Annotated in this window: 65 protein-coding genes (2 of these 65 running past the window's edge); 7 read left to right on the top strand and 58 right to left on the bottom strand. The window is 71.5% G+C overall.

The annotated features are described in order from the left end of the window. Both ACFYUY_RS16600 and ACFYUY_RS16595 read right to left on the bottom strand, forming a co-directional pair. Positions 1-242 carry the start of a protein kinase gene (locus ACFYUY_RS16600; protein WP_360209005.1) on the bottom strand. Its footprint begins 1,480 nt before the window's first position, so the window shows 242 of its 1,722 coding nt (coding positions 1-242); it begins with the start codon at positions 240-242; its stop codon lies beyond the left edge, outside the window. Between the two features lie 160 nt (positions 243-402). Further along, positions 403-1,527 (bottom strand): protein kinase, encoded by a 1,125-nt coding sequence (locus ACFYUY_RS16595; protein WP_387901157.1) that lies wholly within the window; start codon positions 1,525-1,527, stop codon positions 403-405. A gap of 58 nt (positions 1,528-1,585) precedes the next feature. Here ACFYUY_RS16595 and ACFYUY_RS16590 point away from each other — a divergent pair, with 58 nt between their 5' ends. Continuing rightward, positions 1,586-2,119 (top strand): SHOCT domain-containing protein, encoded by a 534-nt coding sequence (locus ACFYUY_RS16590; RefSeq protein WP_360209010.1) that lies wholly within the window; start codon positions 1,586-1,588, stop codon positions 2,117-2,119. 103 nt (positions 2,120-2,222) lie between these two features. Here the strand turns inward: ACFYUY_RS16590 and ACFYUY_RS16585 are convergent, their stop codons facing one another. Beyond that, positions 2,223-4,235, bottom strand: coding sequence for a serine/threonine-protein kinase (locus ACFYUY_RS16585; RefSeq protein WP_387901153.1), 2,013 nt, complete (start codon positions 4,233-4,235; stop codon positions 2,223-2,225). A gap of 251 nt (positions 4,236-4,486) precedes the next feature. On the opposite strand from ACFYUY_RS16585, the gene ACFYUY_RS16580 reads away from it, so the two are divergent. After that, positions 4,487-5,050: a hypothetical protein gene (locus ACFYUY_RS16580; RefSeq protein WP_387901150.1), complete on the top strand. Its 564-nt coding sequence runs from the start codon at positions 4,487-4,489 to the stop codon at positions 5,048-5,050. A gap of 79 nt (positions 5,051-5,129) precedes the next feature. Here ACFYUY_RS16580 and ACFYUY_RS16575 read toward each other — a convergent pair whose 3' ends face one another. From ACFYUY_RS16575 to ACFYUY_RS16560, 4 genes are all read right to left on the bottom strand, one after another. Next, on the bottom strand, positions 5,130-6,257 hold the full coding sequence (locus ACFYUY_RS16575) for a GuaB3 family IMP dehydrogenase-related protein (protein WP_360209017.1): 1,128 nt from the start codon (positions 6,255-6,257) through the stop codon (positions 5,130-5,132). 157 nt (positions 6,258-6,414) lie between these two features. After that, positions 6,415-7,917 (bottom strand): IMP dehydrogenase, encoded by a 1,503-nt coding sequence (gene guaB / locus ACFYUY_RS16570; protein WP_360209020.1) that lies wholly within the window; start codon positions 7,915-7,917, stop codon positions 6,415-6,417. Between the two features lie 253 nt (positions 7,918-8,170). Beyond that, positions 8,171-8,887 carry an RNA polymerase sigma factor ShbA gene (gene shbA, locus ACFYUY_RS16565; protein ID WP_360209022.1) on the bottom strand — a complete coding sequence of 239 codons (717 nt, stop codon included), beginning with the start codon at positions 8,885-8,887 and terminating at the stop codon, positions 8,171-8,173. A gap of 338 nt (positions 8,888-9,225) precedes the next feature. Further along, positions 9,226-9,837: a response regulator transcription factor gene (locus tag ACFYUY_RS16560; RefSeq protein WP_014136228.1), complete on the bottom strand. Its 612-nt coding sequence runs from the start codon at positions 9,835-9,837 to the stop codon at positions 9,226-9,228. A gap of 560 nt (positions 9,838-10,397) precedes the next feature. On the opposite strand from ACFYUY_RS16560, the gene ACFYUY_RS16555 reads away from it, so the two are divergent. After that, the gene (locus ACFYUY_RS16555; RefSeq protein ID WP_360209025.1) at positions 10,398-10,724 is read left to right on the top strand and encodes a WhiB family transcriptional regulator; all 327 of its coding nucleotides are present in this window, start codon (positions 10,398-10,400) and stop codon (positions 10,722-10,724) included. Positions 10,725-10,827: 103 nt separating this feature from the next. On the opposite strand, the gene ACFYUY_RS16550 is transcribed toward ACFYUY_RS16555, so the two are convergent. The 3 genes from ACFYUY_RS16550 to groES form a co-directional block, all read right to left on the bottom strand. Beyond that, positions 10,828-11,823, bottom strand: coding sequence for a LysR family transcriptional regulator (locus tag ACFYUY_RS16550; protein ID WP_360209028.1), 996 nt, complete (start codon positions 11,821-11,823; stop codon positions 10,828-10,830). Between the two features lie 193 nt (positions 11,824-12,016). Further along, positions 12,017-13,645, bottom strand: a complete 1,629-nt coding sequence (gene groL / locus ACFYUY_RS16545) for a chaperonin GroEL (protein ID WP_360209031.1) — start codon at positions 13,643-13,645, stop codon at positions 12,017-12,019. A gap of 117 nt (positions 13,646-13,762) precedes the next feature. Continuing rightward, positions 13,763-14,068 (bottom strand): co-chaperone GroES, encoded by a 306-nt coding sequence (gene groES / locus ACFYUY_RS16540; protein WP_014136232.1) that lies wholly within the window; start codon positions 14,066-14,068, stop codon positions 13,763-13,765. A gap of 429 nt (positions 14,069-14,497) precedes the next feature. On the opposite strand from groES, the gene ACFYUY_RS16535 reads away from it, so the two are divergent. Further along, positions 14,498-15,664, top strand: a complete 1,167-nt coding sequence (locus ACFYUY_RS16535) for a methyltransferase domain-containing protein (protein WP_387901144.1) — start codon at positions 14,498-14,500, stop codon at positions 15,662-15,664. Between the two features lie 29 nt (positions 15,665-15,693). Here ACFYUY_RS16535 and ACFYUY_RS16530 read toward each other — a convergent pair whose 3' ends face one another. The 5 genes from ACFYUY_RS16530 to tsaB all read right to left on the bottom strand — a co-directional run bounded on the left by ACFYUY_RS16530 (position 15,694) and on the right by tsaB (position 19,195). Then, on the bottom strand, positions 15,694-16,605 hold the full coding sequence (locus tag ACFYUY_RS16530) for a polysaccharide deacetylase family protein (protein ID WP_360209036.1): 912 nt from the start codon (positions 16,603-16,605) through the stop codon (positions 15,694-15,696). Between the two features lie 80 nt (positions 16,606-16,685). Further along, positions 16,686-16,946, bottom strand: coding sequence for a hypothetical protein (locus ACFYUY_RS16525; RefSeq protein ID WP_360209039.1), 261 nt, complete (start codon positions 16,944-16,946; stop codon positions 16,686-16,688). Next, positions 16,943-18,034 carry a tRNA (adenosine(37)-N6)-threonylcarbamoyltransferase complex transferase subunit TsaD gene (gene tsaD / locus ACFYUY_RS16520; protein WP_360209041.1) on the bottom strand — a complete coding sequence of 364 codons (1,092 nt, stop codon included), beginning with the start codon at positions 18,032-18,034 and terminating at the stop codon, positions 16,943-16,945. The genes ACFYUY_RS16525 and tsaD overlap by 4 nt, the downstream gene beginning before the upstream one ends. Continuing rightward, a complete protein-coding gene (gene rimI, locus ACFYUY_RS16515; protein WP_387901310.1) occupies positions 18,027-18,515 on the bottom strand; it encodes a ribosomal protein S18-alanine N-acetyltransferase in 489 nt (162 codons plus the stop codon). The genes tsaD and rimI overlap by 8 nt, the downstream gene beginning before the upstream one ends. 23 nt (positions 18,516-18,538) lie before the next feature. Beyond that, positions 18,539-19,195, bottom strand: coding sequence for a tRNA (adenosine(37)-N6)-threonylcarbamoyltransferase complex dimerization subunit type 1 TsaB (gene tsaB, locus ACFYUY_RS16510; protein WP_387901140.1), 657 nt, complete (start codon positions 19,193-19,195; stop codon positions 18,539-18,541). Between the two features lie 162 nt (positions 19,196-19,357). On the opposite strand from tsaB, the gene ACFYUY_RS16505 reads away from it, so the two are divergent. After that, the gene (locus ACFYUY_RS16505) at positions 19,358-19,927 is read left to right on the top strand and encodes a hypothetical protein (protein WP_360209228.1); all 570 of its coding nucleotides are present in this window, start codon (positions 19,358-19,360) and stop codon (positions 19,925-19,927) included. Positions 19,928-19,955: 28 nt separating this feature from the next. Here the strand turns inward: ACFYUY_RS16505 and ACFYUY_RS16500 are convergent, their stop codons facing one another. The 5 genes from ACFYUY_RS16500 to ACFYUY_RS16480 form a co-directional block, all read right to left on the bottom strand. After that, entirely contained in the window at positions 19,956-20,150 is a 195-nt protein-coding gene (locus tag ACFYUY_RS16500; protein WP_360209046.1) for a hypothetical protein, read from the bottom strand. A 189-nt stretch (positions 20,151-20,339) separates the two neighbouring features. Further along, on the bottom strand, positions 20,340-20,837 hold the full coding sequence (gene tsaE, locus ACFYUY_RS16495; protein WP_360209048.1) for a tRNA (adenosine(37)-N6)-threonylcarbamoyltransferase complex ATPase subunit type 1 TsaE: 498 nt from the start codon (positions 20,835-20,837) through the stop codon (positions 20,340-20,342). A 116-nt stretch (positions 20,838-20,953) separates the two neighbouring features. Then, on the bottom strand, positions 20,954-22,171 hold the full coding sequence (locus ACFYUY_RS16490; RefSeq protein WP_360209050.1) for an alpha/beta hydrolase: 1,218 nt from the start codon (positions 22,169-22,171) through the stop codon (positions 20,954-20,956). Next, positions 22,168-23,367: an alanine racemase gene (gene alr, locus ACFYUY_RS16485; protein WP_360209052.1), complete on the bottom strand. Its 1,200-nt coding sequence runs from the start codon at positions 23,365-23,367 to the stop codon at positions 22,168-22,170. The genes ACFYUY_RS16490 and alr overlap by 4 nt, the downstream gene beginning before the upstream one ends. A 163-nt stretch (positions 23,368-23,530) precedes the next feature. Next, on the bottom strand, positions 23,531-25,006 hold the full coding sequence (locus ACFYUY_RS16480) for an NAD(P)H-hydrate dehydratase (protein WP_387901137.1): 1,476 nt from the start codon (positions 25,004-25,006) through the stop codon (positions 23,531-23,533). A 170-nt stretch (positions 25,007-25,176) separates the two neighbouring features. Here ACFYUY_RS16480 and ACFYUY_RS16475 point away from each other — a divergent pair, with 170 nt between their 5' ends. Next, positions 25,177-25,737: a Uma2 family endonuclease gene (locus ACFYUY_RS16475; protein ID WP_360209058.1), complete on the top strand. Its 561-nt coding sequence runs from the start codon at positions 25,177-25,179 to the stop codon at positions 25,735-25,737. Between the two features lie 41 nt (positions 25,738-25,778). On the opposite strand, the gene glmS is transcribed toward ACFYUY_RS16475, so the two are convergent. Then, positions 25,779-27,635: a glutamine--fructose-6-phosphate transaminase (isomerizing) gene (glmS, locus tag ACFYUY_RS16470; RefSeq protein ID WP_360209060.1), complete on the bottom strand. Its 1,857-nt coding sequence runs from the start codon at positions 27,633-27,635 to the stop codon at positions 25,779-25,781. A 99-nt stretch (positions 27,636-27,734) separates the two neighbouring features. Between glmS and coaA the strand changes: the two genes are divergently transcribed. Beyond that, entirely contained in the window at positions 27,735-28,730 is a 996-nt protein-coding gene (gene coaA / locus ACFYUY_RS16465) for a type I pantothenate kinase (protein WP_360209062.1), read from the top strand. 92 nt (positions 28,731-28,822) lie between these two features. Here coaA and glmM read toward each other — a convergent pair whose 3' ends face one another. From glmM to ACFYUY_RS16280, 37 genes are all read right to left on the bottom strand, one after another. Then, positions 28,823-30,187, bottom strand: a complete 1,365-nt coding sequence (gene glmM, locus ACFYUY_RS16460) for a phosphoglucosamine mutase (protein WP_360209064.1) — start codon at positions 30,185-30,187, stop codon at positions 28,823-28,825. Positions 30,188-30,353: 166 nt separating this feature from the next. Next, on the bottom strand, positions 30,354-30,854 hold the full coding sequence (gene rpsI, locus ACFYUY_RS16455; protein ID WP_360209067.1) for a 30S ribosomal protein S9: 501 nt from the start codon (positions 30,852-30,854) through the stop codon (positions 30,354-30,356). A gap of 45 nt (positions 30,855-30,899) precedes the next feature. Beyond that, positions 30,900-31,343 (bottom strand): 50S ribosomal protein L13, encoded by a 444-nt coding sequence (gene rplM / locus ACFYUY_RS16450; RefSeq protein WP_030055846.1) that lies wholly within the window; start codon positions 31,341-31,343, stop codon positions 30,900-30,902. Positions 31,344-31,586: 243 nt separating this feature from the next. Further along, on the bottom strand, positions 31,587-33,245 hold the full coding sequence (locus ACFYUY_RS16445; protein ID WP_360209070.1) for an ATP-binding cassette domain-containing protein: 1,659 nt from the start codon (positions 33,243-33,245) through the stop codon (positions 31,587-31,589). Between the two features lie 41 nt (positions 33,246-33,286). Continuing rightward, the gene (gene truA / locus ACFYUY_RS16440; RefSeq protein ID WP_360209073.1) at positions 33,287-34,168 is read right to left on the bottom strand and encodes a tRNA pseudouridine(38-40) synthase TruA; all 882 of its coding nucleotides are present in this window, start codon (positions 34,166-34,168) and stop codon (positions 33,287-33,289) included. A 113-nt stretch (positions 34,169-34,281) separates the two neighbouring features. Then, positions 34,282-34,761: a 50S ribosomal protein L17 gene (gene rplQ / locus ACFYUY_RS16435; RefSeq protein WP_360209075.1), complete on the bottom strand. Its 480-nt coding sequence runs from the start codon at positions 34,759-34,761 to the stop codon at positions 34,282-34,284. 129 nt (positions 34,762-34,890) lie between these two features. After that, the gene (locus ACFYUY_RS16430; protein WP_030055844.1) at positions 34,891-35,913 is read right to left on the bottom strand and encodes a DNA-directed RNA polymerase subunit alpha; all 1,023 of its coding nucleotides are present in this window, start codon (positions 35,911-35,913) and stop codon (positions 34,891-34,893) included. A gap of 131 nt (positions 35,914-36,044) precedes the next feature. Continuing rightward, positions 36,045-36,452, bottom strand: coding sequence for a 30S ribosomal protein S11 (rpsK, locus tag ACFYUY_RS16425; RefSeq protein ID WP_030232513.1), 408 nt, complete (start codon positions 36,450-36,452; stop codon positions 36,045-36,047). 72 nt (positions 36,453-36,524) lie between these two features. Further along, positions 36,525-36,905, bottom strand: a complete 381-nt coding sequence (gene rpsM / locus ACFYUY_RS16420; RefSeq protein WP_097237495.1) for a 30S ribosomal protein S13 — start codon at positions 36,903-36,905, stop codon at positions 36,525-36,527. A 178-nt stretch (positions 36,906-37,083) separates the two neighbouring features. Then, complete coding sequence (gene rpmJ / locus ACFYUY_RS16415; RefSeq protein ID WP_003956441.1) at positions 37,084-37,197, bottom strand: 50S ribosomal protein L36; 114 nt, start codon at positions 37,195-37,197, stop codon at positions 37,084-37,086. Positions 37,198-37,230: 33 nt separating this feature from the next. Next, positions 37,231-37,452, bottom strand: coding sequence for a translation initiation factor IF-1 (gene infA / locus ACFYUY_RS16410; RefSeq protein ID WP_003956442.1), 222 nt, complete (start codon positions 37,450-37,452; stop codon positions 37,231-37,233). A 180-nt stretch (positions 37,453-37,632) separates the two neighbouring features. Next, positions 37,633-38,058 (bottom strand): large conductance mechanosensitive channel protein MscL, encoded by a 426-nt coding sequence (mscL, locus tag ACFYUY_RS16405; RefSeq protein WP_360209077.1) that lies wholly within the window; start codon positions 38,056-38,058, stop codon positions 37,633-37,635. A 151-nt stretch (positions 38,059-38,209) separates the two neighbouring features. Continuing rightward, the gene (gene map, locus ACFYUY_RS16400; RefSeq protein ID WP_360209079.1) at positions 38,210-39,049 is read right to left on the bottom strand and encodes a type I methionyl aminopeptidase; all 840 of its coding nucleotides are present in this window, start codon (positions 39,047-39,049) and stop codon (positions 38,210-38,212) included. A gap of 112 nt (positions 39,050-39,161) precedes the next feature. Continuing rightward, the gene (locus ACFYUY_RS16395; protein WP_360209081.1) at positions 39,162-39,815 is read right to left on the bottom strand and encodes an adenylate kinase; all 654 of its coding nucleotides are present in this window, start codon (positions 39,813-39,815) and stop codon (positions 39,162-39,164) included. After that, entirely contained in the window at positions 39,815-41,125 is a 1,311-nt protein-coding gene (gene secY / locus ACFYUY_RS16390; RefSeq protein WP_360209084.1) for a preprotein translocase subunit SecY, read from the bottom strand. The genes ACFYUY_RS16395 and secY overlap by 1 nt, the downstream gene beginning before the upstream one ends. 307 nt (positions 41,126-41,432) lie before the next feature. Then, positions 41,433-41,885 carry a 50S ribosomal protein L15 gene (rplO, locus tag ACFYUY_RS16385; protein WP_380234346.1) on the bottom strand — a complete coding sequence of 151 codons (453 nt, stop codon included), beginning with the start codon at positions 41,883-41,885 and terminating at the stop codon, positions 41,433-41,435. Between the two features lie 2 nt (positions 41,886-41,887). Beyond that, on the bottom strand, positions 41,888-42,070 hold the full coding sequence (rpmD, locus tag ACFYUY_RS16380) for a 50S ribosomal protein L30 (RefSeq protein ID WP_030251557.1): 183 nt from the start codon (positions 42,068-42,070) through the stop codon (positions 41,888-41,890). Further along, positions 42,070-42,690, bottom strand: a complete 621-nt coding sequence (gene rpsE, locus ACFYUY_RS16375) for a 30S ribosomal protein S5 (RefSeq protein ID WP_350573992.1) — start codon at positions 42,688-42,690, stop codon at positions 42,070-42,072. Before rpsE ends, rpmD begins: the two co-directional genes overlap by 1 nt. Before the next feature lie 48 nt (positions 42,691-42,738). After that, positions 42,739-43,122 carry a 50S ribosomal protein L18 gene (gene rplR / locus ACFYUY_RS16370; RefSeq protein WP_030232494.1) on the bottom strand — a complete coding sequence of 128 codons (384 nt, stop codon included), beginning with the start codon at positions 43,120-43,122 and terminating at the stop codon, positions 42,739-42,741. A gap of 3 nt (positions 43,123-43,125) precedes the next feature. Then, positions 43,126-43,665 carry a 50S ribosomal protein L6 gene (gene rplF / locus ACFYUY_RS16365; RefSeq protein WP_360209088.1) on the bottom strand — a complete coding sequence of 180 codons (540 nt, stop codon included), beginning with the start codon at positions 43,663-43,665 and terminating at the stop codon, positions 43,126-43,128. A 22-nt stretch (positions 43,666-43,687) separates the two neighbouring features. Beyond that, positions 43,688-44,095: a 30S ribosomal protein S8 gene (gene rpsH, locus ACFYUY_RS16360; RefSeq protein WP_031063036.1), complete on the bottom strand. Its 408-nt coding sequence runs from the start codon at positions 44,093-44,095 to the stop codon at positions 43,688-43,690. 268 nt (positions 44,096-44,363) lie between these two features. After that, a complete protein-coding gene (locus ACFYUY_RS16355; RefSeq protein ID WP_030055830.1) occupies positions 44,364-44,549 on the bottom strand; it encodes a type Z 30S ribosomal protein S14 in 186 nt (61 codons plus the stop codon). 4 nt (positions 44,550-44,553) lie between these two features. Then, a complete protein-coding gene (gene rplE, locus ACFYUY_RS16350; protein ID WP_030280779.1) occupies positions 44,554-45,123 on the bottom strand; it encodes a 50S ribosomal protein L5 in 570 nt (189 codons plus the stop codon). Then, the gene (gene rplX / locus ACFYUY_RS16345) at positions 45,123-45,434 is read right to left on the bottom strand and encodes a 50S ribosomal protein L24 (RefSeq protein WP_345286354.1); all 312 of its coding nucleotides are present in this window, start codon (positions 45,432-45,434) and stop codon (positions 45,123-45,125) included. The genes rplE and rplX overlap by 1 nt, the downstream gene beginning before the upstream one ends. A 15-nt stretch (positions 45,435-45,449) precedes the next feature. Beyond that, the gene (rplN, locus tag ACFYUY_RS16340) at positions 45,450-45,821 is read right to left on the bottom strand and encodes a 50S ribosomal protein L14 (protein ID WP_030232481.1); all 372 of its coding nucleotides are present in this window, start codon (positions 45,819-45,821) and stop codon (positions 45,450-45,452) included. Positions 45,822-45,923: 102 nt separating this feature from the next. Then, the gene (gene rpsQ, locus ACFYUY_RS16335) at positions 45,924-46,196 is read right to left on the bottom strand and encodes a 30S ribosomal protein S17 (RefSeq protein WP_030055826.1); all 273 of its coding nucleotides are present in this window, start codon (positions 46,194-46,196) and stop codon (positions 45,924-45,926) included. Beyond that, positions 46,196-46,420, bottom strand: coding sequence for a 50S ribosomal protein L29 (gene rpmC, locus ACFYUY_RS16330; protein ID WP_030232478.1), 225 nt, complete (start codon positions 46,418-46,420; stop codon positions 46,196-46,198). Before rpmC ends, rpsQ begins: the two co-directional genes overlap by 1 nt. Beyond that, positions 46,420-46,839 (bottom strand): 50S ribosomal protein L16, encoded by a 420-nt coding sequence (gene rplP, locus ACFYUY_RS16325; RefSeq protein ID WP_030300385.1) that lies wholly within the window; start codon positions 46,837-46,839, stop codon positions 46,420-46,422. The genes rpmC and rplP overlap by 1 nt, the downstream gene beginning before the upstream one ends. Positions 46,840-46,844: 5 nt before the next feature. Further along, positions 46,845-47,669, bottom strand: coding sequence for a 30S ribosomal protein S3 (rpsC, locus tag ACFYUY_RS16320; protein WP_030055823.1), 825 nt, complete (start codon positions 47,667-47,669; stop codon positions 46,845-46,847). After that, positions 47,669-48,016: a 50S ribosomal protein L22 gene (gene rplV, locus ACFYUY_RS16315; protein WP_030232471.1), complete on the bottom strand. Its 348-nt coding sequence runs from the start codon at positions 48,014-48,016 to the stop codon at positions 47,669-47,671. Before rplV ends, rpsC begins: the two co-directional genes overlap by 1 nt. A gap of 58 nt (positions 48,017-48,074) precedes the next feature. Further along, positions 48,075-48,356, bottom strand: coding sequence for a 30S ribosomal protein S19 (gene rpsS / locus ACFYUY_RS16310; RefSeq protein ID WP_030232469.1), 282 nt, complete (start codon positions 48,354-48,356; stop codon positions 48,075-48,077). A gap of 11 nt (positions 48,357-48,367) precedes the next feature. Continuing rightward, complete coding sequence (gene rplB, locus ACFYUY_RS16305) at positions 48,368-49,204, bottom strand: 50S ribosomal protein L2 (protein WP_360209092.1); 837 nt, start codon at positions 49,202-49,204, stop codon at positions 48,368-48,370. A gap of 46 nt (positions 49,205-49,250) precedes the next feature. Next, a complete protein-coding gene (gene rplW, locus ACFYUY_RS16300; RefSeq protein WP_030280768.1) occupies positions 49,251-49,568 on the bottom strand; it encodes a 50S ribosomal protein L23 in 318 nt (105 codons plus the stop codon). Further along, positions 49,568-50,245 carry a 50S ribosomal protein L4 gene (gene rplD, locus ACFYUY_RS16295; RefSeq protein WP_360209095.1) on the bottom strand — a complete coding sequence of 226 codons (678 nt, stop codon included), beginning with the start codon at positions 50,243-50,245 and terminating at the stop codon, positions 49,568-49,570. The genes rplW and rplD overlap by 1 nt, the downstream gene beginning before the upstream one ends. A gap of 4 nt (positions 50,246-50,249) precedes the next feature. Further along, positions 50,250-50,897, bottom strand: coding sequence for a 50S ribosomal protein L3 (gene rplC, locus ACFYUY_RS16290; protein ID WP_153460994.1), 648 nt, complete (start codon positions 50,895-50,897; stop codon positions 50,250-50,252). Positions 50,898-50,911: 14 nt separating this feature from the next. Further along, a complete protein-coding gene (gene rpsJ, locus ACFYUY_RS16285; protein ID WP_012785157.1) occupies positions 50,912-51,220 on the bottom strand; it encodes a 30S ribosomal protein S10 in 309 nt (102 codons plus the stop codon). Positions 51,221-51,639: 419 nt separating this feature from the next. Next, positions 51,640-53,150: the 3' portion of a hypothetical protein gene (locus ACFYUY_RS16280; protein ID WP_387901125.1), read on the bottom strand. The gene runs 310 nt beyond the window's last position; 1,511 of the gene's 1,821 nt are visible here — the last part of the coding sequence; the start codon falls outside the window, past its right edge; its stop codon occupies positions 51,640-51,642.

Genomic DNA, 53,150 nt, shown 5'->3' with positions numbered 1-53,150 from the left:
GGGTGCTTGATCCGGGCGGCCGCGCTGGCCTCCCGCTTCATCCGGGCGTGCAGGATCTGCAGGTCCTCCTCGGGCAGGTGGTTGACGGTCAGCTCCTTGACCGCGACCTCGCGGTCCAGCATCCGGTCCCAGGCCCGCCAGACGGTGCCCATCCCGCCCCGGCCGAGCCGGTCGCCCAGCTCGTACCGCCCGGCCAGCAGCCGCTCCGCGTCGGCCGCATCCGGCCGGTCCTGCACGCCCATCGGCGACCGCTCCCCCTCACATCCGCCTGCCGTCACCGCGACGGAGGGCCTGGTGCAGACCACTGTTCGAACAAATCCCACGCACACCCTAGGCGTACCGTGCCGCCCCCGGTAATCACGCCCACCCGCCGGAACGACGCGGCCGGACGCTCCCGGGCCGTCAGCCTGCGAACAGCACCACCGCGGCGACCCCCAGCACCAGCACCAGGAAAACGCCCCCCACCAGCAACGGCCCCAGCAGGGCCGGGGGTATCCGCGGCGGCTTCGACCGCCCCGCCCGCGCGGTGCCCCCGTCGCCGTCCGCCGCCCCTGCGACGGGGGCGGCCGGCGCGCCGGCCGTGCCCCGCCCGCGGCGGCGCGGCCGCAGCGGGACCAGCGGCCCCTCCGGTCGCAGCACCACCGCCCGCGCGGCCGACTCCTCGTCGACCGGCTCCGGCGCGCCCGCCAGCAGCACCGCCAGGTCCGACCGGACGCCCTCCGCGGTCGGTCTCAGCGCCGGATCGGGCTGCAGCAGCCGCTCGGCCACCGGCGCCAGCGGTCCGCAGACGTCCACCGGCGCGCGCCGCCCGTCCCGGACGGCCGTGACCAGCTCGGGGACGCTGCCGTCCGGGAACGGCGAGCGGCCGCCGACCATCCGTTGCACCAGCACGCCGAGCGCCCAGCAGTCGCCCGCCGGGCCGCCGTCCAACGGCCAGCGCTCGGCCACCGGGCCGACCAGGGCGGCCCGCACCTCGTACCGGCGGCGGCCGCCGGGGCCGCCGAGGTCCTCGGCCAGCGCCTCCTCCGCCACCCCGGACAGCAGCCCGCCGAGCATCGCCGCGCCGTCCTCGCAGACCAGCACCGCGTCGGCGGTCAGGTTCCCGTGGACGAGCCCGGCCTCGTGCAGGGCCCGCAGCGCGCCGGCCAGGTCCGCGGCGAGTTCGGCCGCGCGGTACGGCGGCACGGGTCCGGCGGTGAGGAGCTCGGCCAGGGAGAGGCCGGCCGGGCGTTCCTCGACCGTCCACAGCAGGTCGCCCTCGACGAACGCGCCGACCCCGCGCAGCAGCCGCGGGTGCCGGGTCGGCGCGGCCGACCCGACCGCCGCCACCCGGCGCACCAGCCGGTCGGCCTGCTCGGGCACCTCGTCCTCGGGGTCCTGACCGGCGGTCAGCAGCGCGGGCAGTTCGAGGCCGCGCAGCAGCACCGACTCCCCGGTCCGCTCGTCCACCGCCACCGCACGCAGGGGTCGCGGACGGTCCGTCAGCCGGTACCGCCCGCCCAGCAACTGTCCGGGACCGCCTCGCATGCCAGTTCCTCTCGCTCACCGGTCAGCCTACTGAGCGACACGCCCTAGGCTCGGAGCCATGGACTGGACCGATCTGATCGACACCGCCTTCACGGTGGCGGGCAATAGCGACCGAGCCGACCGGGCCGATGCCGTACGGACGGTCGAGGCGGCGGTCATCGGCGGCGAGAACCCGGTCGCCTCCACGGCCGGGCGCCATCCCGACCACTTCCGCAAGGGCGTGCTCGTCCTCACCACGCACCGGCTGCTCTTCCTCAAGGACGGCAAACCGCCGGTCCCGGTTCCGCTTTCGGCGGTCACCGACGCGACCGTGGCCCGGACGAAGCTGAACGGCGACGTGCTCACGGTGGTCGCGCTGACCGGCTCGCACCGCTTCGAGGACGTGGTGAAGGCCGACGTCTTCGCCGAGCAGCTCCGGGCGGCCGCCGGGCGCGCCCGCACCGTACCGGCCGCGGCCTCCGCGCCGGTCCCGGCGGAGGCCGACGCCGGCGGGCAACTCGTCGACCAGCTGGAACGGTTGGCCGCCCTGCACCGCTCCGGGGCGCTCACCGACGAGGAGTTCACCCGGGCCAAGGCCCGCCTCATCGGCTAGCGCGTGTCGTCACACCCGCGGCTGCGGGGCTCCGAAGACGAACCCTAGGCCCTGCCGCCGGCCTGCCGGTGCCGACGCGGCGGGCGGCGGCGGCCGGATCCGGCTACGGCGGCGGCTGGAAGGTGGCGAAGGCCGTGTCCCGGGCCTGGGCGTTGGCCGGCGCGGCCCAGTCCGCGTCCGGGGTGATCCAGTAGATGGCGTACCCGTACTTGGCCGGGTTCCCGGTCACGAAGCCGCGGTTGAGCGAGTGGGTCCGCGGCGAGCCGCTGATCCACTCCCAGTCCGCGGCGTTGGTCCACTGCCGGTAGGTGATCGCCGCCAGGTTGACCCGCTGGTAGTTGGTGACCTTGCCGCGCAGCCCCGGCTCGGATTCCTGCCAGTCCGCGACGGCGCTGGGGCCGGGGGTGGTGGTCCACTCGATGGTCAGGGTGCTGCCGTTGCCCTTGAAGATCCGGCGGACGCCGTCCGAGCCGGCCGGCTGCAGCCAGTCCGGCAGGACGACCGAGAAGCCGGTCGAGTCCTTGTACTCGTGGTAACCGGCCGGCACGGCGGCCCCGGACGGGGTCGGCGTGGGGGTCGGGGTGGGCGTCGACGCCGCGGTGGCGGCCGGCGGCGTGGTGGCCGGCGCGGCGCCCGTGGCGCCCGTGGCGGGCGGCGACGTCTCCCCGGCCGGCGTACCGGGCGCCGGAGTGCCGGGGGCGGGGCTGCCCGGGGCCTGGGTGCCGCCGGCCGGCGCGGGTTCGGCGGGCGCCGTCCCGGTGCCGGACGCGCCGGTGCCCGGCCCGTCCGACGTGGTGGCCACGACCGGCGAGGTGGCGCCCGCGCCGTGCGCGGACTCGCCCTTGCCGCCGCCGACGGCCTGGACCACCGCGATCACCCCGGCGATCAGCAGCAGCACCAGCACCACCGTGACGACGGCCAGCCGCCGCCGGCCGTTGCGCGGGTCGGCGCCGGCCGCCTGGGTCGCGCCCAGGGTCCACTCGCTGGTCACCGGCCGGATCGGCTCGGTCTCCGGCGGCGCGGCGGGCGGCGCGGCGGGCGTCGGCGCGGGTTCCGCGGCCGGCTCGGCGACGGGCGCCGGCAGGACCGCCGCGGGCTTCTCCTCCTTGGCCCGGCTGCCGACCCGGACGGTCCCCAGCAGCCCGCCGACGGGCCGCTTGCGGACCTCCTCGGCCTTCACCGCGGGCTCCTCGGCCCGCTCGGGCTCCGCGGCCGCGGCGGCCGGCTCCTCCGCCGGCGCCGTGACGGGCACCGCGTGCTCGGTGGTCGACTCGGCCTTCGCGGTGGCCTCGGCGACCACCCGCTTCAGCATCGACCGGGTCTGCGAGGCGTCCAGCCGCTCGGCCGGGTCCTTGGCCAGCAGGCCCTCGATCACCGGCCGCAGCGCCCCGGCGTTGACGGGGGCCGCCAGCTCCTCGGTCATCACCGCGGTCAGGGTGGCCAGGGCCGAACCCCGGTCGTACGGCGGGCGGCCCTCCAGCATCGCGTAGAGCGTTCCGCCCAGCGACCACAGGTCGGCCGGCGGGCCGGGCTTCTGCCCGCGGGCCCGCTCGGGGGATATGTACGAGGGCGCGCCGACGAGCATGCCGGTGGAGGTCACGGAGGCGTCGCCCTCGACGCTGGCGATGCCGAAGTCGGTGAGCACGACCCGGCCGTCCTCGCCGATCAGCACGTTGGACGGCTTGACGTCGCGGTGCAGGATGCCGAGCGCGTGGGCGGCGCTCAGCACGCCCAGCACGTCGAGCGCGATCTCGGCGGCGCGGGCGGGCTCGAGCGGCCCGTCCTCGCGGATGACGTCGGCCAGCGAGCGGGACTCGACCAGCTCCATGACGATCCACGGCCGGTCGTCCTCCTCCACCACGTCGAAGACGGTGACGGCGGAGTTGTGCCGGATCCGGGCGGTCGCCTTGGCCTCGCGCAGCGTCCGGACGATCAGCCGGTGCTTCTCCTCCTCGTCGACGCTGGCGTTCATCCGCAGTTCCTTGACCGCGACGGTCCTGCCCAGCATCTCGTCCTCGGCGCGCCAGACGGTGCCCATGCCACCGCGCCCGAGCACGCCGTTCAGCCGGTAGCGGCCGGCCAGGAGGCGGCCGGTGGAACCCTGCGCCTGGGTCATTCGGAACGTTCCCCCATGTGCTGCTGGCGGTCGTGGTGACGGCGTGTCGGCCCGCCTCAGGCCGAACGCCGAAGCCTCCATCATCCCCTGTCCCCGGGGCCCGCGACCACCCGGCCCCCGTCCCAAGCCGGGACATAGCGGAAGCGGTGCGGCGCTCCGTGCCCGATCTGTGATCGAAAACTCGCCAAGATCTGTTCGAGACACTGCTACCGTTCGGCAGCTCGTAGTCTTCCCGGGGGGATCCGACGTCCATGACCGCACCCGCTCCGGGCGCTGACGGCCAGTCGGGACGGCCGCGCACCGCCCAGCACTACTCGGTCGCGCCGGCCATGGAGGCCCCGGAGGGCTACGTCGCGCCCGGGATGCCCGGTGCGCCGGTGGCCGGATACGACCCGGCCCCCCGGGTCCGGCACGCCCGCCCGCGCCGCCGCACCGCCCTGGCGGTCGCCCTGGCCGTCCTCGCCGGGCTGATCGGCGGTCTGGCCTACGGCTGCGCGCCGCTGCGGGCCGCGGACAGCCTCGGCTGGCTGGCCATCGCGCTCGCCGCCCTGGTCTCCCTGCCGCTGGGCCTGCTCGGCGGCCGCAGCCGGGTGCTTCCGCTGCTCGGGTCGCTGCTCTCGGCCGGTTCGCTGCTGATCGGCCAGCTGACGGTCCAGCTCCGCCGGGTGCACGCGGCCGGCCCGGGCCCGCGCGGGCTGCCGCACGAGGCGCTGGCGCACTGGCGCGCCGAACTGCGCACCCTCGACCTGGCCTTCTACGGCATCGCGGTGGTCGGCGGCTTCCTGCTCACCCGCCGCACCGTCAACCGGGGCTGACCACGGGTCGGGGCCCCGGACGCGCCGGAGCCCCCGCCGGCGTGCCGGCGGGGGCCCGGGAGCGGACCGGGGGCGGTGCTCAGCGGTGGTGGAGCGCCGGGTTGACGGTCACCTCGACCCGCTGGAACTCCTTGAGCTCGGTGTAGCCGGTGGTGGCCATCGCGCGGCGCAGCGCGCCGAACAGGTTCATGGTGCCGTCGGGGGTGTGCGAGGGGCCGGTCAGGATCTCCTCGGTGGTGCCGACCGTGCCGAGGTCGACGCGCTTGCCGCGCGGCAGCTCCTCGTGGACGGCCTCCATGCCCCAGTGGAAGCCCTTGCCGGGCGCGTCGGTGGCCCGGGCCAGCGCGGCACCGATCATCACCGCGTCGGCGCCGCAGGCGACGGCCTTCGGGATGTCGCCGCTGTAGCCGACGCCGCCGTCCGCGATCACGTGTACGTAGCGGCCGCCGGACTCGTCCATGTAGTCGCGGCGGGCCGCGGCCACGTCGGCGACGGCGGTGGCCATCGGCACCTGGATGCCGAGCACGTTGCGGGTGGTGTGGGCGGCGCCGCCGCCGAAGCCGACCAGCACGCCGGCCGCGCCGGTGCGCATCAGGTGCAGGGCCGCGGTGTAGGTGGCGCAGCCGCCGACGATCACCGGGACGTCCAGCTCGTAGATGAACTGCTTGAGGTTGAGCGGCTCGGCGCCGCTGGAGACGTGCTCGGCCGAGACGGTGGTGCCGCGGATGACGAAGACGTCGACGCCGGCGTCCACGACGGCCTTGGAGAACTCGGCGGTGCGCTGCGGCGAGAGGGCGGCGGCGGTGACCACGCCGGAGTCGCGGACCTCCTGGATCCGCTGCTTGATCAGCTCGGCGCGGATCGGCGCGGAGTAGATCTCCTGCAGGCGGCGGGTCGCAGCGGCCTCGTCGGTGATCGTGGCGATCTCGTCGAGCAGCGGCTGCGGGTCCTCGTAGCGGGTCCAGAGGCCTTCCAGGTTCAGCACGCCGAGACCACCGAGGCGGCCGATGGCGATGGCCTGCTGCGGCGAGACCACGCTGTCCATGGGGGCGGCCAGGAACGGCAGCTCGAAGCGGTAGGCGTCGATCTGCCAGGCGATCGAGACCTCCTTCGGGTCCCGGGTACGGCGGCTGGGGACGACGGCGATGTCGTCGAAGGAGTACGCCCGTCGGCCGCGCTTGCCTCGCCCGATCTCGATCTCAGTCACTTCGAGCCCTTCTGGTTTGTTGCTCATGCCCGCCGGGTCACCCCGGCCGCACCCAGTATCCCGCACCGGGGGTGCCCGCGCCCCGAGGGCCCGGACCCCGGACAGGCCGGAGGGCCCGCCGTACGGCGGGCCCTCCGGTTCTCAGCGGTCCAGCGGCTCAGCGCGCCGAGTAGTTCGGCGCCTCGACGGTCATCTGGATGTCGTGCGGGTGGCTCTCCTTGAGGCCCGCCGAGGTGATCCGGACGAACCGGCCCTTGCTCTCCATCTCGGCGATGGTGGCGGCGCCGACGTAGCCCATGGTCTGGCGCAGGCCGCCGACCAGCTGGTGCAGCACGGCCGACAGCGGGCCGCGGTACTGCACCTGGCCCTCGATGCCCTCGGGGACGAGCTTGTCGTCCGAGGCCACCTCGGCCTGGAAGTAGCGGTCCTTGGAGTACGAGCGGCCCTGGCCGCGGGACTGCATGGCGCCCAGCGAGCCCATGCCGCGGTAGGACTTGAACTGCTTGCCGTTGATGAACAGCAGCTCGCCCGGGGACTCCTCGCAGCCGGCCAGCAGCGAGCCCAGCATCACGGTGTCGGCACCGGCGGCCAGGGCCTTGCCGATGTCGCCGGAGTACTGCAGGCCGCCGTCGCCGATGACCGGCACGCCGGCCGCCCGGCAGGCCACCGCGGCCTCGTAGATGGCGGTGATCTGCGGGACGCCGATGCCGGCGACCACGCGGGTGGTGCAGATGGAGCCGGGGCCGACGCCGACCTTGACGCCGTCCACGCCGGCGTCGATCAGCGCCTGGGCGCCGTCCCGGGTGGCGACGTTGCCGCCGACCACGTCGACGCCGACGGCCGACTTGATCTTCTCGATCCAGGCCAGCGCGTTGTGGCTGTGCCCGTGCGAGGTGTCCACCACGAGGAAGTCCACGCCCGCCTCGACCAGGGCCTGGGCCCGGTCGAACGCCTCGGCGCTGGCGCCCACGGCGGCACCGACCAGCAGACGGCCCTCGGCGTCCTTGGCGGCGTTCGGGTACTTCTCGGCCTTGACGAAGTCCTTGACGGTGATCAGGCCCTTGATCCGGCCCTCGTCGTCGACCAGCGGCAGCTTCTCGATCTTGTGGCGGCGCAGCAGCGCCATCGCGTCCTCGCCGGAGATGCCGACCTTGCCGGTGATCAGCGGCATCGGGGTCATGATCTCGCGGACCTGGCGGGTGCGGTCCGACTCGAAGGCCATGTCGCGGTTGGTGACGATGCCGAGCAGCTTGCCGGCCTCGTCGGCGATCGGCACGCCGGAGATGCGGAACTTGGCGCACAGCGCGTCGGCCTCGGCCAGCGTGGTGTCCGGGCCGACGGTGATCGGGTCGGTGACCATGCCGGACTCGGAGCGCTTCACCAGGTCGACCTGGTTGGCCTGGTCCTCGACGGACAGGTTGCGGTGCAGCACGCCGACGCCGCCCTGGCGGGCCATCGCGATGGCCATCCGGGCCTCGGTGACCTTGTCCATCGCCGCGGAGAGCAGCGGGATGTTGACGCGGACGTTCCGGGAGATCCGCGAGGAGGTGTCCACCTCGTTCGGCAGCACCGCGGAGGCCCCGGGCAGCAGCAGGACGTCGTCGAACGTGAGCCCGAGCATGGCGAACTTCTCGGGTACGCCTGCGGCGTTGTAAGACATTTCGGGGGTACCTTCCGTGGCCGGCCTAATCCGCTCACGCCCTGAGGGTGGGGGCGCGTTCATCGCTCACTCGCGCAGACCGCCGAAAGCCGGGTGGTTTTGGAGGAACCTCCAGGAGAACCGCACACTCACCCGCGAAACTTTGGCAACCCGCCCAGGCGCCGATACCCCATGGTACTGGCACCGGGAATGTGTCCTCGTGTGCCCTTGACAACACCAGGCGCCGCCGTCCCATTCCGGCGGGCCCGACGGCTCAGGAGGACTCCTCCGCGAGCGCCCGCAGCCTGCTGAGCGCGCGGTGCTGCGCCACCCGGACGGCGCCGGGCGACATCCCCAGCACCTCGCCGGTCTCCTCCGCCGACAGCCCGGCGGCCACCCGCAGCAGCACCAGCTCGCGCTGACGGGCCGGCAGGTTGGAGAGCAGCTCCTTGGCCCAGGCCGCGTCGCTGCTCAGCAGCGCCTGCTCCTCCGGGCCGAGCGCCTCGTCCGGCACCTCCGGCAGGTCGTCCTGCGGCATCACGGTCGAGCCGGGCCCGCGCATCGCGGCCCGCTGCAGATCGGCGATCTTGTGCGCGGCGATGCCGTAGACGAAGGCCTCGAACGGCCTCCCCTGGTCCTTGTAGCGGGGCAGCGCGCACAGGACCGCGACGCAGACCTCCTGCGCGACGTCGTCCACGTGGTGCCGGGCCCCGCCCGGCAGCCGGACGAGCCGGCCGCGGCAGTAGCGCAGCGCGAGCGGGTGGACGTAGGCGAGCAGGGCGTCGATGGCCGGGCCCTCACCGCGAACGGCGGCCGCGACGAGCTCGCCCACCAGCGGCGAACTCCCCGTGCCGAGCACCGGGGGCCGGTCGGGGCCCGGGTCCGAGCCCGGACCGCCCGGGTCGGCGTACGACGGACCGCCACCCGGGGCGGAGGGCTCGGCCTCCACCGGGTCCGCCTGGCCGGCCGCGCCGGCGACGTCGTCGCGCATCGGTCCATGGTGCCTGGTCGATCGGGAAAACGCGGCACCGCGTCCGGAGTTGTGCACCGGAACGTTATGCGCTGCGGCGCCGTACGGCGTGCCGCCGCGCACCACCGGCCCCTCCTGCACCGTGCCGCCTCCCGCCCCGCCGAGGTCGGCGGTCCCGTCCGTCGCGCCGTCCGCCGAGTGTCCTGCGGCTGCGTGGTTCGCCGCAGTGCCTGTCCGCTGGTCCCCGAGGTGCTCCACTCCTCCATGGTGCAACCTCGGGACCGTAACGTCACACGCCCGTACGGCGTCCGCCCCGGGAGCCACCGGCGGCGCGCCGCACCCGGCGGCGCCGGCGGTGGTCAGCGGACCAGGCCCCAGCGGAAGCCCAGCGCCACCGCGTGCGCGCGGTCGGAGGCCCCGAGCTTCTTGAACAGCCGCCGGGCGTGGGTCTTGACGGTGTCCTCGGACAGGAAGAGCTCGCGGCCGATCTCGGCGTTGCTGCGCCCGTGGCTCATGCCCTCCAGCACCTGGATCTCACGCGCCGTCAGGGTGGGGGCGGCACCCATGTCGGGGCTGCGCAGCCGGCGCGGCGCGAGGCGCCAGGTCGGGTCGGCGAGCGCCTGGGTGACGGTGGCCCGCAGCTCGGCGCGCGAGGCGTCCTTGTGCAGGTACCCGCGGGCGCCCGCGGCGACCGCGAGCGCGACGCCGTCGAGGTCCTCGGCGACGGTGAGCATGATGATCCGCGCGCCCGGATCGGCGGACAGCAGCCGCCGGACCGTCTCGACCCCGCCGAGGCCGGGCATCCGGACGTCCATCAGGACGAGATCGGAGCGGTCGGCCACCCAGCGGCGGAGGACCTCCTCCCCGTTCGTCGCGGTGGTGACCCGGTCCACCCCGGGTACGGTCGCGACGGCGCGGCGAAGCGCCTCGCGGGCGAGCGGGGAATCGTCGCAAACGAGAACGGAAGTCATGACCGTCGTCCTCCGCAGCTGATCCGCGTCACGTTGAGCCTCCTGGCTGGTACGAACCTCTCCGACACGGCCGATCGGCGACAGAGTCCGTGCTGATCGCCTCAACTTCCCCGCGATCGTTCCCGACGTCCGGCGCCCGCTAACCGCCTCCGCACTTCCAACGACCGTCACTCGAATGAGTTACGGCCTTCAGGGCCATCTCCACCACTGTACGTGGCCAACTCATTACCGATCAGCCGCATCGCGGTGCACACGCCGCACTTTTGCGCAGCTCGCGCGCGGTGGGCGTACGACCCGCACACCGGTGCGGAGCCTCGCGCGCCCGTCGGCCACCCGATTGCCACGTCCGCGCCCGTCGAAGTCATTGCCCACTTTGCCCGTTTTTATAGCTTTCGTATGGTCATTGACTGTTGTGCCACTCTGTGGGTGACTTGTCCATGGAGTTGCCGTAAGTCATATTTCCAGGTGTCCACACCAGTGCATCGACGCCCCGCCGCGCACCCGGCAGCAGCCGGCCGAGCGCCGGCCCACGGGGGGCGAGCCTCTGAAGGGAATGAGCCATGGCAGATTTCTCCCGCCTCCCCGGCCCCAACGCGGACCTGTGGGACTGGCAGCTCTCCGCAGCCTGCCGTGGCGTGGACAGCTCGCTCTTCTTCCACCCCGAGGGCGAACGCGGGGCCGCGCGGAGTTCGCGCGAGGCCAGCGCCAAGGAGGTCTGCATGCGCTGCCCGGTGATCACCGAGTGCGCGGCGCACGCGCTCGCCGTCCGCGAGCCGTACGGCGTCTGGGGCGGGATGACCGAGGACGAGCGCGAGGAGATGCTGGGCCGCTCCCGGCACCGGCTGGTCGAGGTCCCGCTGACCCCGCCGGCCATCGCGCAGCGCTAGCCCCGCCTCGACGGCCTGCCGTGAAGAAACGTTTCTTCGCGGCGCCTCAGGCTGCTCCACCCCGCTCCCGGGGCACCCGGGGCCGCCGCGGGGCCGCCGGGCCTCAGCGGCCGGCCGCCCCCGCCAGGCGCTCCAGCATCAACGCCACGGCCGGCACCTCGGCCAGGTCCGGCAGGGTCAGCGCGACCACCTGCCGCACCGCCGGCGCCCCCGCGGCCGTCCGCACCGGCACCGTCGACACCCCGTCGGGGCGCACCGACTCCAGTGCCAGCCGGGGCAGCACCGCCACCCCCAGCCCGGCCGCCACCAGGCCGACCACCGCCGGGTAGTCGTCGGTCGCGAAGTCGATCCGCGGCTCGAAGCCCGCCCCCGCGCACAGCTCCACCAGGTGCCCCCGGCACTGCGGGCAGCCCGCGATCCACTGCTCCTCCGCCAGCTCGGCCAGCCCCACCGGCCCGCCGCGGCCCGCCAGCGGGTGCGCGGCGGGCAGCAGCCCCACCAGCGGGTCGTCGAGCAGCGGGGTGACCACCAGATCGGACCAGTCGGTGCCGGCGCTCAGCTGCTGCGCCTCCAGGTTGGCCTCGGCCCGCGCCTCGCGCGGCGTCCCGTGGGCGGGCGCCGGCAGCGCCGCGGCACCGTTCGACTGCGGGTACCGGAAGGCCAGCGCGATCTCGCACTCACCGCCGCGCAGCATCGCCAGCGACTCCGGCGGCTCCGCCTCGACCAGCGACACGCGCACCCCCGGATGGCCGTCCCGCAGCCGGGCGACAGCGGGCGGCACCAGGGTGGAACTCGCGGTCGGGAACGAGACCAGCCGCACCCGCCCGGCCCGCAGCCCGGCGATCGCGGCCACCTCCTCCTCGGCCGCGGAGAGCCCGGCCAGGATCCCGGTGGCGTGCTTGAGCAGCACCCGCCCGGCCTCGCTGAGCTGCATGCCCCGGCCCGAACGGACCACCAGCGGAGTGTCCACCGACTTCTCCAGGGCCTTCATCTGCTGGCTGATGGCGGGCTGCGTGCACCCCAGCTCGCGGGCGGCGGCGGAGAAGGAGCCGGTGCGGGCGACGGCACGCAGGACGCGCAGGTGGCGGGCCTCGATCATGCCTCAGTTATAAGGCAATCTTTGCTGTGCGCAAAATTCTACTGATAGTTGAAGGATGGAACACAGCCGGAAGGCCAACGGCCGACGGCCCCGCCCCGAGCCCTCCTCCCGCGAGCGGGCGAAAACACAGCCGGAAGGCCCGGCCGCGCCCCGTGAGGGGTGCGGCCGGGCCTCCGGTCAGACGGTTCGGGCGTCAGTGCGAGTGGCCGTGGCCGCCGTGGGAGTGACCGTTGTCGGCCTCCTCCTCCTTCTTCTCCACCACGAGGGTCTCGGTGGTGAGCAGCAGGGAGGCGATCGAGGCGGCGTTCTCCAGGGCGGAGCGGGTGACCTTGACCGGGTCGATGACGCCGGCCTTCAGCAGGTCGCCGTACTCGCCGGTGGCCGCGTTGTAGCCGTGGCCGGTCTCCAGCTCGGCGACCTTGTGGGTGATGACGTAGCCCTCGAGGCCGGCGTTCTGGGCGATCCAGCGCAGCGGCTCGTGCAGCGCCTTGCGGACGACCGCGACACCGGTCGCCTCGTCGCCCGACAGGCCCAGGCCGTCCTCCAGCACCTTGGCGGCGTGGACGAGGGAGGCGCCACCACCGGCGACGATGCCCTCCTCGACCGCGGCGCGGGTCGCCGAGATGGCGTCCTCGAGGCGGTGCTTGCGCTCCTTCAGCTCCACCTCGGTGGCGGCGCCGACCTTGATGACGCAGACGCCGCCGGCCAGCTTGGCCAGGCGCTCCTGCAGCTTCTCGCGGTCCCAGTCGGAGTCGGTCGCGGCGATCTCGCCCTTGATCTGGGCGACGCGGCCGGCGACGGCCTCGGCGTCACCGGCGCCGTCGACGACGGTGGTCTCGTCCTTGGTGATGGTCACGCGGCGGGCGGTGCCCAGCACGTCCAGGCCGACCTGGTCGAGCTTGAGGCCGACCTCCTCGGAGATGACCGTGCCGCCGGTCAGGGTGGCCAGGTCGCCGAGGATCGCCTTGCGGCGGTCGCCGAAGCCCGGGGCCTTGACGGCGACGGCGTTGAAGGTGCCGCGGATCTTGTTCACCACGAGGGTGGACAGCGCCTCGCCGTCGACGTCCTCGGCGATGATCAGCAGCGGCTTGGAGGCCCCGCCCTGCAGGATCTTCTCCAGCAGCGGCAGCAGCTCCTGGATGGAGGAGATCTTGCCCTGGTTGATCAGGATGTACGGGTCCTCGAGGACCGCCTCCTGACGCTCCGCGTCGGTGACGAAGTACGGCGACAGGTAGCCCTTGTCGAACTGCATGCCCTCGGTGAAGTCCAGCTCCACGCCGAAGGTGTTCGACTCCTCGACGGTGATGACACCGTCCTTGCCGACCTTGTCGATCGCCTCGGCGATCAGCTCGCCGACCTGGGTGTCCTGCGCGGAGAGGGACGCGACGGCGGCGACGTCGTCCTTGCCCTCGATCTCGCGGGCGACGGACAGCAGGTGCTCGGAGACGGCGGCGACGGCCTTGTCGATGCCCTTCTTCAGGGCGGCCGGGCCGGCACCGGCGGCGACGTTGCGCAGGCCCTCGTTGACCAGGGCCTGGGCCAGCACGGTGGCGGTGGTGGTGCCGTCACCCGCGACGTCGTTCGTCTTGGTGGCGACCTCCTTGACGAGCTGCGCGCCGAGGTTCTCGTACGGGTCGTCCAGCTCGACCTCACGGGCGATGGTGACACCGTCGTTGGTGATGGTCGGGGCGCCGAACTTCTTGTCGATGACGACGTTGCGGCCCTTGGGGCCGATGGTCACCTTGACGGTGTCGGCCAGCTTGTTGACACCGCGCTCCAGCGAGCGGCGGGCGTCCTCGTCGAACTGCAGGATCTTCGCCATGTTCCCTATTCCTTCGGGGCTGCGACCGGCCCACCGGTCGCCGGATTACGTGAACCAACGACCACGCCCCGGGCCACTGTCACGAAGTGACACGGATCCGGGGCGGGTCGGGACGACTTACTTCTCGATGATGGCGAGAACGTCGCGGGCGGAGAGGACGAGGTACTCCTCGCCCTGGTACTTCACCTCGGTGCCGCCGTACTTCGAGTACAGGACGATGTCACCGACGGCGACGTCGAGCGGCAGACGCTGGCCATCCTCGAAGCGGCCCGGGCCGACGGCCAGGACGACGCCCTCCTGGGGCTTCTCCTTGGCGGTGTCCGGGATAACCAGGCCGGAGGCCGTGGTGGTCTCGGCGTCGAGCGGCTGGACCACGATGCGGTCCTCAAGCGGCTTGATGGCAACCTTGCTGCTGGTGGTCACGTCCGAGCTCCCCTTCGGAGATTACGGGGTTTCTAACGGGTAGGAGCGAACCTGCGGGCCTGCCGTCGCGGGGGTCAGGCACGCGTCTTCGCGTTAGCACTCCCCCAGTGGGGAGTGCCAAGGACGACCATAGGCCCGTGTTAGCACTCAGTCAACCAGAGTGCCAACGGCGCGCCCGCGGATCCCGGCAACGGACGGGTGGTCGTACACGTGTGCGCCCGGGGCGGCCGGGCCGGGGAGGCGTCGCCCGGCCCGCTGCCCGGCGCCGTGCCGGTCACCGCCTTCCTGCTCCGCGGCGGCCGGTCCGAAACCGCCGGGCGCCGACCGGGATCCGGGTCGGCGCCGGCGCCCGGGCCCGCCCCGCCCTCCCGCTCCGCCGCGGCCGGCCGGGATCCGCGGGGTTCCTCCGGAACCGGTCAGAATGGGCCCGTGGACACCGAGAACCTCCAGCCCCTGCTGACCGCCGAAGGCCAGGCCCTGCTCGCCGAGCTGCGCGAGTTCGCGCCCGAGGAGGAGCTGGCGCTGGCCACCCGGCTGCGGCGGGGGCACCCGGCGGAGCTGGTGTCGGCGGCGTTCGGACAGGCCCGGCTGCGGCAGCGGGCGCGGGCGAAGTTCGGGGCGGACGCCGACCTCATGTACTTCACGCCCAACGGCGTCGAGCAGTCCACCCGCCGCAGCGTGGCCGAGTGGCGGGCGCGCCGCTTCGCCGACCTGGGCGTCCGGCGCCTGGCCGACCTGTGCTGCGGCATCGGCGGGGACGTCCTGGCGCTGGCCCGGGCCGGCATCGAGGTGCTGGCCGTCGACCGGGACCCGGCGGCCTGCGCGGCCACCGCCGCCAACGCGGCCGCGCTGGGCCTGTCCGACCTGGTCCGGGTGGAGTGCGCGGACGTCGCCGACATGGACGTGACCGGCTACGACGCGGTGTTCACCGACCCGGCCCGGCGGACCGCCCGCGGCCGGGTGTTCGACCCCGAGGCGTACGCCCCGCCGCTGTCCTGGGCGATCGAGGCCGGGCGCCGGACCCCGATCGGCGCGCTGAAGGTCGCCCCGGGCATTCCGCACGAGGCCGTCCCGGCCGACGCCGAGGCGGAGTGGGTCTCCGACCACGGCGACGTCAAGGAGGCGGTGCTCTGGTTCGGCACCGGGGCCTCCCGACCGCACCGCGCCACCCTGCTGCCGCAGGCCGCCAGCCTGACCGGCGGCGACCTGCCCGACCCGCCGGCCGGCCCGGTCGGGCGCTACCTGTACGAGCCGGACGGCGCGGTGATCCGGGCCCACCTGGTGGCCGAGGTGGCCGAGCAGGTGGGCGGCCGGCTGATCGACCCGAAGATCGCCTACCTCACCTCGGACCGCCTGGTCCCCACCCCGTACGCGCACGCCTTCGAGCTCACCGACGTGCTGCCGTTCCACATCAAGAAGCTGAAGGCGCTGCTGCGCGAGCGCGGGGTCGGCACGGTGGTGATCAAGAAGCGCGGGATGGCGATCACCCCGGAGGAGCTGCGCCGCCAGCTCAAGCCCTCGGGCCCGAACTCCGTCACGGTGATCCTCAGCCGCACCGACCACGGCCCGCTGATGATGCTCGGCCACCCGGCCTGACGGGCCGCCGGGCGGCTCCCGGACGGCTCCTAGGAGGCCGGGGGCTGGATGTAGTCCTCCAGCCGGGCCACCGAGAAGCCCTGCTCCTGGATCCGGGCCAGCAGGTCGGCGAACATCTGGGTCATCGTGGCGCCCTTGAGCTCCTTGGGGCCACGGAAGTGCGCCAGGATGATGTCACCGGACTTCAGCTTCTTGTCGGCCGCCTGGTACTGCATGTCGTGGATCTGCATCGACTCGCGCCACAGCACGATCGCGCGCGGGCCGCACTGCTGCACCGAGGTGTTCAGGGTCGGCGTGTTGGCGCCGTCGCCGAAGGGCGGGCGGAACAGCAGCGGGGCGGTGCCGTACTGCTGGGTGAGCGCGGCCTGGTCGTCGCAGATCTCGGACTTCTGCTTCTCCGGCGGGATCTTGCTCATCACCGGGTGGCTGACGGTGTGGTTCTGGATGTGGTTGCCCAGGGCCTGCAGCGGCTTGAAGTAGCCGTAGTCGTTCTTGACGATGTCCTTGGTCAGGAACATCGAGATCGGCACCTTCAGCTCGGTCAGCATCTCGACGAACTTCGGGTCCTTCTCGGCGCCGTCGTCGATGGTGATGAAGACGACCTTGTCGCTCGTCTTGATGTCGCTGAACACCGGTACGGTGCCCGTCCGTTCGAGCTTGACGGGCTTGTCGGCGGGCGGTGCGGGGGCCGGCGCCAGCGGCTTGAGGTTCCACTTCGCCCAGGCCGCCGCGTCACCGGCCGCCGGGGCGGGGGCGGGCGTGCCGGCCGGGCCGGTCGACGCGGCGCCGCCGGTGGGCTGCGGCACGCCCGCCGAGGTCCCGGCAGGGGCCGGGGCGGCGGCGGTGCCGCCGCCGTTGTCCCCGCATCCGGTGGCCAGGGCCAGCAGGGCCAGCGCCCCCACCGCGTACGTCCTGGTCCTGCTCCGCCCGTCCCTGCTCACCGCACCGCGCTCCCCGGATCCGTCCAGCTTCTTATCAGCTATGCACGGTAACGGGCCGGGTCGCGGTTCCCGGTGAGGCCCTACTCGACGTGTTGACTGGTGAAGGACCAGCGGTGCACCGGGCGGCCGAGCAGTTCGGCCGGCGGTTCGGCGACCGGTACGGCCTCGCCGGCCCACCAGGTGATCAGCAGCACCCGCTCACCGGGCGCGCCGAACAGCTCGGTGCGCTCCAGCCCGGGCGAGCCGCGCAGCGCCGGCAGCGCCACCTCCCGCACCCAGGCGGTGAGTTCGGCCCCGCGGCCGTCGGCGGCCCGGGCCTCCCACATGGCGGCGACGGTCATGCCGTGCCACCGCCGAGGGCGTCGTAGGCCTGGCCGTGCAGGTCCGTGTGCGGGACGTGCACCTCGGTCACCGGCAGCGAGGAGTCGGCGGACAGGTCGAAGGCGGACGGCGTGCGACCGCGCCAGACCATCTCGGAGCCGAGCGCCGCCACCATCGCGCCGTTGTCGGTGCACAGGCCCGGCCGGGGCACCCGCAGCCGGATCCCGGCCCGGTCGCAGCGCTGCTGGGCCATCTCGCGCAGCCGCGAGTTGGCGGCCACCCCGCCGCCGATCATCAGGTGGTCGACGCCGTTCTCCTTGCACGCCTTGACGGCCTTGCGGGTGAGCACGTCGGTGACGGCCTCCTGGAAGGACGCCGCCACGTCGGCGATCGGCACCTCCTCGCCGGCCCGGCGCTTGGCCTCCACCCAGCGGGCGACGGCGGTCTTCAGGCCGGAGAAGGAGAAGTCGTACGCCGGGTCGTTCTTCCCGCTCAGCCCCCGCGGGAAGGCGATCGCCTTGCGGTCGCCCTCGCGGGCGGTGCGGTCGACCACCGGGCCGCCCGGGAAGCCCAGGCCGAGCACCCGGGCCACCTTGTCGAAGGCCTCGCCGGCCGCGTCGTCGATGGTCGCGCCGAGCGGCCGGACGTCGGTGGTGATGTCCTCGCTGAGCAGCAGCGAGGAGTGCCCGCCGGAGACCAGCAGCGCCATCGTCGGCGAGGGCAGCCGGCCGTGCTCCAGCTGGTCGACGCAGATGTGCGAGGCGAGGTGGTTGACCCCGTACAGCGGCTTGTCGAGCGCCCAGGCGTACGCCTTGGCGGCGCTGACGCCGACCAGCAGCGCGCCGGCCAGGCCGGGGCCGGCGGTGACCGCGATGCCGTCCAGGTCGCTCGCCTTGACCCCGGCGGTGTCCAGGGCGCGCTGGATGGTGGGGACCATCGCCTCCAGGTGGGCGCGGCTGGCGATCTCCGGGACGACGCCGCCGAAGCGGGCGTGGTCGTTGACGCTGGACGCGACCGCGTCGGCGAGCAGCGTGGTGCCGCGCACGATGCCGACGCCGGTCTCGTCGCAGGAGGTCTCGATGCCGAGGACGAGCGGTTCGTCAGCCATGGCGGGTGTCCTCAATGTCCTTCGGGTCAGTGCTGTCAGTGCTCGGGAGGTCGAGGCGCATCACCAGCGCGTCGACGTTGGCGGGCTGGTAGTAGCCGCGCCGGATGCCCACCGGTTCGAAGCCGTGGCGCTCGTACAGCCGCTGGGCGCGCGGGTTGTCCACCCGCACCTCCAGCAGCAGTTCGGCGCAGCCGCGCCGGGCGGCCTCCCGGATCAGGTCGGTGAGCAGCGCCGTGCCGAGGCCGGCGCCCTGGTGGCGGCCGTCGACGGCGATGGTCTGGACGTCGCCCTCGCCGGCGACGGCCATCAGTCCGGCGTAGCCGACGATCCTGCCGTCCGCGGCGGTGGCGACGGTGTAGTGGCGGGTGCCGCCGGGGTGGGTCTCGGCCAGTTCGGACCAGTACATCCCGTGGGACCACGCGTCCTCGGGGAAGAGCTCCAGCTCCAGCTCCATCACCGGATCGATGTCCCACCAGCGCATCGGGCGCAGGGTGGTGCCGTGGTTCACGCCGGGAGCACCGCCTTGTAGCCGGCCGGGACCTGGGCGTCCGGGCGGCGCAGGTACAGCGGGACGTTCGGCAGCAGCTCGCGCCCGGCGGCCAGCTCGGCGGCGGCGAAGCCGGCCAGGGCGCCAGCCGACACGTGCTCGGGGCCGTGCGCGCCGGGGAAGGCGTCGGGGTAAAGCAGCGCCCCGGCCCCGACCGCGCGCGGGCCCGGGGTCAGCTCGGCCGGGCGGTCCACGGCGGGGCCCTCCGTGCGCCGGCCGTCGGCGTCGTACGAGGCCCAGTAGACCTCCTTGCGGCGCGCGTCGGTGGCGACGGTGAACGGCTCCCCGGCCAGGCCCTCGGCGCGCGCCTGGAAGGCGATCGCGTCCAGGGTGCAGACGCCGTGCACCGGCAGTCCGAGCGCGTGGCCGAGCGCGGCGGCGGTCACCAGGCCGACCCGCAGGCCGGTGTAGGGGCCGGGGCCGACGCCCACCGCGATGCCGGTGAGCTGCTGCTTGTCGACGCCGGCCGACCGGAGCACGCCGTCGATCGCGGGCAGGAGCAGTTCGCCGTGGCGCCGGGCGTCGACCTGTTGGGTCTCGGCGAGGACGGCCGTGCCGTCGTGGACGGCGGCGGTGACGGCGGGGGTGGCGGTGTCGAACGCGAGCAGCAGCACGGGTCAAGGTTAGACCGAGGCTGCTCCGACCGGACGATCGGCCGATCGTGAGGGTGTGCCACCGAGGAACACACATCCGAGCCGCTGCGAACCGGCCGGGCGGACCTGGCACGATGGGGCCCGTACGTAAAGGGACGGCGGCGGGAGCGCGACGTGGCGAAGATGGGTCCTGGAGTGGTGGTCACGGGGCTGACCCTGGGGGCCCTGGCGGTGGTGAGCCTGCTGGCCTTCCAGGCCAACGGCGCACAGGACCGGGCGGGCGGCGCGAAGCCCGCCGCCAGCACCACGACGTCCAGCGGGCCGGCCGTCTCCGCGACGCCGACCGCGTCGGCGACCCCGACGGTCCCGGCGCTCCCGACGACCTCCGGCAGCGGCACCCGGGTGGTCTACTCGGTCGGCAGCCACTACGTCTGGCTGGTCGACCCGAAGAAGAACCCGCAGGTCGCGGCCGCCTTCCAGGTCACCCCGGGCTCGGTCGAGCCCGCCCCGGGCAGCTACGCGGTCTACAGCCGCACGCCCAACACCACCGGCACGGACGGCCGGCCGATCGAGCACGTGGTGCGCTTCGCGCAGCAGAACGGCGTGGTGTTCGGCTTCAGCGCCGCCATGGACGGCGCGACGGTGACCGCCGACCCGAAGGCCAAGACCGGCGGCATCCGCAGCGGCCGACCGGACGGTCAGCTGCTCTGGGACTTCGCGCCGAACGGCACCAAGGTGGTCGTGGTCGCCTGACGGCGGGTCGCGGTGGCCCGGCGCCGGATCACGCGGCCCGGGGAGCTCCGCTCTCCGGCTCCACGGCCGGGCGGGGTTCCGGCTCGGGCGGGGTGGACACCGCCTCGGCGGCCGCGCAGGCGGCCAGCAGGGCCCGCATCGGCGCCCCCTGGGCGCGACGGGCGGACTCTCCGGCCCCGGTGCCGCGCACGGCGCGCTCCGGGGCGGGGGTGGTGCTCGACATGGCGCCTCCCTAGTTAGGCAGACCTAACCGCAGCAACCATCCCACCACGCCCGGCACCCCGCCCGCAACACTTCCCGACAGCCTGTCGGCAAAACGGCGCACGCCCGGGGTGGGCGCCCCGTCACGCGCCGATCGCCCCGGAGCCCCCGGAGCCCGGGCATCCCCCGGACGCCCGCACGCCCGGACGGCTCAGGCGAGCGCCTCCAGGGCGACACCCGTCCAACGCGGGCCGACGCCCGTCAGCAGCACCCGGCGGGGGTCCAGGTCGTCCCCGTCGGCGCCGTCGCCCAGGGCGCGCTCGATCCGCACTTCCAGACGGTCGTCGGACAGCCGCTCGACCTTGCCCTCGCCCCACTCGACCACGACCACGGACTCGGGCAGCGAGACGTCCAGGTCGAGGTCCTCCATCTCGTCCAGGTCCCCGCCGAGCCGGTACGCGTCCACGTGGACCAGCGCCGGGCCGCCGACCAGCGACGGGTGCACCCGGGCGATCACGAAGGTCGGCGAGGTCACCGCGCCGCGGACCTGCAGCCCCTCCCCCAGGCCGCGGGTCAGCGTGGTCTTCCCCGCCCCCAGCTCACCGGAGAGCAGCACCAGGTCGCCCGGCCGCAGCAGGGCGGCCAGCTCCCGGCCGAGCCGGCCCATCCGCTCCGGGGTGGGGACGGTCAGAGTGGCGTGCGTGCCCATGCGCGTGTCGTGCCCTTCGGTCCGTGCGGCGCGCCGACCACCGGCCGCCCCCGCTACCGTGCCACATCACCGGCCCGGCGTGCGCCGCGCGGGGGCCCGCGGCGGCGGGCCGGGGCTCAGGACGGATCGAGGACGGCACCGGGCGGCGGTGCGGCCCCCGGCGGCGGCGCGGCGCCGGCGAAGTCCGCGGCCCGGCGCAGCAGCGCCGTCAGCTCCTGGTCGACCAGCTCCGGGCACTCCAGCATCACCAGGTGTCCGGCCCCCTCCGCGAGGACGAGCTCGGCGCCCGGCAGCCGCTCGGCCATCGCCTCGCTGTGCGCCGAGGGCGTCAGCAGGTCCTTCGTGCCGGCCAGCACCAGCGCCGGCAGGCCGCGCAGGGCGGCCAGCGCCCCGTACTTCTCGTGCGCCCCGAAGACCGGGTAGAACTCGGCGACCACGTCGATCGGGGTGGCGTCCAGCAGCTGCTCGGCGAAGCGCACCACGCCGGGGTCGACGTCCCGGCCGCCGAAGGAGAACCGCCGGTAGAAGACGGCGGCGACGTCCGCGCCCAGCCGCCTGGTTGCCTCCACCAGCTCGACCTGGCGGCCGAGCACCCGCATCACCCCGGGGGCGACCCGCTTGAACAGCTTCGCGCCGGCCGACGGCAGACCGAGGCTGACCTCGTTCCAGTCCCCCGCCAGGGTGCCGATCAGGGCCACCCCGGCGACGCGCTCCCGGAACAGCTCCGGGAACTGGTCGGCCAGCGCCATCACCGTCATGCCGCCCATCGAGTGGCCGACCAGCACCAGCGGCCCGGTCGGGGCGACGGCGTCGATCACGGCCTTGAGGTCGCCGCCCAGCTGGTCGATGCTGGCCGGCTCACCGGCCAGGAAGGAGCGGGAGCGCTCGGAGCGGCCGTGGCTGCGCTGGTCCCAGAAGACCAGCCGGGCGCTCTCGCGCAGTGCGGCCCGCTGGAAGTGCCAGCTGTCCTGGTTGAGGCAGTAGCCGTGGCAGAACACCACCGTCAGCGGCTCGGCGCCGGTGCCGGCGGCTCCGGACGGCTCGGCGGCGAGGCCGTCCAGCTCGACGTACAGCTCGGTGCCGTCCGGTGCGGCCACCCGGCGCGGGCGCCCGCGCAGCGAACCGTAGGGGGCCTCGGCGTCCAGCTGGGCGCGGGCCCGGCGGCGGGTCGCCCGGGCGCCGGTCAGCCGCTCGATCGCCACGCCCGCGGCCGCACCGGCCGCCAGCACGCCGACCGAGATCCCGATCACGCCCGCCCGGCTCACCCCGGAGGCCGCACCGGCCGCCTTGGCCACCGCCGCGACCGGGCTGCTCCCGTCCGGTCCCTCCGTCATGCCGTCAGGCCCGCGAGGTGGCTGCCGCCCAGGTAGCGGCGCGGCACCCGGGCGCCGATCCGGGTGACGATCTCGTACGAGATGGTGCCGCAGGCCCGGCCCCAGTCCTCGGCGGTCGGCTCCCCGCGCTCGCCGCTGCCGAACAGCAGCACCTCGTCGCCGACCTCGGGGACGTCCCCGCCCAGGTCCACGACGAACTGGTCCATCGCCACCCGGCCGGCCACGGTGCGCCACTTGCCGCCGATCTGCACCGGTCCGGTGCCGCTGGCGTGCCGCGGGACGCCGTCTCCGTAGCCGACCGGGACCAGGCCCAGCGTGGTCGGGCCCGGCGTCACGTAGTGGTGGCCGTAGCTGACGCCGTGCCCACCCGGGACGTGCTTGACCAGCGCCAGCCGCGCGGTCAGCGCCATCACCGGGCGCAGCCCGAAGTCCGCCGGCGAGCCCACCTCGGGCACCGGCGACAGCCCGTACGCGGCCAGACCGGTGCGGACCATGTCGAAGTGCGAGCCCGGCAGCAGCAGGGTGGCCGGCGAGTTCGCCAGGTGCCGCACCTCGGGGCGCAGCCCGGCCGCCTCGGCCTGCTCCAGCGCGACCTGGAAGGAGTCCAGCTGGGCCTGGATCGACGGGTGCCCCGGTTCGTCGGCGGCGGCGAAGTGCGACCAGACGCCGACCACGGTCAGCAGGCCCTCGGCCTCGGCGTGGCGGGCCGCCGCCACCAGTCGCGGCCAGTCGTGCGGCTGGCAGCCGTTGCGGCCCAGGCCGGTGTCCGCCTTCAGGTGCACCCGGGCCGGGACACCGGTCTCCCGGACGGCGGGCAGCAGCTCGTCCAGCGCCCACTGGCCGCTGACCGAGATGTCGAGGTCCGCACGCAGCGCCTCCCGCCACGGCCCGCCCGGCGTCCACAGCCAGCACAGGATCCGGGCCTGCTCCGGGCGGATGCCCGCGGCCCGCAGCGCCAGCGCCTCCTCGGGCGTGGCGCAACCGAGCCAGCCGACCCCGTTCGCGACCGCCTCGCGGGCGCACTCGACCGCGCCGTGGCCATAGGCGTCCGCCTTGACCGCGAGCATCACCGCCGCGCTGCCGACGCGTTCGCGCAGCGCGGCGAGGTTGCCGCGCAGAGCGGCCAGATCGATGGTCGCCTCGGCCCGTACGCCGTCGGTGAGGGTGGCCGTGCCGGTCGTGTTCGCAGTTGTCATCAGGGTCAGTCTCCCAGACGTCCCGGAGTCCTCGCCGAACGGCCCGTCGGCGCGGCGGCCGGCGCCCGGCCTCCCCGCACCGCGCCGACCTGCGCAGGACCGCTCGTCACCCTGTTCCGGACGCCCGGGACGGACGGGTCGGTTCCGCTCCCCCGCCGCCCGTTCAGCCCCGCCGGACGGACCGCCAGGCTCCGGGCAGCGCCTCCGCGACCCCGAGCGCCGTCACCGGCGCGCCCGGCTCGCCCGCCGCCTCCCGGCCCGCCAGGCCGTGCAGGTAGGCCGCCGCCGAGGCGGCGTCCAGCGGAGCCAGACCGGCCGCCAGCAGGGAGCCCGCCAGGCCCGCCAGGACGTCCCCGCTGCCAGCGGTGGCCAGCCAGGAGCTGCCGGTCGGGTTGACCCGGACGGCGCCGCCCGGGTCGGCGACCACCGTGGTGGAGCCCTTCAGCAGGACCGTCGCCCGGTAGGCGGCCGCCAGCCGGCGGGCGGTGGCCAGCCGGGTGGCCGCCAGCGCGTCGGCGCTCGGCGGCGCGGTGCCGTCGGCGCCGGCGAGGAGGCGGGCGGCCTCGCCGGTGTGCGGGGTGAGCAGGGTCGGGGCCGTCCGGCCGGCCAGCGCGTCCGGGCCGAGCCGGGCCAGTTCGGTCAGCCCGTCCGCGTCCACCAGCACCGGGACGTCGGCCGCCAGCGCCTCGGCCAGCGCCTGCCGCGCGCCGTCGCCGCCGCCCGGGCCGACCACCCACGCCTGCACCCGGCCCGCGCCGGCCGGTCCGCCCTCGGTGACCAGCGCCTCCGGGAACCGCCGCACCACCTCCTCGGCCGCCGTGCCGACGTACCGGACGGCGCCGGCGCCCCCGCGCAGCGCCCCGGCGACCGCCAGCACGGCCGCGCCCGGGTACGTCGCCGAGCCGGCCGCCACCCCCACGACGCCGCGCCGGTACTTGTCGCTCTCCGCGCCCGGCTGCGGCAGCAGCGCCGCCACGTCCGCGTGCTGCAGGGCCGTCACCTCGGGCTCGGGCGGCTCCAGTCCGATCCCGACCAGCTGGACGGCGCCCGCGTAGGAGGCCCCCGGGTCCACCAGCAGGCCTGGCTTGTAGGTGCCGAAGCAGACCGTGACGTCCGCCCGCAGCGCCACGCCGGGCACCTCGCCGGTGTCGGCGTCCACGCCGCTGGGCAGGTCGACGGCCACCACCGTCCCGCGCCTCCCGGCACGGGCGTAGGGCACGGCCCCGGGGCGCAGCCCGCCGCGGCCCCCGATGCCGACGATGCCGTCCAGCACGAGGTCCGCGCACGAGAAGTCGGCCAGGCCGACTTCCTGATCCACCACCACTCGCCCGCCGGCGGCCCGCACCGCGGCCAGCCCGCCCGCGTGCACCCGCTCCGGCGCGAGCAGCACCGCCGTCACCCGCGCCCCGCGCCGGGCCAGTGCCGCCCCGGCGTACAGGGCGTCACCCCCGTTGTCCCCGCTGCCCGCCAGCACCACCACCCGGCTGCCGTACACCCGCCCGCGGACCCGGGTCAGCAGCCGGGCGCAGGTCGCGGCCAGCCCGGCCGCCGCGCGCTGCATCAGCGTCCCCTCCGGCAGCCGGGCGATCAGCTCGCCCTCGGCGGCCCGGACGACTTCGACGCGATGGGCGTGGCGCATGCGAGGGCTCCTTCAGCGGTCGGCTCCCACCGACGCTAGCCCGCGCCCCCGCCCCGCGGGAGCCCGCCCTGCGGCACACTTTCGAGTGACACCCACATCGATCCCCCGCCCGCGCCGGTTCGCACCCGTAGTTTGTCGCCCGGCACGGACCCACAGGAGGGAGAAGGGCCATGGTCGCCATGCCGGCAATCGAGCACCCGATGGGCGAGGACAACCTCCTCCAGGCGTTCCTGGAGCTGGACACCCCGATGGGCAGCAAGGCCGAGTTCATCGAAGGGGAGATCATCGTGACGCCACCGCCGGACGGAGCCCACGAAACGGCGTTCTCGCTGCTCGCCAGGCAGTTCTTCCGCAAGGCGGCGATCGATCTGGACCTCTCGGGGAACAAGGGTCTGATCGTGTCGCCCAAGAACCGTTTCATTCCCGACGGCACGGTGAGCCCGGTCGGCCACTTCGAGAACGCGGACTCCTGGGCCCCGGCCGGGGGTGTCCTGCTCGTCTTCGAGATCACCTCGACCAACCCGCACAAGGACCGCGAATCCAAGCGCAGGGGCTACGCCACCGCTGAGATCCCCTGCTACCTGCTGATCGACCGCGGCCAGGGCATGGTCACTCTGTTCACCCACCCTCAGGACGGCGACTACGTCACTCGCACCCAGGTCGGGTTCGGCAAGTCGATCGACCTGCCCGCCCCGTTCTCGTTCGCGCTCGACACGGCGCCCCTGCGGTAGGACGCAGCCACCGCAGGGGCGCCGTTGCCGACGAGCGCGTGCTACTCGACGGTGACCGACTTCGCCAGGTTGCGCGGCTGGTCGACCTCGTGGCCCTTGGCCGTGGCCAGCTCGCAGGCGAAGACCTGCAGCGGGACGGTGGAGACCAGCGGCTGCAGCAGCGTCGGGGTGGCCGGGATGCGGATCAGGTGGTCCGCGTACGGGACGACCGCCTCGTCGCCCTCCTCGGCGATGACGATGGTGCGGGCGCCGCGGGCCCGGATCTCCTGGATGTTGGAGACGATCTTGTCGTGCAGGATCGAGCGGCCGCGCGGCGAGGGCACGACCACGACGACCGGCAGGCCCTCCTCGATCAGCGCGATCGGACCGTGCTTGAGCTCGCCCGCCGCGAAGCCCTCGGCGTGCATGTACGCCAGCTCCTTGAGCTTGAGCGCGCCCTCCAGGGCCACCGGGAAGCCGACGTGGCGGCCGAGGAACAGCACCGAGCGGGCGTCGGCCAGGGAGCGGGCCAGCTCGCGCACCGGCTCCATGGTCTCCAGCACCTGCTCCACCTGCTTCGGCGCGTCGCCGAGCTCGCGGATGATGGTGAAGATCTCGTCGCCCCACTTGGTGCCGCGGACCTGGCCCAGGTACAGGGCGACCAGGTAGCAGGCCACCAGCTGGGTCAGGAACGCCTTGGTGGAGGCGACGGCGACCTCGGGGCCGGCGTGCGTGTAGAGCACGGCGTCCGACTCGCGCGGGATGGTGGAGCCGTTGGTGTTGCAGATCGCCAGCACCTTGGCGCCCTGCTCGCGGGCGTGCCGCAGCGCCATCAGCGTGTCCATGGTCTCGCCGGACTGCGAGATGGCGATGACCAGCGTGCCCGGGCCCATGATCGGGTCGCGGTAGCGGAACTCGGACGCGACCTCGACCTCGCAGGGGATGCGGGTCCAGTGCTCGATCGCGTACTTGGCGATCATGCCGGCGTGGAACGCGGTGCCGCAGGCGACGATGACGACCTTGTCGACCGAACGCAGGTCGGCGTCCGAGATGCGCAGCTCGTCGAGGGTGAGCCGGCCGTCGGTGCCGATCCGGCCGAGGAGGGTGTCGGCGACGGCCTTCGGCTGCTCGGCGATCTCCTTGAGCATGAAGTAGTCGTAGCCGCCCTTCTCGGCGGCCGAGGCGTCCCAGTCCACGTGGTACTCGCGCACGTCGGCCGGGGTGCCGTCGAAGTTGGTGACGGTCACGCCCTCCCGGCGCAGCTCGACGACCTGGTCCTGGCCCAGCTCGATCGCCTCGCGGGTGTGCGCGATGAACGCGGCGACGTCGGAGGCGAGGAAGTTCTCGCCCTCGCCGCGCCCGACCACCAGCGGCGAGTTGCGGCGGGCGCCGACGACGACGTCCGGCGCGTCCGCGTGCACGGCCACCAGGGTGAACGCGCCGTCCAGGCGGCGGCAGACCACCCGCATGGCCTCGGCGAGGTCGCCCTGGTAGGCCTCGCCCAGCAGGTGGGCGACGACCTCGGTGTCGGTCTCGGAGCGGAGGGTGTGGCCGCGCTCGGCGATCTCGGCGCGCAGCTGCGCGAAGTTCTCGATGATGCCGTTGTGGACGACGGCGACCCGCAGGTCGTCGTCCAGGTGGGGGTGGGCGTTGGCGTCCGTCGGGCCGCCGTGGGTGGCCCAGCGGGTGTGGCCGATGCCGGTGGTGCCGCCGGGCAGAGGGGTCTCGGCGAGCGACTTCTCCAGGTTGGCGAGCTTGCCGGCCCGCTTGTCGGTGACCAGACTCCACTGCCCGTCGGAGTCCTGCGCCTGCACCGCGACACCGGCCGAGTCGTAGCCCCGGTACTCCAGTCGCTGCAGGCCTGCGATTACTACGTCGAGGGCGGACTGCGCGCCCACGTATCCAACAATTCCGCACATGCGTGCCAGCATAAGGGCGGTTCTGGGGCCCTTTTCCCGCCTTGGGGGAACAGTGCGTGACCGACACCACAACCACCGTGAACGCCGCTACGGCTCACAATGGAGCATGTGCTGACCGAACTCTGTACGCGGGGCGCCACCTCGGCCGGCCCGTCGCCGTCCCCCTACGTGGACCTCAGCCGGGCCGAGTGGAGCGCGCTGCGCGAGCGTACGCCGCTGCCGCTGACCGCCGAGGAGGTGGAGCGGCTGCGCGGACTCGGCACGGCCCTCGACCTGGACGAGGTGCGCGACGTCTACCTGCCGCTGTCCCGGCTGCTCAACCTGTACATCCACGCCACGCACGACCTGCGCGGCGCGCTGGGCACCTTCCTGGACACGCCGGACACCGAGCGCACCCGCACGCCGTTCATCATCGGCGTGGCCGGCTCGGTCGCGGTCGGCAAGTCGACCACCGCCCGTCTGCTGCAGGCCCTGCTCGCCCGCTGGCCCGAGCACCCGCGGGTCGAACTGGTCACCACCGACGGCTTCCTGCTCCCCAACGCCGAGCTGCGCCGCCGCGGCCTGATGGCCCGCAAGGGCTTCCCCGAGTCGTACGACCGCCGGGCGCTGATGCGCTTCGTCGCGGACGTGAAGGCGGGCAAGGACCGCGTCACCGCCCCGGTGTACTCGCACCTGGTGTACGACATCGTGCCGGACGAGCGGCTCACCGTGGAGCGCCCGGACATCCTGATCGTCGAGGGCCTGAACGTCCTGCAGCCGGCGCTGCCCGGCACCGACGGGCGGACCCGGCTGGCGGTGGCCGACTACTTCGACTTCTCGATCTACGTCGACGCCCGCACCGACGACATCGAGCACTGGTACCTGGACCGGTTCCGCAAGCTCCGTCAGACCGCCTTCCAGGACCCGAACTCCTACTTCCGCCGCTTCACCGAGGTGCCGGAGGAGGAGGCGATGGAGTACGGCCGGCAGGTCTGGCGCACCATCAACCGGCCCAACCTGCTGGAGAACGTGCTGCCGACGCGGGGCCGGGCCACCCTGATCCTGCAGAAGGGCTCGGACCACAAGGTCCGCCGGGCACTGCTGCGCAAGCTCTGACGGCCCGCGCCGAGGAGCGCCCGCACCGCGACCAGCCCGAAGGGGCCCCCGCCGACTCGGCGGGGGCCCCTTCGACGTGGGGTGGGACGGGCTCAGCCCAGGTGGGTCCGCACGGCCTCGGCCAGTCGCTGGGCGACGGCCTCCGCCTGCACCGCGTCGGCGGCCTCGACCATGACCCGGACCAGGGGCTCGGTGCCGGACGGGCGCAGCAGCACCCGGCCGGTGGAGCCCAGCTCGGTCTCGGCCTCGGCGACGGCGGCGGCCAGCCCGGTGCTGGTCGCCACCCGGGCCTTGTCGACGCCCTTGACGTTGATCAGCTGCTGCGGCAGCCGGGTCATCACGGCGGCGAGGTCGGCCAGCGGCTGCTTGGTGGCGGCCAGTCGGGCGCCCAGCATGAGGCCGGTCAGGGTGCCGTCGCCGGTGGTGGCGTGGTCGAGCAGGATGACGTGGCCGGACTGCTCGCCGCCCAGCGCGAAGCCGTGCTCCTTCATGGCCTCCAGCACGTAGCGGTCGCCGACGGCGGTCTCCACCAGCTCGATGCCCTCGCGCTGCATCGCCAGCTTGAAGCCCAGGTTGGACATCACGGTGGCGACGGCGGTGTTGCCGCGCAGGGTGCCGGCCTCCTTCATGGCGACGGCCAGGATCGCGATGATCTGGTCGCCGTCCACCTCGTCGCCGTCCGCGTCGGCGGCCAGGCAGCGGTCGGCGTCGCCGTCCAGCGCGATGCCGAGGTCGGCGCGGTGCTCCTTCATGGCGGCGCGCAGCCGGTCCAGGTGGGTGGAGCCGACGCCGTCGTTGATGTTGAGGCCGGTGGGCTCGGCCCCCAGGGTGTGGACGACCTCGGCGCCGGCCCGGGCGAAGGCCTCGGGGGCGACGTAGGCGGCCGCGCCGTGGGCGCCGTCGATGACGACCTTGATGCCGTCGAGGCGGTTGGGCAGCACGCCGATCAGGTGGGCGACGTACTTGTCGAAGCCCTCGGTGTACTCGCGGACCCGGCCGACGGCCGCGCCGGTCGGGCGCTGCCACTCGTCACTGCCGATGGAGTACGTCCGGTAGTGGTTCTCGATCGCGTCCTCGATGCGGTCGTCCAGCTTGTGGCCGCCGCGGGCGAGGAACTTGATGCCGTTGTCGGGCATCGCGTTGTGGCTGGCGGACAGCATCACGCCGAAGTCGGCGCCGAGCGCGCCGGTGAGGTACGCCACGGCCGGGGTGGGCAGGACGCCGACCCGGAGCACGTCGACGCCGGCGCTCGCCAGGCCGGCGATGACGGCGGCCTCCAGGAACTCGCCCGAGGCGCGCGGGTCACGGCCGACCACCGCGACCGGGCGGTGCCCGTCGAAGGCACCGGCCTCGCCCAGCACGTGTGCCGCCGCGACCGACAGCCCGAGCGCCAGCTCGGCCGTCAGGCCCTCGTTCGCCACCCCGCGTACGCCGTCCGTACCGAAGAGTCGTCCCACTGTCCCGTCCTCCATCACCACTGCTCGGAACCCAACCGACCGTCCCCGGCCACCGCACGCCGGCCGGGGAACACGTCGCCCCGGAGTACACGTGGTACTCCGGGGCGACGGTACGCGCAACCAGGGGGGTGCGCCGCCAGGGCGGACCGCACCCCCTGGGACGCGATTAGCGCTTGCTGTACTGCGGCGCCTTGCGGGCCTTCTTGAGACCGGCCTTCTTGCGCTCGACGGCGCGGGCGTCACGGGTCAGGAAGCCGGCCTTCTTCAGCGCGCCGCGGTTGTTGTCCACGTCGGCCTCGTTCAGGGCACGGGCCACGCCGAGGCGCAGCGCGTAGGCCTGGCCGGAGACGCCGCCACCGGTGATGCGGGCGACGACGTCGTAACGGCCGTCAAGCTCGAGGAGCTTGAAGGGCTCGTTCACGGTCTGCTGGTGCACCTTGTTGGGGAAGTAGTTCTCCAGGGTGCGACCGTTGATCTTCCACTGGCCGGTGCCGGGGACGATGCGCACGCGGGCGATCGCCTCCTTGCGACGGCCGAGGCCGGCGCCCGGGGTGGCCTCGCCGAAGCGGCCGGCCAGCGACTCGGAGGTGTAGCTCTCCTCGGAGGTGTACTCGCCCTCGACGTTCTCGTCGAAGTCGACCTCAAGGGTTTCAGTGGTCTCGGCCACGGTGTTCCTCAGCTCTTTTCAGTGTTGGGGGGCTTGGTGGCCGAATTACTGCGCGACCTGGGTGATCTCGAACGGCACCGGCTGCTGGGCAGCGTGGGGGTGCTGGTCGCCCGAGTAGACCTTCAGCTTCGAGAGCATCTGACGGCCCAGGCTGTTCTTGGGGATCATGCCCTTGATGGCCTTCTCGACGGCCTTCTCCGGGTTGTTCGCCAGCAGGTCGTCGTAGCGCACCGAGCGCAGACCGCCCGGGAAGCCCGAGTGGCGGTAGGCCAGCTTCTGGGTCTTCTTGTTACCGGACAGGTGCACCTTGTCGGCGTTGATGATGATGACGAAGTCACCAGTGTCAACGTGCGGCGCGTAGATCGCCTTGTGCTTGCCCCGGAGGAGGTTGGCGGCCTGGGAGGCCAGGCGGCCCAGCACGACGTCGGTCGCGTCGATGACGTGCCACTGACGCTGGACGTCGCCGGGCTTGGGGCTGTACGTACGCACGGTCGTAGCCTTCGCTTTTCAGTGAGTGAGTCCTGACAGGAGCACCTGGTCGGAAGAGCAGCCTGATCACCCTTGGACGCAATTCAAGGGGGACCGCTGGTCGACGACCTGATGTCTCCGGCGTACCGACCTCTCACGTGAGATAGAGCGAGCCAATACGCACATCAAGCGTCCAGGTTACCGGGCGGGCGGGGAGGGGTCAAAAATCGCCGGACCGCGACCGCCCGGAGGCCCTGTCGTCACTCAGCGTTCGCGCTGCACCCGGTTGACGTCCCAGACCGGCTCGGTCGACTCGAAGACCCGGCCGTCCGCCCCGAACACCAGGAAGCGGTCGAAGGTCCTGGCGAACCAGCGGTCGTGGGTCACGCACAGCACGGTGCCCTCGAAGGCCTCCAGCCCGGCCTGCAGCGCCTCGGCGCTCTCCAGGTCCAGGTTGTCGGTCGGCTCGTCGAGCAACAGGGCCGTCACGCCGGAGAGTTCGAGCTTGAGGATCATCAGCCGGGCCTGCTGCCCGCCGGACAGCGACTCGAACTTCTGCTCCTCCTGGCGGTCCAGCTCGTAGCGGCGCAGCGCGCCCATCGCGGCGCCGCGGCTGAGCGCGTGTTCCTCCTCGACGATCGAGCGCACCGTCCGCCCGAACAGCTCGGGGTGGGCGTGGGTCTGCCGGAAGTGGCCGGGGACGACCCGCGCGCCCAGCTTCCAGTCCCCGGTGTGGGCGACCGTGGTGTCGCCGGCCAGCAGCCGCAGCAGGTGCGACTTGCCGGCGCCGTTGGCGCCCAGCACCCCGATCCGCTCGCCGTAGAAGACCTCCAGGTCGAAGGGCTGCATCAGGCCGGTGAGCTCCAGCCGCTCCATGGTGAAGGCGCGCATGCCGGTGCGCCCGCCCTTGAGCCGCATGGTGATGGACTGCTCGCGCGGGGGCTCCTCCGGCCGGCCGGCCTCCTCGAACTTCTTCAGCCGGGTCTGCGCGGCGGCGTAGCGGGTGGCCAGGGCGTGGCTGACCGACGCGGCCTGGCGCAGGGTCACGACCAGCTTCTTGAGCTTGGCGTGTTCCTCGTCCCACCGCCGGCCCAGTTCCTCGAAGCGTGCGAACCGGTCCTTGCGGGCCTCGTGGAAGGAGTCGAAGCCCCCGCCGTGCACCCAGACGCTGCTTCCGGCGGCACCCGACTCGACGCTGATGATCTTCTCCGCGGTGCGGGAGAGCAGCTCGCGGTCGTGTGAGATGTACAACACGGTCTTCGAGGTGGCCTTGATGGCCTCCTCCAACCAGCGCTTGCCGGGGACGTCCAGGTAGTTGTCGGGCTCGTCGAGGAGCAGCACCTCCTCGGGCCCGCGCAGCAGCGTCTCCAGGACGAGCCGCTTCTGCTCACCGCCGGAGAGGGTGTTCAGGCCGCGCCACTGCGCCTTGTCGAAGGGCATGCCGAGGGCCGCCATGGTGCAGACGTCCCAGTCGGTCTCGTAGTCGTAGCCGCCCACGTCGGCCCAGTCGGACAGCGCCTGGGCGTAGGCCATCTGGGTCTTCTCGTCGTCCTGGGCGATCATCGCCAGCTCGGCGGCGTCCACCGCGCGGGCGGCGACGGCGATCCGCTCGGGGGCGACCGACACCAGCAGGTCGCGGACGGAGGCGTCGGCGGGCAGCGCGCCCGGGGTGGCCTGCTGGTCCTCGCGGCCGGTGGTGCCGACGAACTGGCGCATCACGCCGAGCCCGCCGCTGATCGTCACCGAGCCGCCGTGCGGCTGGATGTCCCCCGCGATCATCCGCAGCAGTGTGGTCTTGCCGGCGCCGTTGGCGCCGACCAGCGCGACGGCCGCGCCCTCGCCGACCCGGAAGGACGCGTCGTCGAAAAGCACCCGCCCGTCCGGCAGGTAGTACTCAAGGTGCGAAATCTCGACGTGTCCCATGCGGACGATTGTCCCAAGCCGACGCGCAGGGCCCAAACGGATTACCCGGCGGCGGGCTGTCCGGGCAGCGTGCGCATCCGCCGGGCCTGCCGGTTCCGCTCGGCGAGCAGGTCGTCCGGCGGGTAGCCGACCTCCTCGAGGGTGAGCCCGTACGGCCGGATCACGTTGACCGCGGAGTTGCGCACCCCGCCGGCCAGCACCTCGCCGGGGAACTCCACCGGCCGGTGCCCGTCGCCGACCAGCAGCATCGCGCCGACCAGCGCCCGGACCATGTTGTGGCAGAACGCGTCGGCGCGGACGGTGGCGACCGCGAGGGAGCCCTCCTGGGCTGCGTAGGAGTCCACCGGGACGCGGTCCCAGTGCAGCTCCAGCAGGGTGCGGATGGTGGTGGCGCCCTCGCGCTTCTTGCAGTACGCGGCGAAGTCGTGCTCGCCGAGCAGCAGCTTCGCGGCCTCGTTCATCCGGTCCACGTCCAGCGGCCGGTCGTGCCAGAGCACGTGTCCGCGCAGCAGCGGGTCGACCCCGCCGGGGTGGTCGGCGACCCGGTAGGCGTAGCGGCGCCAGATCGCCGAGAAGCGGGCGTCGAACCCGGCCGGCGCCTCGCCGACCCGGTAGATCCGGACGTCCCCGGGCAGCCGGCCGGCGAGCCGGCGCAGCAGCTTCTCCCGGTGGGCCTCCCAGAGCTCGGCCGGGAGGTCCACGTGGGCGACCTGGCCGCGGGCGTGCACCCCGGCGTCGGTGCGGCCGGCCACGGTGAGCGGGAACAGCTCGGGGCTGCGGGTGACGATCTGCAGCGCGGTCTCGATCTCCTCCTGGACCGTCCGCCGGCCGCCCTTCTGGCGGGCCCAGCCGGAGAACTCGGCGCCCTGGTAGGCCAGGTCGAGCCGGACCCGGACGTACCCGTCGGCCGGACCGTCCTTCACCGGCGGCTGCTCGGCGCAATCGTTGACCACTGCTTCTCACGTCTCCCGGGGGATGAGGAACGGGCCCGCTCCCCCACTGCTGGGGAAACGGGCCCGCGGAACACCTGGAGGTGTCAGGCCTGCTCGGCGGCCTCGGCCTCGTCGGCCTTGGTCTCGACGGCGGCGGCCTCGTCGGCCTCCTTGACGGCACGCTTGGTGGCGGCCTCGGCCTCGCCGACCGCGTTCTGCGCGACGGTCAGCGCCTCGACCAGCTCGATCACGGCCATCGGGGCGTTGTCGCCACGACGGGGACCGATCTTGGTGATGCGGGTGTAGCCACCCGGGCGGTTCTCGTAGCGCGGCGCGATCTCGGTGAAGAGGGTGTGCAGCACCGAGATGTCGGTGATCGTCTTGCGCACCAGGCGACGGTTGTGGATGTCGCCCTTCTTCGCCTTGGTGATCAGCTTCTCCGCCAGCGGGCGCATCCGACGGGCCTTGGCCTCGGTCGTGGTGATGCGGCCGTACTGGAACAGCTCCCGGCACAGACCGGCGAGCAGCAGCGGCTCGTGGTGCGGGCCGCCGCCGAGGCGGGCACCCTTGGTGGGACGCGGCATGGAATTACTCCTCGAATCTCCGACTGCGGCCGTACCAGGTACCGCAGCGGGCGTACGGGCACGGTGCCCGCACGACTTTCACGACGACGGAGGCGGTTCCGGCAGGAACCGCCCCCGCGGTCAAGTCTTTCAGTACTGCTCGGTCTCCGCGTAACCCGCGTCGTCCAGGTCGTCCGCGCCGAAGGCGTCGGCGGCGGCGGTCGGGTCGAACCCGGGCGGGCTGTCCTTGAGGGCCAGGCCCATGCCGGCCAGCTTCGCCTTGACCTCGTCGATCGACTTCGCACCGAAGTTGCGGATGTCGAGCAGGTCGGCCTCGGAGCGGGCGACGAGCTCACCCACGGTGTGGATGCCCTCGCGCTTGAGGCAGTTGTAGGAGCGGACGGTGAGTTCCAGCTCCTCGATCGGCAGCGCCAGGTCGGCGGCCAGGGCGGCGTCCGTCGGGGACGGGCCCATGTCGATGCCCTCGGCGTCGATGTTCAGCTCGCGGGCGAGGCCGAACAGCTCCACCAGGGTCTTGCCGGCCGAGGCCATGGCGTCGCGCGGACGCATGGCGGGCTTGGTCTCGACGTCGACGATCAGCTTGTCGAAGTCGGTCCGCTGCTCGACACGGGTGGCCTCGACCTTGTAGGTGACCTTCAGCACGGGGCTGTAGATCGAGTCGACCGGGATGCGGCCGATCTCCTGGCCGGAGGCCTTGTTCTGGACGGCGGAGACGTAGCCGCGACCGCGCTCGACGGTCAGCTCCATCTCCAGCTTGCCCTTGCCGTTGAGGGTCGCGAGGACCAGCTCCGGGTTGTGCACCTCGACACCCGCCGGCGGGGCGATGTCGGCGGCGGTGACGACACCCGGGCCCTGCTTGCGCAGGTACATCACGACCGGCTCGTCGTGCTCCGAGGAGACGACCAGCTGCTTGATGTTGAGGATGAGGTCGGTCACGTCCTCCTTGACGCCCGGCACGGTGGTGAACTCGTGCAGGACGCCGTCGATGCGGATGCTGGTGACAGCGGCACCCGGGATCGACGACAGGAGCGTGCGGCGCAGGGAGTTGCCGAGGGTGTAGCCGAAGCCCGGCTCCAGCGGCTCGATCACGAACCGCGAGCGGAACTCGTCGACGACCTCTTCGGTCAGCGACGGACGCTGAGCGATAAGCATGGGGGATGTTCCTCCAGTTGTCTTCGGCACCCACTATTTGATGCCGACAGGACCAAGCGTACGGGCTCCCGCGGAGAACGGGAGCCCGTACGAGGTTTCAAAGCAAACCCAGCGTGCCCGAAGGCGCTGCGTCAGACGCGGCGGCGCTTCGGCGGACGGCAGCCGTTGTGCGGGGTGGGGGTGACGTCCTGGATCGAGCCGACCTCGAGGCCGGTGGCCTGGAGCGAACGGATCGCGGTCTCACGGCCGGAGCCCGGACCCTTGACGAAGACGTCGACCTTGCGCATGCCGTGCTCCTGCGCGCGACGGGCAGCGGCCTCGGCGGCCATCTGCGCGGCGAACGGGGTGGACTTGCGCGAGCCCTTGAAGCCGACGTGGCCGGCGGAGGCCCAGGAGATCACGTTGCCCGCGGGGTCGGTGATCGAAACGATGGTGTTGTTGAACGTGCTCTTGATGTGCGCGTGGCCGTGAGCGACGTTCTTCTTTTCCTTGCGGCGGATCTTCTTCGCGCCGGCAGCCTGACGACCCTTGGGGGGCATAAGTCTGTTCTCCTACTGAGGTGGTCGGTCCGCTGACCCGCGGGCCGGAGGGATGTCCGGTTACGGGACGGACTACTTCTTGCCCGGCTTCTTCTTACCGGCGATCGCGCGACGCGGGCCCTTGCGGGTACGCGCGTTGGTGTGGGTGCGCTGGCCGCGGACCGGCAGGCCACGGCGGTGACGCAGACCCTCGTAGCAGCCGATCTCGACCTTGCGGCGGATGTCGGCGGCCACCTCACGGCGGAGGTCACCCTCGACCGTGTAGTTGGCGTCGATGTACTGGCTCAGCTTGACCAGGTCTTCCTCGGAGATGTCGCGAACGCGGACATCCGGGTTGACGCCGGTCTCGGCGAGGGTCTGCTGGGCGCGGGTACGGCCGATGCCGTACACGTAGGTGAGGGCGATCTCGATCCGCTTCTCACGGGGGAGATCAACGCCGGCGAGGCGTGCCATTCAAGGCTCCTGTGGTTCTTCAGAGGTCTTGCGTGCTACCTACTCCTTCATCTCTCGATGAGGGAGCCCCGGCCTCTGACCGGGGGCGGCAGTCCGTCCTTTCCCAAGGTCGGATCGGGTAGCCCGCTTATGACGTTTTCGCGTCGCGCGAAGTACTACGAGAAATGCTGGGGAGAGATCAGCCCTGGCGCTGCTTGTGGCGCAGGTTGTCGCAGATCACCATGACCCGACCGTGACGGCGGATCACCTTGCACTTGTCGCAGATCTTCTTGACGCTCGGCTTGACCTTCATGTTTCAGGTTCTCCGGGTCTAGATCTGACGTTCTTACTTGTAGCGGTAGACGATCCGTCCGCGCGTGAGGTCGTAGGGGCTGAGCTCCACGACGACCCGGTCGTCCGGCAGGATGCGGATGTAGTGCATGCGCATCTTGCCACTGATGTGCGCGAGGACCTTGTGACCGTTCTGCAGCTCGACCTTGAACATCGCGTTCGGAAGAGACTCGATCACGGTGCCCTCGATCTCAATGGCGCCTTGCTTCTTAGCCATGAACTGCGAGATCCACCTTCCGGGACCGGCTACCGTATGCGGAACGCTCGTGCGAACCTGGGTTCACCCCGCCCCCGAGGGGAAGAGGGCGTGCTGAAGCACGCTACGAGTGAGCCGACGGTCCATCCTACGCCAGCGCGTCCGGTGGGCCAAAACGGAGGCCCCGGAAGGCGGTGACCGTCACACCCCGGTCGGAACGGCCAGCGGCTCGACGTGCGCGGTGCAGGCCGAGCAGCGCCGGGCGGCCTGCGGGATCTCGGTCAGGCACTCCGGGCAGGGGCGCTTCGGAGCCTTCGGCTTCTTCGGCAGGTAGCGCGCGGTGGCCTTGGTGACCGGCAGGACGACGCAGAAGTAGAGCACCGCGGCGGTCATCACGAAGGCGATCAGCACGTTGAGGAACTGGCCGTAGGGGAAGGTCACTCCGGCCACGGTCGCCTTGTAGGAGCTGAAGTCGCCGGCCGCGCCGACCACGACGCCGACCAGCGGGGTGAGGAACGCGGAGACGAAGCCGGTCACCACCCCCGTGAACGCGGCGCCGATGACCACACCGACGGCCATGTCGACGACGTTGCCGCGCATCATGAAGTCGCGGAATCCCTTGAGCACTGCTGTCTCCTGCTCGATCGATGCTGCTGAAGCAACTGCCAGCCGATAAAAATAGGACAAAAGCCCTGGAGGTCCAAACCTCCAGGGCTCCGCTCCCCCGTCAGCGACGGGAACCGGCCGCCGGCCCGCGACCGGGCGGCCGGGACGCGCCTCAGCCGAGCGGGTCCGGCGCGGCGGTGACGCCCAGCTTCGCGAGCTCGGCCCGGCCGCCGTCGAAGGCGGTCAGGACCAGCGGGCCCTGCTCGGTGACGGCCACCGAGTGCTCCCAGTGCGAGGCCCAGGTGCCGTCGTTGGTGACGACCGTCCACTCGTCGTCCAGCACCGCGGTGTGCGGGGTGCCCAGCGAGACCATCGGCTCGATCGCCAGCACCGTGCCGGGGACGAGCTTCGGGCCCTTGCCGCGGCCGCGCTCCACGTAGTTCAGCACGTGCGGCTCCATGTGCATCGCGGTGCCGATGCCGTGGCCGCCGTAGCCCTCGGTGATGCCCCACTTGCCCTTCGGCGGCAGCGGCTGGCGCCGGATGAAGCCCTCGATCGCCTTGGAGACGTCGACCAGGCGGTTGGTCTTCTTCATCTGCGCGATGCCGGCCCACATCGAGCCCTCGGTCACCCGGCTCAGCATCTCGACCTCGGGGCGGACCTCGCCGACCGCGACGGTGATCGCCGCGTCGCCGTGCCAGCCGTCCAGGATGGCCCCGCAGTCGATCGAGATGAGGTCGCCCTCCTGGAGCACCCGCTCGCCGGGGATGCCGTGCACGACCTCGTTGTTCACCGAGGCGCAGATCACCCCGGGGAACCAGAGGCCGCCGTGGTGGGCGCGGAAGTTCGAGGTGGCGCCGTGGTCGGTGATGACCTTGTCCGCGACGTCGTTGAGCTCCTGGGTGGTCACCCCCGGAGCGACCGCCTCGCGGCAGGCCTTGAGGGCCTCGGCGACGACCAGCCCGGCCGCTCGCATCTTCGCGATCTGCTCGGGGGTCTTGATCTCCACCATCTGGTCACGCCTTCCAAGTCCGGATTACCACTGCTACCACCGTACGACGCCGAAAACGGCCGGGCCGCCCGCTCAAGGGGCGACCCGGCCGTACGTACGTCGCTGAGAGAACTCAGCCCTGCTGCTTCAGCGCCTCGATCGCGCGCTGGGTGACCTCGTCCACCTTGCCGAGGGCCGGGATCGTCGCGACCAGGCCCTGCTGGGCGTAGTAGTCGATGATCGGCTCGGTCTCCGTGTGGTAGACCTCCAGGCGGGTGCGCACCTTGTCCTCGGTGTCGTCCGAGCGCTGGTACAGCTCGCCGCCGCACTCGTCGCAGACGCCGTCGGCCTTCGGCGGGTTGTAGTCCACGTGGAAGACGTGGCCGCCGTCGTTGCGGCACAGCCGGCGGCCGGCGATCCGGCGGACGACCTCGTCCTCGGGGACCTCCAGGTCCAGCACGCCGTCCAGGACGATGCCCTGCTCGGCGAGGAACTCGTCCAGCGCCTTGGCCTGGCCCAGGTTGCGGGGGAAGCCGTCGAGCAGGAAGCCGTTGGCGGCGTCCTCCTGGAGCATGCGGTCCTTGGCCATCCCGATGGTGACCTCGTCCGGAACCAGCCGGCCCGCGTCCATGTAGCTCTTGGCCTCGAGCCCCAGCGGGGTGCCCTGGCCGATGTTGGCGCGGAAGAGGTCGCCGGTGGAGATGTGGGGAATGGACAGGGTCTTGGCGAGCAGGTGCGCCTGAGTACCCTTCCCGGCCCCGGGAGGACCAACGAGGACGATACGCATCAGCGGAGGAACCCTTCGTAATTGCGCTGCTGGAGCTGGCTCTCGATCTGCTTCACAGTTTCGAGTCCGACGCCGACGACGATGAGCACGCTGGTGCCGCCGAACGGGAAGTTGGTCTGCTGTCCGAAGGCGACCAGGGCGATCATCGGGATCAACGCGATCAGGCCCAGGTAGAGCGAACCCGGCCACGTGATTCGGGTCAGCACGTAGTTCAGGTACTCGGCCGTCGGTCGGCCGGCCCGGATGCCCGGGATGAACCCACCATACTTCTTCATATTGTCGGCAACTTCTTCGGGGTTGAAGGAGATGGCGACGTAGAAGAAGGCGAAGAAGACGATCAGCAGGAAGTAGGTGGCCATGTAGATCGGGTGGTCACCCTTGACGAAGTTCGTCCGGATCCACGTGGCCCAGCCGGCCTGGCTGTTGGTCAGCTGGACGACCAGGGCGGGGATGTACAGCAGCGACGAGGCGAAGATGACCGGGATGACACCGGCCTGGTTCACCTTGAGCGGGATGTACGTCGAGGTGCCGCCGAACGCCCGGCGGCCGATCATCCGCTTCGCGTACTGCACCGGGATCCGGCGCTGGGCCTGCTCGACGAAGATGACCAGGCTCACAACGATGATGCCGACCGCGACCACGGACAGGAACTCGACCCAGCCGCCGCCGATGGTGCCGGACTGCTTGATCGCCCACATCGAGGACGGGAACTGCGCCGCGATCGAGGTGAAGATCAGCAGCGACATGCCGTTGCCGATGCCGCGGTCGGTGATCAGCTCGCCCAGCCACATGATGACCGTGGTGCCGGCCGTCATCGTGATCACCATGACCGCGATCCGGAACACGCTGGTGTCCGGGACGATCTGGTTGTTCACGGGGCAGCCGGAGAAGAGCGCGCCGCTGGAGGCCGTCGCCACGATGCCGGTGCCCTGGAGCACGGCGAGCGCGATGGTCAGGTAGCGGGTGTACTGGGTGATCTTCGCCTGGCCGGCCTGGCCCTCCTTCTTCAGCGCCTCGAGCCGCGGGATCACGACGGTGAGGAGCTGGAGGATGATGCTCGCGGTGATGTACGGCATGATGCCGAGCGCGAAGATCGTCAGCTGGAGGAGCGCGCCGCCGCTGAACAGGTTGACGAGTCCGAAGAGGCCGGTGTTCTTGGCTTCCTTCACACACTCGTTCACGGCCGTGAAGCTCACGCCGGGGATCGGGATGTGCGAGCCCAGCCGGAACAGCACCATGATGCCCAGCGTGAACAGCAGCTTCTTGCGCAGGTCGGGCGTCTGGAACGCCCGCGCGAACGCACTGAGCACGGTGCCTCCTGCGCCTCCCGCACGTCGTCGGCGGGAGGGTCGGTCCTGAATGGGGAGTTTGCGGGTCGGGCTCCCGTACAGACGGCACAGGCGAGCCTACGCGCAGCCTACAAGGGAACTCCACGGACTCTAACAGTGCGCAGCCACTCGAAAGAAGCGCGTACCGCCCCTCCCCCACTCACGGGGTACGGGATGCCCGGTTTTGCCACACAAAAGAACGAGGGCCCCGGAAGAAGGAATCCCCGGGAAAAAGAACGAGCCCCGCACCTCCCGAAGGAGATGCGGGGCTCGCATCAGGTCAGCGCGCTCAGACGAGCTCGGTGACGGTACCGCCGGCGGCGGTGATCTTCTCGGCGGCGGAGCCGGAGACGGCGTCGACCGTCACCTGCAGCGCGACCGAGATCTCGCCGGTGCCGAGCACCTTGACGAGGGAGTTCTTACGAACCGCGCCCTTGGCGACCAGGTCCTCGACGGTGACCTCTCCACCCTGCGGGTAGAGCTCGGCCAGCTTGTCGAGGTTGACGACCTGGAACGTGATCTTGAACGGGTTCTTGAAGCCCTTCAGCTTCGGCAGGCGCATGTGGAGGGGCATCTGGCCACCCTCGAAGCGCTGCGGAACCTGGTAGCGGGCCTTGGTGCCCTTGGTGCCACGACCGGCGGTCTTACCCTTGGAGCCCTCACCACGACCCACGCGGATCTTCTCGGTCTTGGCACCCGGGGCGGGACGCAGGTTGTGGATCTTGATCGGGTTGTCGCCCATGATCAGTCCACCTCCTCAACCGTCACCAGGTGACGGACCGTCTGGGCCATCCCGCGGATCTCGGGACGGTCCTCCTTCACCACGACGTCGTGCATGCGCTTGAGACCAAGCGAACGCAGGGTGTCACGGTGATTCTGCTTGCTGCCGATGTACGACTTGGTCTGCGTGATCTTCAGGCGAGCCATCAGGCGCTCACCCCTGCAGCGCGGGCCCGCAGCAGCGCGGCCGGGGCCACGTCCTCCAGCGGGAGGCCACGACGGGCGGCGATCTCCTCGGGGCGCACGAGGCCCTTCAGAGCGGCCACCGTGGCGTGCACGATGTTGATCGCGTTGTCCGAGCCGAGCGACTTCGACAGGATGTCGTGGATGCCGGCGCACTCCAGGACGGCGCGCACCGGACCACCGGCGATAACACCGGTACCGGGGGCGGCGGGCTTCAGCAGCACGACGCCGGCGGCCTTCTCACCCTGGATGGGGTGCGGAATGGTGCCCTGGATACGGGGGACCTTGAAGAAGTTCTTCTTGGCCTCCTCAACACCCTTGGCGATGGCGGCCGGAACCTCCTTCGCCTTCCCGTAACCAACACCCACGGTGCCCTCGCCATCGCCCACCACGACCAGCGCGGTGAAGGAGAAGCGACGACCACCCTTGACAACCTTGGCGACACGGTTGATCGCGACGACGCGCTCGACGTAAGCGGTCTTCTCGACGGCGGGGGCGTTGCCCCGGTCGTCACGCTTACGGTCGCGCCGCTCGCCACCGGTGCCGCCGCCGGCGCCGCTACCGCGGCGCTGGGGTCCAGCCATTGGAATTACCTCTCTCGATTACGTCCGCCGACAGAGTCGACGAGCGGCTTAGAAGTCGAGCCCGGCCTCACGGGCCGCGTCCGCCAGGGCGGCGATGCGGCCGGCGTACCGGTTGCCCGCGCGGTCGAACACGACCGCCTCGATGCCGGCGGCCTTGGCGCGCTCGGCGACCAGGCTCCCGACCTTCTTGGCCAGCTCGGTCTTGTCGCCCTCGGCGCCCTTGATGGACACGTCGAGGGTGGACGCCGACGCCAGGGTGTGACCCTTGGCGTCGTCGATGACCTGGGCGACCATGTGACGGTTCGAGCGCGTCACAACGAGACGCGGACGCACCTCGGTGCCGACGACGCGCTTGCGAACGCGGATCGCGCGGCGCTTGCGAGCGGCGCTCTTGTAGGCGTTGCCCTTGCCGATCTTGACAGAGACGCTCATCGCTTACTTACCACTCTTTCCGACCTTGCGGCGGATGACCTCGCCCGCGTACTTGACGCCCTTGGCCTTGTACGGGTCGGGCTTGCGCAGCTTGCGGATCTTCGCGGCGACCTCGCCGACCTTCTGCTTGTCGATGCCGTCCACGTGGAACTTGGTGGGCGACTCGACGACGAAGGAGATGCCCTCCGGCGCGGGGACCAGGATGGGGTGGCTGTAGCCGAGCTGGAACTCCATGTCGGAGCCCTTCGCAGCGACTCGGTAGCCGACACCGCTGATCTCCAGCGACTTGCGGTAGCCCGCGGTCACGCCGGTGATCATGTTCGCCACCAGCGTGCGGGTCAGGCCGTGCAGGGCCTTCGAGCGACGCTCGTCGTTCGGGCGGGTGACGAGCACGATGCCGTCCTCGCCCTTGCCGATCTCGATCGGCTCGGCGACGACGTGGGTGAGGGTGCCCTTGGGGCCCTTCACCGAGACCGCCTGGCCATCGATGGTGACGTCCACGCCAGCGGGGACCTGGATGGGCAGCCGTCCAATGCGCGACATTGCTGTACCTCCGTTTCCCGAATTACCAGACGTAGGCGAGAACTTCTCCGCCTACGCCCTTCTTGGCGGCCTGCTTGTCGGTCAGGAGGCCGGACGACGTGGAGATGATGGCCACGCCCAGGCCGCCGAGAACCTTCGGCAGGTTGGTGGACTTTGCGTAAACGCGCAGACCCGGCTTGCTGATCCGCTTGATGCCGGCGATCGAGCGCTCACGGTTGGGGCCGAACTTGAGCTCGATGGTCAGCTTCTTGCCGACCTCGCCCTCGACGGGCTCCTCAACCTTGTAGGAGGAGATGTACCCCTCCTGCTGCAGGATCTGGGCGACGTGCGCCTTGATCTTGCTGGCCGGCATCGCCACGGAGTCGTGGTACGCCGAGTTCGCGTTACGCAGACGCGTGAGCATGTCTGCGATGGGGTCGGTCATGGTCATGATGGCCTCAGGCCTCTCTCGCCGTGGTTTCTCCGCACCAGGTCCCCCCGCCGCACTCTTCCGAGTGCGTCAGGGGCACAAGCGCAGGGGACCTACGACGTAGTAAGACTGGGTGCGAGCCCTCCCAGAAGAGGACCACGGACAACCATGGGGAAGCCGTGGCAGGGGGCCCGACCCCACAACCTTACGGGATTCCGTAAGGAGGCCCAAAACGAGCCGGTGTGGGATCGGGCACCTCTGCTTCGCTAGCGGTGCCTAGGGCTCTGGATTACCAGGAGCTCTTGGTCACGCCCGGCAGCTCGCCGCGGTGCGCCATCTCGCGGAGGCACACACGGCACAGGCCGAACTTGCGGTACACCGAGTGCGGACGGCCGCAGCGCTGGCACCGGGTGTAGGCCCGGACGCCGAACTTCGGCTTGCGCTCGGACTTCGCGATGAGGGACTTCTTCGCCATTGGCTCACGCCTCCTTGAACGGGAAGCCCAGAGCGCGCAGGAGCGCCCGGCCCTCGTCGTCGGTCTGAGCGGTGGTCACGACGGTGATGTCCATACCGCGCTGACGGTCGACCTTGTCCTGGTCGATCTCGTGGAACATAACCTGCTCGGTCAGACCGAAGGTGTAGTTGCCACGGCCGTCGAACTGCTTCGGGGAGAGGCCACGGAAGTCACGGATACGCGGCAGGGCCAGCGACACCAGACGGTCCAGGAACTCCCACATGCGGTCACCACGGAGGGTGACGTGCGTGCCGATCGGCTGGCCCTCGCGCAGCTTGAACTGCGCGATGGACTTGCGAGCCTTGGTCACGGCCGGCTTCTGACCGGTGATCGCGGTCAGGTCGCGGATCGCGCCCTCGATCAGCTTGCTGTCACGGGCGGCCTCGCCGACACCCATGTTGACCACGACCTTGACCAGGCCGGGGATCAGCATGACGTTCTCGTACGAGAACTGCTCCTGCAGCTGGCCCTTGATCTCGGAGTTGTAACGCTCCTTGAGGCGGGGGGCCACCTTCTCAACAGTCGTCTCAGACATCAGATGTCCTCACCGGTTCGCTTGGCAACGCGGATCTTGTTGCCCTCGTCGTCGAAGCGGTAGCCAACGCGGGTGACGACCTTCTTGCCGTCCTTCTCCACGACCAGCTGGACGTTGGAGACGTGAACCGGGGCCTCGACGGTGACGATGCCACCCTGGGTGCCCGGACCCGGCTTGGTGTGCTTCTTGACCCGGTTCACACCCTCGACCAGGACCTTGTTCTCAGCGGGGATGGCCTGGATGACCTTGCCCTGCTTGCCCTTGTCCTTGCCGGTGATGACCTGAACCAGGTCACCCTTCTTGATCTTCATGCTGTTCGCCATGGGTTAGAGCACCTCCGGCGCCAGCGAGATGATCTTCATGAACTTCTTGTCGCGCAGCTCGCGGCCGACCGGGCCGAAGATACGGGTGCCACGGGGGTCACCCTCGGTGTTCTTCAGCACGACAGCGGCGTTCTCGTCGAAGCGGATGTACGAGCCATCCGGACGACGACGCTCCTTGACGGTGCGGACGACGACGCACTTGACGACGTCACCCTTCTTCACCGAACCACCGGGGATCGCGTCCTTGACGGTCGCGACGATGACGTCCCCGATTCCGGCGTAGCGACGACCGGAGCCACCGAGAACACGGATGCAAAGGATCTCCTTGGCACCAGTGTTGTCGGCAACACGCAGTCGCGACTCCTGCTGGATCACAGCTTTCTCCTGATCGTCAACGAGAGTCGACGGGCCGGCCGCTGCTCACACCGGCGTCCCGGGGGGACCCGCTGCACATACGGCCGTACCACATCGGCTTCGTTACTTGGCCTTCTCGAGGATCTCGACGACGCGCCAGCGCTTCGTCGCGGACAGCGGGCGGGTCTCCGCGAGGAGGACCCGGTCGCCGATGCCGCAGGCGTTGGCCTCGTCGTGCGCCTTCAGCTTGTTCGTACGGCGGATGACCTTGCCGTACAGAGCGTGCTTGACGCGGTCCTCGACGGCGACGACGACGGTCTTGTCCATCTTGTCGCTGACGACGAGACCCTCACGGGTCTTGCGGAAACCGCGCGTCTCGTTGGTGTTCTCAGTCATCAGGCGTTCTCCACCGTCTCGATGCCCAGCTCGCGCTCGCGCATCAGGGTGTAGATCCGCGCGATGTCCTTACGGACGAGCTTGAGCCGTCCGTGGTTGTCGAGCTGCCCGGTCGCCGCCTGGAAGCGGAGGTTGAACAGCTCCTCCTTGGCCTCGCGAAGCTTGGCAACGAGACCCTCGTTGTCCAGCGAGCGAAGCTCAGCAGCCTTGGTAGCGGCCGACATCAGCTCTCACCGTCCTCGCGCCGGACGATCCGGCACTTCATCGGCAGCTTGTGCGCGGCGCGGGTGAGCGCCTCGCGAGCAACCTTCTCGTTCGGGTACGACAGCTCGAACATGACCCGACCCGGGTGCACGTTCGCGATCCACCACTCCGGCGAACCCTTACCGGAACCCATGCGGGTCTCGGCCGGCTTCTTGGTCAGCGGACGGTCCGGGTAGATGTTGATCCAGACCTTGCCACCACGGCGGATGTGACGGGTGATCGCGATACGAGCGGACTCGATCTGACGGTTCGTCACGTAGGCCGGGGTCACGGCCTGGATGCCGAACTGGCCGAACGCCAGCTCGGTGCCACCCTTGGAAGCGCCGCGACGCTTCGGGTGGTGCTGCTTGCGGTGCTTGACCCGACGGGGGATCAGCATTGCGGTCAGGCCTCCGTTCCGGTGTTCTCGGCAGCCGGAGCCTCGGCGACCGGGGCCGCGGGGGCCTCGGCAGCGGCGGGACGACGGCCGCGGCCACCGCGCTCGCCACCACGGCGCTCGCCACCGCGGGCGGGACGACCACCCTCGGGACGGGCCGGGCGGTTGCCCGAGCGGGCAGCGGCGTTCTCAGCGCGGACCTCGGCGATGTTCTTGACGTCGCCCTTGTAGATCCAGACCTTCACGCCGATGCGGCCGAAGGTGGTCTTGGCCTCGAAGAAGCCGTAGTCGACGTTCGCGCGCAGGGTGTGCAGCGGCACACGGCCCTCGCGGTAGAACTCCGAACGGCTCATCTCGGCGCCGCCGAGACGACCGGAGCACTGGACCTTGATGCCCTTGGCGCCGGACTTCATGGTGCCCTGCATCGACTTGCGCATGGCACGGCGGAACGACACGCGGGAGGACAGCTGCTCCGCGACGCCCTGAGCCACGAGCTGGGCGTCCAGCTCGGGGTTCTTGACCTCGAGGATGTTCAGCTGGACCTGCTTGCCGGTCAGCTTCTCGAGGTCGCCGCGGATGCGGTCGGCCTCGGTGCCACGGCGGCCGATGACGATGCCGGGGCGGGCGGTGTGGATGTCAACGCGGACGCGGTCGCGGGTGCGCTCGATCTCGACCTTGGAGATGCCGGCGCGCTCCATGCCCTTCGTCATCATGCGACGAATGGCGACGTCTTCCTTGACGTAGTCCTTGTACAGCTTGTCGGCGTACCAGCGGGACTTGAAGTCCGTGCTGATGCCGAGGCGGAACCCGTGCGGGTTAACCTTCTGGCCCATTACCGGGTCCCTTCCTTGCTGCTGACGACCACGGTGATGTGGCTGGTCCGCTTGCGGATCCGGTAGGCACGGCCCTGGGCGCGCGGACGGAACCGCTTCAGGGTCGGGCCCTCGTCAACGTACGCCTCAGAGATGTAGAGGTCGTCCACGTTGGAGTGGTTGTAGTTGTGCGCGGCGTTGGCAATGGCGCTGTCGAGCACCTTGCCGACCGGCACGGTGGCGGCCTGCGGAGCGAAACGCAGGACGGCCTGGGCCTCCGTGGCGTTCAGGCCACGGATGAGGTCCACCACGCGGCGGGCCTTCATGGGCGTGACGCGGATGTACCGCGCCTGGGCCCTGGCTTCCATGGTTGTCCCCTTAATGGAGTAAGTCATTGAGTCGTTCTGGCGCTGAAGCTCAGGCGACTTAGCGACGCTTCGACTTGCGGTCGTCCTTGACGTGACCGCGGAACGTGCGGGTCGGAGCGAACTCGCCGAGCTTGTGGCCGACCATCGACTCGGTGACGAACACCGGGACGTGCTTGCGGCCATCGTGGACCGCGATCGTGTGACCGAGCATGCTCGGGGAGATCACGGAACGACGGGACCAGGTCTTGATGACGTTCTGGGTACCCGCCTCGTTCTGAACGTCCACCTTCTTGATGAGGTGGCCGTCGATGAAGGGGCCCTTCTTGAGACTGCGCGGCATCTGACCTGCTCCTAGCGCTTCTTGTTGGTCTTGCGGCGGCGCACGATGAGCTTGTCCGACGCCTTGTTCGGGCGACGGGTACGGCCCTCGGGCTTACCCCACGGCGAGACCGGGTGGCGACCACCGGAGGTCTTACCCTCACCACCACCGTGCGGGTGGTCGATCGGGTTCATGGCGACACCACGCACGGTCGGGCGGACGCCCTTCCAGCGCATACGGCCGGCCTTGCCCCAGTTGATGTTCGACTGCTCGGCGTTGCCGACCTCGCCGATGGTGGCGCGGCAGCGGGCGTCGACCAGGCGGATCTCACCGGAGGGCATGCGCAGGTGCGCCATCTTGCCCTCACGCGCCAGCAGCTGGATGCCGGAGCCGGCGGAGCGGGCCAGCTTGGCACCGCCGCCGGGACGCAGCTCAACCGCGTGGATGGTGGTACCGACCGGGATGTTGCGCAGCGGCAGGTTGTTGCCCGGCTTGATGTCGGCGCCAGCGCCGTTCTCGATCCGGTCGCCCTGCGTGATGCCGCGCGGCGCGATGATGTAGCGCTTCTCGCCGTCCGCGTAGTGCAGGAGCGCGATGCGCGCGGTGCGGTTCGGGTCGTACTCGATGTGCGCGACCTTGGCCGGCACGCCGTCCTTGTCGTGACGACGGAAGTCGATCACGCGGTAGGCGCGCTTGTGACCGCCACCCTGGTGGCGAGCGGTGACACGACCGGCGTTGTTACGGCCGCCCTTGCTGTGCAGGGGGCGAACCAGCGACTTCTCCGGCGTGGACCGCGTGATTTCTACGAAGTCGGCCACGCTGGAGCCACGACGGCCCGGCGTAGTCGGCTTGTACTTGCGGATGCCCATTTGGCTCTCTCGTCCTCGTCCTAATCGACGATCACGATCTCCTTGTTCAGGAGACCGGACCACCGAAGATGTCGATGCGGTTGCCCTCGGCCAGCGTCACGATGGCGCGCTTGGTGTCCTTGCGCTTGCCAAAGCCCGTCTTGGACCGCTTGCGCTTGCCCTGACGGTTGATCGTGTTGACAGCCTCGACCTTGACCGAGAAGACCGCCTCGACGGCCTGCTTGATCTGGGTCTTGTTGGCGCCCGGCGACACGATGAACGTGTACTTGTTCTCGTCGAGAAGGCTGTAGCTCTTCTCGGAGATGACCGGCTTCACCAGGACGTCACGGGGGTCCGTGAACGTCTTGCTCGTAACGTCGCTCATCAGGCGGCGCTCCCTTCGAGCTCGCCCTCAGCGGCAACGGCCTTGGCGGACGCGGCCGGACCGGCCACGAAACGCTCGAAGGCGGCCTGGGTGAAGACCACATCGTCGGAGACGAGCACGTCGTAGGTGTTCAGCTGACCGGCGTCCAGGATGTGCACGTGCGGCAGGTTGCGAGCGGACTTGAGGCCCAGCTCGTCCGAACGCTCGACGACCAGGAGGACGTTCTTGCGCTCGGTGATCTTGCCGAACAGGCTCTTGGCGGCCTTGGTCGACGGCGCCTCGGTCGCGGTCACGTCGGTGATGACGTGGATGCGGTTGTGGCGGGCCCGGTCGGTGAGCGCACCGCGCAGGGCGGCGGCGATCATCTTCTTCGGGGTCCGCTGCGAGTAGTCGCGCGGCACGGGACCGTGCACGACGCCACCGCCGGCGAACTGCGGCGCACGGGTCGAGCCCTGACGGGCGCGGCCGGTGCCCTTCTGGCGGTACGGCTTCTTGCCGCCACCGCGGACCTCGCCACGAGTCTTGGTCTTGTGGGTGCCCTGACGGGCCGCAGCGAGCTGCGCCACGACGACCTGGTGCATCAGCGGAACGCTGACCTTCGCGTCGAAGATCTCGGCCGGCAGCTCGATGCTGCCGGTCTTGTCGCCAGCCGGCGACAGGATGTCAATGGTGCTCATTTCCTCACAGCCCCTTCGCCGCGGTGCGGACGAGGACGAGGCCGCCGTTCGGGCCCGGGACGGCGCCCTTGATGAGCAGCAGACCCTTCTCCGCGTCGACCGCGTGCACGGTCAGGTTCTGGGTGGTCACACGCTCGTGACCCATCCGACCAGCCATGCGCAGGCCCTTGAACACACGGCCCGGGGTGGCGCAGCCACCGATGGAACCGGGCGAACGGTGCTTGCGCTGGGTGCCGTGACCGGCGCCGAGACCACGGAAGTTGTGGCGCTTCATGACACCGGCGAAGCCCTTGCCCTTGGAGGTGCCGGTCACGTCGACCTTGACACCCGCCTCGAACAGCTCGGCGGTGATCTCCTGGCCCAGGGTGTACTCGGACGCGTCCGAGGTACGGAGCTCGACCAGGTGGCGGCGCGGGGTGACACCGGCCTTGGCGAAGTGACCCGCGAGGGGCTTGTTCACCTTGCGGGGGTCGATCTCGCCGAAGCCGATCTGGACGGCGTCGTAGCCGGCCGGGCTGTCGGCGGTGTGGACCTGGGTCACGACATTGGGCCCAGCCTTGACGACGGTCACCGGGACGACCCGGTTGTTCTCGTCCCAGACCTGGGTCATGCCGAGCTTCTCGCCCAGGATGCCCTTAATCTGCTTAGCCATCTTCGGTGCGCCTCTCAGAGCTTGATCTCGATGTCGACGCCGGCCGGCAGGTCGAGACGCATCAGCGAGTCAACCGTCTTCGGCGTGGGGTCGAGGATGTCGATCAGACGCTTGTGAGTACGCATCTCGAAGTGCTCGCGCGAGTCCTTGTACTTGTGCGGCGAGCGGATGACGCAGTACACGTTCTTCTCAGTGGGCAGCGGCACCGGGCCTGCGACCTGCGCACCAGTCCGGATCACCGTCTCGACGATCTTCTTCGCCGAGGAGTCGATGACCTCGTGGTCGTAGGCCTTGAGCCGGATGCGGATCTTCTGTCCCGCCATGGCTACTCAGTAGTCCTTCTGTCTTAGTCACTGCACGACCTCCCCTCCGACCCCCGCGCTCGGGCGTGTCGCACTCGCGCTTGCAAAAAACCGGCGAAGAGATCGTCGGTTTCAAACTTTCCGGGGTGGGGGGTGCCGGATCGAGGCCCCGCATACGCTTCCCGGAAGATTCCCGTACTTTCGCCCCGCAGCTGCCGTGGCGTCGACTTCACGCTTAACGGCCATCACGGGAACGACGAGTACGTGGGACTCGCTTCCGGTCCTCCCGGCGGGAGGCGCGCAGCATCGGCACTCAACCGAGCAACTTGGACATACTGCCACATGGAGCAGCCCGGATGCCAATCGGGGCCGGTGAGGTCTCCCTCACCGGCCCCGTTCGGGTGACCGTCCTCAGCGGCGCGCGGCGCCGGGCCCCGGCGTCACCAGGGCCGCTTGCTGCCGCAGGTGAGCGCCCACTCCTCGCCGGTCACGTTGGCGCACCACAGCCGGCCCTTGTCGGGCTCGTTGTTGTACTCCTTGAGCTGCTTGTTCACCGGTGCGCAGTCCGTCGGCCCGGCCGGGTCGTACTTCGGGCACTTGCCGTCGCGGTTCACCAGGATGTGGGCGCGCCAGGCGTCCGCACCCATGTCGATGCCCTTGGCGTCGGCCGTCGGCACGAACTCCGGCTTGGTGGTCGGCATGTAGCGGTCCGCGGACCAGGAGGCGGCCATGGTGGCGAACAGCGCCACCGCGCAGACCGCGCCGGCGACCAGCCGGCCGGTGACGGCCGGGCGCAGGGTCAGCGGCACGGGCCCGCCGTCGGTGCCGACGCGCTGCACCGTCCGCAGCCAGCCGGCACCCCGCTGGACGACGAACATCAGGCCGAGCACCGCGAGGATCATCAGCGCGTAGAGGATGATCCAGGTGGTGCGCGGGTACAGCATGACGGCCTTGTCCTTGGCCAGGTGCGAGGCGAAGTAGAAGCGCAGCAGCCAGGCGCTGATCAGGGTCGCCGCGGTGGTCCGGACGGTGATGCTGCGCAGCCCGAGGCCGAGCGCCAGCGCGACGCCGGCCAGCAGCAGCAGCGTGTAGGCGCTCTGCCCGGCGAGCTCACCGTGCCAGGGGAAGTTGTGGTACGTCAGGTCGCCGTTGCGGTCCGAGGCCCAGCTCATGATGTACGCCGGGTCGATGTACACCGAGAGGTAGGCGTACCGGTCCGTGGCCTGGGCGCCGCCCTTGACCAGCTCGTACAGCAGCGGCGAGCCCACCACGCCGGCGCTGACCAGGGTCGCGGCCAGGAACAGCAGCGCGCGCCTGACCCGGGCGGCACCCCGGCGCCACGGCACCAGGAACAGCGTCAGGACGAAGACGCCCGGCGCGGCCCAGACGAACCAGCCCGAGTACCAGAGGAACATCACGCCGAAGGAGGCTCCGAAGCCGACCCCGCGCAGCACGGTGGAGCGCGTGCTCAGCTCGTGCGCCCGGCGCAGCTCGCGCAGGGCCCCGGCCAGCATCGGCACCATGACCAGCATGGTGACGTGGCTGTACGGCCGGATCGGGTCCAGGAAGAGGATCGCCGCCGGGACGGCGATCAGCAGCGCCCAGACCGGGCGCAGCAGCAGGCGCCAGGACAGGTAGGCCATCGGGCCGACCAGCGCGCTGCAGATCAGCTGGACGTCCTTCATGGCGTAGCCGACGCCGCCGACGCCGCCGTAGAACAGCTTCGACCAGACCGCCAGCACGGCCGGGAAGCCGGGCGGGTAGACGCCGGGCAGGCCCTGGCCGCGCAGCATGTCGTTGGCCATGCCCATGAGGTTGCCCGGGTCGCCCTCCTGGCCGCCGAGGCCCCAGTCGGTGCCGTTCAGCGCCACCGCGATGCCGCCGGCGACCACGCCGGTGGCCAGGCCCGCGACGGCCGCGCAGACCAGCCGCTGGAGCACCTGGTAGCGGG

Source organism: Kitasatospora sp. NPDC004745 (assembly GCF_042873275.1).
Classification (GTDB): domain Bacteria; phylum Actinomycetota; class Actinomycetes; order Streptomycetales; family Streptomycetaceae; genus Kitasatospora.
The sequence above is the reverse complement of the archived record's forward strand: the minus strand, read 5'-3'. Positions and strand labels throughout refer to the sequence as shown.

Excerpts from the sequence above, each read along its gene's own strand:
- ACFYUY_RS16595 (WP_387901157.1), bottom strand. The coding sequence starts at position 1,527 with ATGCGAGGCGGTCCCGGACAGTTGCTGGGCGGGCGGTACCGGCTGACG.
- ACFYUY_RS16590 (WP_360209010.1), top strand. The coding sequence starts at position 1,586 with ATGGACTGGACCGATCTGATCGACACCGCCTTCACGGTGGCGGGCAAT.
- ACFYUY_RS16585 (WP_387901153.1), bottom strand. The coding sequence starts at position 4,235 with ATGACCCAGGCGCAGGGTTCCACCGGCCGCCTCCTGGCCGGCCGCTAC.
- ACFYUY_RS16580 (WP_387901150.1), top strand. The coding sequence starts at position 4,487 with ATGACCGCACCCGCTCCGGGCGCTGACGGCCAGTCGGGACGGCCGCGC.
- guaB (WP_360209020.1), bottom strand. The coding sequence starts at position 7,917 with ATGTCTTACAACGCCGCAGGCGTACCCGAGAAGTTCGCCATGCTCGGG.
- shbA (WP_360209022.1), bottom strand. The coding sequence starts at position 8,887 with ATGCGCGACGACGTCGCCGGCGCGGCCGGCCAGGCGGACCCGGTGGAG.
- ACFYUY_RS16560 (WP_014136228.1), bottom strand. The coding sequence starts at position 9,837 with ATGACTTCCGTTCTCGTTTGCGACGATTCCCCGCTCGCCCGCGAGGCG.
- ACFYUY_RS16555 (WP_360209025.1), top strand. The coding sequence starts at position 10,398 with ATGGCAGATTTCTCCCGCCTCCCCGGCCCCAACGCGGACCTGTGGGAC.
- ACFYUY_RS16550 (WP_360209028.1), bottom strand. The coding sequence starts at position 11,823 with ATGATCGAGGCCCGCCACCTGCGCGTCCTGCGTGCCGTCGCCCGCACC.
- groL (WP_360209031.1), bottom strand. The coding sequence starts at position 13,645 with ATGGCGAAGATCCTGCAGTTCGACGAGGACGCCCGCCGCTCGCTGGAG.
- ACFYUY_RS16525 (WP_360209039.1), bottom strand. The coding sequence starts at position 16,946 with ATGACCGTCGCCGCCATGTGGGAGGCCCGGGCCGCCGACGGCCGCGGG.
- tsaD (WP_360209041.1), bottom strand. The coding sequence starts at position 18,034 with ATGGCTGACGAACCGCTCGTCCTCGGCATCGAGACCTCCTGCGACGAG.
- rimI (WP_387901310.1), bottom strand. The coding sequence starts at position 18,515 with ATGCGCTGGTGGGACATCGATCCGGTGATGGAGCTGGAGCTGGAGCTC.
- ACFYUY_RS16505 (WP_360209228.1), top strand. The coding sequence starts at position 19,358 with ATGGGTCCTGGAGTGGTGGTCACGGGGCTGACCCTGGGGGCCCTGGCG.
- ACFYUY_RS16500 (WP_360209046.1), bottom strand. The coding sequence starts at position 20,150 with ATGTCGAGCACCACCCCCGCCCCGGAGCGCGCCGTGCGCGGCACCGGG.
- tsaE (WP_360209048.1), bottom strand. The coding sequence starts at position 20,837 with ATGGGCACGCACGCCACTCTGACCGTCCCCACCCCGGAGCGGATGGGC.
- ACFYUY_RS16490 (WP_360209050.1), bottom strand. The coding sequence starts at position 22,171 with ATGACGGAGGGACCGGACGGGAGCAGCCCGGTCGCGGCGGTGGCCAAG.
- alr (WP_360209052.1), bottom strand. The coding sequence starts at position 23,367 with ATGACAACTGCGAACACGACCGGCACGGCCACCCTCACCGACGGCGTA.
- ACFYUY_RS16480 (WP_387901137.1), bottom strand. The coding sequence starts at position 25,006 with ATGCGCCACGCCCATCGCGTCGAAGTCGTCCGGGCCGCCGAGGGCGAG.
- ACFYUY_RS16475 (WP_360209058.1), top strand. The coding sequence starts at position 25,177 with ATGGTCGCCATGCCGGCAATCGAGCACCCGATGGGCGAGGACAACCTC.
- glmS (WP_360209060.1), bottom strand. The coding sequence starts at position 27,635 with ATGTGCGGAATTGTTGGATACGTGGGCGCGCAGTCCGCCCTCGACGTA.
- coaA (WP_360209062.1), top strand. The coding sequence starts at position 27,735 with ATGGAGCATGTGCTGACCGAACTCTGTACGCGGGGCGCCACCTCGGCC.
- ACFYUY_RS16445 (WP_360209070.1), bottom strand. The coding sequence starts at position 33,245 with ATGGGACACGTCGAGATTTCGCACCTTGAGTACTACCTGCCGGACGGG.
- rplQ (WP_360209075.1), bottom strand. The coding sequence starts at position 34,761 with ATGCCGCGTCCCACCAAGGGTGCCCGCCTCGGCGGCGGCCCGCACCAC.
- ACFYUY_RS16430 (WP_030055844.1), bottom strand. The coding sequence starts at position 35,913 with ATGCTTATCGCTCAGCGTCCGTCGCTGACCGAAGAGGTCGTCGACGAG.
- rpsK (WP_030232513.1), bottom strand. The coding sequence starts at position 36,452 with ATGCCCCCCAAGGGTCGTCAGGCTGCCGGCGCGAAGAAGATCCGCCGC.
- rpsM (WP_097237495.1), bottom strand. The coding sequence starts at position 36,905 with ATGGCACGCCTCGCCGGCGTTGATCTCCCCCGTGAGAAGCGGATCGAG.
- rpmJ (WP_003956441.1), bottom strand. The coding sequence starts at position 37,197 with ATGAAGGTCAAGCCGAGCGTCAAGAAGATCTGCGACAAGTGCAAGGTG.
- infA (WP_003956442.1), bottom strand. The coding sequence starts at position 37,452 with ATGGCTAAGAAGCAAGGCGCCATTGAGATCGAGGGCACCGTGATCGAG.
- map (WP_360209079.1), bottom strand. The coding sequence starts at position 39,049 with ATGGTGGAGATCAAGACCCCCGAGCAGATCGCGAAGATGCGAGCGGCC.
- ACFYUY_RS16395 (WP_360209081.1), bottom strand. The coding sequence starts at position 39,815 with ATGCGTATCGTCCTCGTTGGTCCTCCCGGGGCCGGGAAGGGTACTCAG.
- rplO (WP_380234346.1), bottom strand. The coding sequence starts at position 41,885 with ATGGGCGACAACCCGATCAAGATCCACAACCTGCGTCCCGCCCCGGGT.
- rpmD (WP_030251557.1), bottom strand. The coding sequence starts at position 42,070 with ATGGCTCGCCTGAAGATCACGCAGACCAAGTCGTACATCGGCAGCAAG.
- rpsE (WP_350573992.1), bottom strand. The coding sequence starts at position 42,690 with ATGGCTGGACCCCAGCGCCGCGGTAGCGGCGCCGGCGGCGGCACCGGT.
- rplR (WP_030232494.1), bottom strand. The coding sequence starts at position 43,122 with ATGAGCGTCTCTGTCAAGATCGGCAAGGGCAACGCCTACAAGAGCGCC.
- rplF (WP_360209088.1), bottom strand. The coding sequence starts at position 43,665 with ATGTCGCGCATTGGACGGCTGCCCATCCAGGTCCCCGCTGGCGTGGAC.
- rpsH (WP_031063036.1), bottom strand. The coding sequence starts at position 44,095 with ATGACCATGACCGACCCCATCGCAGACATGCTCACGCGTCTGCGTAAC.
- ACFYUY_RS16355 (WP_030055830.1), bottom strand. The coding sequence starts at position 44,549 with ATGGCGAAGAAGTCCCTCATCGCGAAGTCCGAGCGCAAGCCGAAGTTC.
- rplE (WP_030280779.1), bottom strand. The coding sequence starts at position 45,123 with ATGTCTGAGACGACTGTTGAGAAGGTGGCCCCCCGCCTCAAGGAGCGT.
- rplX (WP_345286354.1), bottom strand. The coding sequence starts at position 45,434 with ATGAAGATCAAGAAGGGTGACCTGGTTCAGGTCATCACCGGCAAGGAC.
- rpsQ (WP_030055826.1), bottom strand. The coding sequence starts at position 46,196 with ATGACTGAGAACACCAACGAGACGCGCGGTTTCCGCAAGACCCGTGAG.
- rpmC (WP_030232478.1), bottom strand. The coding sequence starts at position 46,420 with ATGTCGGCCGCTACCAAGGCTGCTGAGCTTCGCTCGCTGGACAACGAG.
- rplP (WP_030300385.1), bottom strand. The coding sequence starts at position 46,839 with ATGCTGATCCCCCGTCGGGTCAAGCACCGCAAGCAGCACCACCCGAAG.
- rpsC (WP_030055823.1), bottom strand. The coding sequence starts at position 47,669 with ATGGGCCAGAAGGTTAACCCGCACGGGTTCCGCCTCGGCATCAGCACG.
- rplV (WP_030232471.1), bottom strand. The coding sequence starts at position 48,016 with ATGGAAGCCAGGGCCCAGGCGCGGTACATCCGCGTCACGCCCATGAAG.
- rpsS (WP_030232469.1), bottom strand. The coding sequence starts at position 48,356 with ATGCCGCGCAGTCTCAAGAAGGGCCCCTTCATCGACGGCCACCTCATC.
- rplB (WP_360209092.1), bottom strand. The coding sequence starts at position 49,204 with ATGGGCATCCGCAAGTACAAGCCGACTACGCCGGGCCGTCGTGGCTCC.
- rplW (WP_030280768.1), bottom strand. The coding sequence starts at position 49,568 with ATGAGCGACGTTACGAGCAAGACGTTCACGGACCCCCGTGACGTCCTG.
- rplD (WP_360209095.1), bottom strand. The coding sequence starts at position 50,245 with ATGAGCACCATTGACATCCTGTCGCCGGCTGGCGACAAGACCGGCAGC.
- rplC (WP_153460994.1), bottom strand. The coding sequence starts at position 50,897 with ATGGCTAAGCAGATTAAGGGCATCCTGGGCGAGAAGCTCGGCATGACC.
- rpsJ (WP_012785157.1), bottom strand. The coding sequence starts at position 51,220 with ATGGCGGGACAGAAGATCCGCATCCGGCTCAAGGCCTACGACCACGAG.